Consider the following 54,794-nt stretch of genomic DNA (forward strand, 5'->3'; position numbering starts at 1 on the left):
ACACTCACTTCTGCGCCTTCCTCACACTGGCCGGCGCGCTGACCGGATACAAGAAGCTCGCGAAGGCCCGATCAACCACATGAGACATGGTCTTAAGCTGCCCCTGTACGGAACTCAGTGCAGGTCCTGGTTTATTGGCCAGTTCCGGACTCGATTCGGTGCTGCTCCACGACGTCGTCGTATTCTTCCCGACGGTCTGCGGTCATGTCGTCCTCGGCGTCGATGCTGAGGCTCCATGGGATCGGGCATGGTGGAGCATGTTCAGGGTCAGGGCACAGCAGTCGCTCGATCTGTTCGGCGACCGCGCGTGCTTCCTTCTCCGAGGCAATGACGCCCAGCCGGATCTCCCACAACCGCTTCTCATCCGGCATCTGTTATTTCTCCTTGCAATGGCGCTTGTAGTAGCCCTGCGGCACCTTCGTGTCCGCATTCTTCTTCGCTGCGGCGACCGCGGCTGGCTTCGTCTTACCGGATCCCGTTCCGGTGATGTAGCCCTGTGCTTCTCCTCCATGCTTGACCAGCTGGCACTTCACCGTAGCGGTGTACTTGGCGATCGGGTCGGCTTGGACCACGTTGGGCGCCGTAGCCATCGGCTTCGCCGATGCGGTGGCCGGTCCGACCATTCCGGCACCGACCGCCAGCGGCAGAGCGATGGCGACGATCAGCTTTCGCACGTGCATGTGACTTCCTCCCCATAGTTGCCGAATCCTCCTGTTCCGGCCTACATATGGGTTAGACGCGGACCACACCGATTCGGTTCCACCGATCTTGAAATATTTTCGGGGGCAAATGTTCTGAGCGAAAACCTGGTGGTCCGGAGGCGCGGAACATCGAAGCGAAGTACGGCAGCACCCACTCGGCCTTCCACATGACCTCGCGCGTCTCCGGCTTTCGGACGATCTCCTCGTCCTCGAGCGAAGCGGCCAGCTGCAGTGCCTTGACGAGATCGACCGCCGGTGTGCCCAGGTCCCGCGCCGGCAAGCGAACCTCAGCGCGGGACCGTTCCGGGGACAACGTCGCGCGGATGACGTCGTCGGGATCGGGAGTCACAGTACGCATACAGTCATCATGGCGCTGACGCTCAGGCGATGGTGCAGCCCTCGGGGAGTGGTTTGTCGGCGAAGCGGTCGAGCAGGTACTGGAAGGCGTTGTCGGGGCCGTAGCCGTCGATGATCTGTGGGCCGAAGTGGTTGGGGATGGTCGCGCCCGGCAGGATCGGCGGGAGGGTGTTGGAGCGGAAGGTGACTGTGGCGCCCTGGTCGCACCAGTCGACGGCGAGCTGGCGGGCCTGGCCGTAGGGCACGGTGTCGTCGTTGATGCCGCTGGTGATCAGCACCGGAGTCGGCGGGCGCAGGTTTCCGATGCGCTGGGCGGCCAGGATCTCTCGCGCTGCGGGCACTTCGAGCAGATGCTGCATGATCGGCCGGTGGTCGATGGTCATGTCGGTGGTGCGGACGAACGGGTGCTTGAAGATGACGTCGGCGATGCAGGACACCGCGGCTTCGTCGAGCAGGGCCGCGCCCGTGGGGGAAAGCCGGCTGTCGAGTTCGCCGCGCAGGTCGGGGTAGCGGGCGATGAAACCGTTGACCGCCATGCCGATCACGCCGGCGATGAGGGCACCGTCGATCTCGTCGATCACTGCGGTCAGGTCGGCGGTCGGCCCGCCCGCCCAGGTGCCGCGCACATTCAGTTCCGGCGCGTACTGCGGGGCCAGCTCGGTCGCCGCGGCGGTCGCGCCGCCGCCCTGCGAATATCCCCACAGCGCCAATGGCGTGTCCGGGCCGGTGCCGGACAGAGTGTTCGCGGCGCGGGCGGCGTCGAGAACGGCATGCGCCTGCTCGACGCGGTTGACGTAGGTGTGGACGCCAGGGGTGCCCATACCGATGTAGTCGGTGACGAAGACCCGTGCGCCGAGAGCGTTCCAGACCGCCGCGGAAGCCAGCTCCTGGTTGGCCGACAGGCTCGGGTTGGCGGGATCGATGTACATGCCGAGCGGGAACGCCTTGGAGATCGCGCACTGGTCACCCTGGCCGGTGGTGCCCGGCGCGATGATCACCGTCGGGCGCTCGCCCGCGCCCGACCACGGCCGGTTGGCCTCGATGTACACACCGCTGACCGCGACGGGCTCATCGTCCTGAGTGAGCGAGGTGTAGAGGACGCGCTGCGCGGGAACCGGCCAGCCGGTGACTCCGGGCACGGCCTGCAGGATCGGCATCGACGCGGTGCGGATCACCGAGCCCGGCGTCTCGGCGAAGCTCGCAGGCGGAGTGTAGAACGCTTCGTCGAAGATCTGCGCGGAGGCCGCCGGGGTACCGAGCACGGCGGCGGCCGTGCCGGTGCAGACGGCGATCGTCAGGGCGATCACGCCGCGAACCAGCCTGCCGCGCTGTTTACCCGCGACGATGCGGGCGTGTCGAAGATTCATCCGATTCTCTTTCTGCAATTCGCACCCTGACGGGAGCGCCCACCCGTGGTCACCTCGAACCGACCACCTACCGGACTTTACTGTCCGGTCAGGAACGTAGTGTGCTCGCGATCACTACCCTAGGTCAAGAGTGTCGCCCACCACTCGACAGCGGATCCGGTATGACTGCGGCGATGCGCAGCCGGACCGGACACAGATCTCCCCAGACCATTGAGTCCGGCATTCGAACACGGCACTCGCCCGACCGGGACGCGATCGACGACAACGCAACTTCGGAGGACAACGTCGCCACCGTGAACCGCGCCGGTACATCCTCGACAAGAACGCTGGCACCCGCAGCATTCCGGCGAGAGGGCACCAGCAATGGTCTCATTCTGGGCGACTGGCAGCGCTGTTCGCATTTTTCCGCTCAGATCGGCACGACGACGATGGTGTCGCCACAGAGTGCGCGCAGGTCTTCTGGATCTGAGGTCAGGAGAACAACTGGCCGAGGAGACGCTAGCGCAGTTGCCGCAACCAGGGCATCGAGAGCGTACTTGCGACCGTGAAGTCCCGCCTGGCCAAGAAGCTTGCTGGCGTGGCGGGCGATCGCTTCGGTCGGCGGCTCCACGTTCACTCGGGATACCGCGTAGTCATACCGGGCTTGGCTCGTCTTCGGATCGCGAGCCTCGACCAGGGTCACTGAGCTCGTGACAACGCGCATATCCTCGGCTTCCGCTGCCGCCAGCCACTCGGTCAGAGCCGAAGTACGCCGAATGAGCTGTGCTAGTCCTTCGCAGTCGAGAACGAGCGTACCGCTCACGCGGCGTCGGCCGGGTTCACTGCCGCACCACGGAGCACGGCGCGCTTGACCTCGACGGCGGCACGATCGACCGGGCCGTGCAGGGCTTCCGCGTCCACTATGAGCTCGCGCAGGCGTTCACGCTCGAGTTCACGCTGGATCAAGGCTTCGACGTACGCCGACATCCCACGCTTGCCGGTGCGCGCGCGAAGTGCGGCGATAGTGCCTTCATGCAAAGAGACGGAGACCGGGCGTACGGGCCCTTCGCCGGGGTTCGGAGAATCAGCCATGAAACGATATTAACAAATCCATTGTTATTATGTCGTTCCGTGCGGATTCACTTCCTCGCCGAATTCGAGGCCGAGTCGGCGAAGGCGCGGGCGTAGCGGGTTCCGGTGAGCAGCAACAGCATTCCGACCACCAGGAAGGCGGCTACGCGGACCAGGCCGGAGAGGGTCGCGAGGTCGAAGAGGAAGAGTTTGGCGAGGGCGGCGGCGGCGACCAGCAGGCCGGAGACGAGGAAGACCTTGGCGGGGGCGGTGGTCAGGCGGCGCAGGCCGTAGAAGAGGGCGGCGGTCGCGGCGATCATCCAGATGATGGTGGCGAGGCTGTGGCCGAGCAGGAAACCGTCCTCGGTGCCGAGGGTGACGCCCAGCGAGACAGCGGTGACCAGGACGTAGTAGAGGCCGGCGAGGCTCGCGGCGATCCAGACGCCGGTGACGAGGACGTGGTCGGCGCGCGGCAGGCGCGGGACGGTCCAGGCCAGCAGGGCGGCGGTGGCCGCGCCGATGATCGCGGCCACCGCGATCGCGAGGTCGAGGTCCTGGTCGGCGTGGTGGTAGGCGCCCAGGGTCTCCGGGGAGGCGAGGGCGAACAGGGTGAGGCCGCCGAGCAGGGTGAACGCGGCGCCGAGGCCGGTCGCGACGCGGTTGCGGGTGGTGGTCGCGACACCCAGGAAACCGAGGGCCACCGCGAACAGCGCGGTCGGCAGCAGGTGCAGGTGGCCGCCGGTGCCGGTGATGCAGGTGTGCAGCAGGGCGACGGCGCCGGTCAGGGCGCTGACCAGGGCGGTGTGCGGCGGTACGCGCAGGCGGCTCGGGGCGGGCACGAAGATCGTCGCGGCGAGGGCGAGGAGTACGGCGGCGAGGCCGCCGACGATCGCGGCTGCGACGGCACGGTCGAACAGCAGGGCGGCAGCGAGCGTGGGCAGGGCGGTGAGGGCGATGGTGACGCTGGCGGTGATGTCAGCGGGCCTGCGGTGCGTGGTGAGCACCGCGCCGATCAGCCCGACCACCGCGCAGGCGAGGGCGGCGGCCAGCAGCGCGACCCGGTTCCGCGGGTCCGAACCGTCGATCGTCGCGTAGATCTCGCTGATCACGACCATCACCAGCGTCGCCAGCACCACCGGCATGGTGCGCGCGATATGCAGCACCGGCCAGTCGCGCCGCATCTGCACCGGCACCCCGGCCCCCTGCAACACCACCAGGAACCCGAGCAACATCACCTCGGTCGTCAACGCGGGCGAGAGCACGGCCGCCCCCAGCACAACCCCCACCGCCAACGGCTGCGACTGCCACCGCATCGCCACCCCGACACCCGCCAGCGCGACCGCCAACGCCACCGCGAGCCCGACCCCCGCGGGCACCCAACGGTAATACCCGGTAACCGCAACAACATCCAGATAGGCACCCGCAATACCGGTGGCCACCAGCGCGATTCCACCAACCCGTCCCCCCGGGCGCCCGAACACCCGCCACCCGGCCCCCACAAGACCGGCCGAAAACACTCCCCCGGCAACAACTCTCGCTACCGGCCCGAAGAACCCAGCCTGCGCAGCCAACACCAACAGCATCAACACACCGATCAGCGTCACCCCCACCCCAGCCACCGCCAGCACCCGGGAAATCACCCCTTCCCGCTGCCACCACGGCGTCCGCTCGGTCACCACACCACCCCGCCACCCGGGCTGCCCCCGCCACCCGGCACCACCCGGCGCGGCCATCGGCGCTGGACCCGGCCGTCCACCTCGATACATCGCCCCCTGCGGCCAACCCCGACCTGGCTGCGGCCCGCCGACCCAACCACCAGCAGGAACCCCCTGCGGCCCGCCGGACCAACCTCCAGCAGGAACCCCCTGCGGGCCGACCGGCCGACCCGCTGCCGACACAGCCGCCTGCGGCACGGGCCAACCACCACCCGGCCCGGCAGGCCCACCCGTCCAAGCTCCCGGAACCGCGCCCTGTACCCCGCCCTGCGGACCCCAGCCCTGAGCCGCAATCCGCGGCCCATCATGCTGAACCCCGCCAGGCATCGAATCCGGCCGGCCCACCGGCTGCGCACCTCCGGACACCGCACCCTCCGGACCCACCGGCTCAACACCACCGGGCACCGCACCGGCCGGGCCCGCACTGTGCGCAGGACTCACCCCGTGATCGAGCGCTCCACGCACGGCCGGCGAATCGTCACTCGCCGACGATCCCGTTCCGCGAGCCGTCGGGCCCGACGCGGCGGCGGGCCGCGCGGTGACCTCCGGGATATCGGCAGCGGGCGACGGGCCATCTCCGGTCGCGTCCAGGTCGGCATGAACGATCGCGCCCGTCAGATCGCCGGCCGCTTCGGCACTACCGGCCACATCGGCACCGCCGACAACTTCGACGCTGCCGCCGACGTTCACGCTCGCGACGTCGACAGGCTGACCGCCATCGGGCGCACGGCGGAGACCAACCGGACCACGCTCCCCGCCCGGCTCGGCAGACACTTGCTCCAACTGCTCGCGCAGCAGGTCCAAATCGACGCCCAGCCGGCCCATGTGTGTGCCGAGGGCGGTGAACTCGGTCGAGAGGTGGGCGATGAGGGTGGGGTCGATGGTGGTGCGGCTCATGTCTTCATCGTCGGCGCGGGGTGGGCGCGGGACATGAGTAGAAACCCCTGGGTGCGGGCCGGTTCCTACCTGAAAACGGTCAGGCGCCGAGGAAGCGGCGCCACTGGACCATCAGCGGGTACTTGGCGGTGACCGAGCCGAAGCGGATGCGGCCGTGCACGACCAGGTGCAGGGGGCCGATGGGTGGGCCGGTGCGGACCTTGTTGTTGGCGCTGGAGCCGATGAGGTCGAGGCCGTTGAGGTCGACGGTGGCGGCGGCGGGGACCAGCAGGGTCAGGCCGGTGCAGTAGTCGTCGACCTGGATCTCCACCACCTGGGTCTGCATGACCGCCTCGGTGAAGTCCAGGGTGACCCCGGACATGAGGTTGTTCAGATGCAATACCGGCGGCACCTGCCACGGGCCGCGCCGGTGCACACCGGACAGGCGGCTGCGGATCAGCGCGGGGTTGGACCCGCCGGGCGGCACCGGGACGTGCTTCGGGCGTGGCATGGACGCGGGCTGCGGCGTGCCGGCCACCCGCATTCCGGGCAGGTCGACGAGGACGGCGTTGAGTTCGCCGCGGGTCTTGGCGGCGAGCGCGGTATCCATCCGCTCGGTGAACTCGCCGAGCGAGAGCATGCCGAGGCCGACGGCGCGTTGCAGCAGCTGGCCGACGTGCTCGCGTTCGGCGTCGGAGACACGCAGTTCACGGTCGCCGACGGGACCGGCCGTGGTGACACCGGGTACGGAAAGGGATTCGGGACCGCCCATGTCATCGAGGGTAGCGACGAATCCGTCCCCGGCACATCAGGGCAAACCCCCATTCCGCACCCGCCGGACGACGGACTATTCCAGCCCCTGCTCGATGGCGTAGCGGGTGAGCTCCACCCGGTTCGCGAGCTGGAGTTTGCGCAGTGTGGCCTGCACATGGTTCTCCACCGTCCGATGCGACAGGCTCAAGCGGGAGGCGATCTGCTTGGCCGAGAGCCCCTTGGCCACCATCCGCAGCACCTCGGTTTCCCGCTCGGTCAGCGACGGGCGGTGCGGCTCGTCGGCGACGGGCGGCGCTGTCGCCATCCGCCGGTACTCGCCGAGGACGAGCCCGGCCAGTCCGGGCGTGAACACCGGCTGACCGGCGGCGGTGGCCCGCACCGCGTCGATCAGCTCGGCCGCCGACGCGCTCTTCACCAGGTACCCGCTGGCACCCGCCTTGATCGCGTCGAGCACATCGTCGCGTTCGGCCGACGCCGACAGCACCAGCACCCGGCTCCCCGGCGACACCCGCAGCACCTCGGCGGTCGCCGCCGCGCCGTTGCCGTCGGTGAGCTGCATGTCCATCAGCACCACGTCCGGTTGCACGGCGGCCGCGCGCCGGGTCGCCGTGCCGACTCCGTCGGCGGTGGCGGGCACCGCGAACCCCGCCTCGGTGAGATCGCGGGACACCCCTTCGCGCCACATCGGATGGTCGTCGACCACCATCACCGTGATGACCTCGTCCGCCATCGCCTGCACTCCCTCGCTCAGCGCGCCGGACGGCGCGGGATCCGGAATTCCCATTCGGTGCCGAAATCCTCACCCTCGGTGAGCAGTTCGGCGGTGCCACCCAGCGCTTCGACCCGGCCGACGATGGATCGCGAAACCCCCATCCGCCCTTCGGCTTCGGCGGCGGCGAGGCGGCCCGCCGGGATCCCGACGCCGTCGTCGCGCACGCTCACCACCAGCATGTCACCGGTGTCCTCCAGCAGCACATACGCTTTCGCGCCTGGCCCGGCATGCAACTCGACATTCGACAGTGCGGTGCCGACAGCGGCGGCGATCTCGTGCGCGACCGCCCGCCCGACGAGCACCGGATCACCCGGCGTGGCGACCGAGACCGCCGGCGTGGCCTGCACGGTGAGCAGTGGACGCACATCCACCTCCGCCGCGCCGGAGTCCGGCCGCGCGCCCTGCTCGGAGATCAGCACCCGCAACGCCACCTCCTGCTCACCGGCACGTTGCGCGAGTTCGGCAGCGGGACCGCCGATCTCACCGCCGCGCCGCTTGATGTAGGCGAGCACTTGCAGGACGCCGTCGTGCACTTCGCGCGCCAGCCGTTCGCGTTCCTCGGCGGCGGCGGTCATCCGCAACGCGCGTTCCAGCTGACCTTGCGCGCGCCGCGCGGTATTGGCCGCCAACCCGAGCGCCAGCCCTACCGATACCAGCACCGGCGCGGTCGCATCGCCCCACACGTCCTGGCCCCACTGCTCGCGCACCGTCACCACCACCGCCGACATACCGAGTCCGGCAATCACTCCCGCGACCGGACCGCGCAGGATCGCCATCGAGATCACCGCGTTGGCGATCCACAGGGTGGTCGGCAGGGTCTGATGTCCGTGGTACCAGCCGTAATCGGCGACCAGCCGGGTGGACGCGATCAGCAGCACCGTCACCACCTGATCCCCGACCACCACCCAGCCGCGGATCCGGCCGGTCGCCTCGGGGAAGTACCACTGCGACAGCAGCAGCGCCGAGACCCCCGACCAGATCGCCATCAGCGCGATCAGCACCCAGCTCAGCCGCGGATGCTGGTAGTACGGGACCGAGGCGATCTGCTGGCCGACCGCGTACAGCAGCGTGACCAGCCGAAACGCCTGGGCGGCCCGCCACAGAGGCGCGGTCGCCGCATCGGCACTGCTCAGCTCAGCTGTGTGGGTCCGCATCGCCGGACTCGCGCTCGTCTTCTTCCTTGCGCAGGGTGCGCGCGACATCGAATCGGCCGGGCTCGGGTTTGTCCGGCTCGGCGGCGAACATGCGCCGCTCCTCCCCGCCGACGAGTTCGCCGAAGACCTCCTCCGGACTGTCGGCCAGCAGGTAGCGGATCGCGGTGTTGCCCACCGCGATCAGCGGCACCGCCAGCAGCGCGCCCGCGATTCCGCCGACGACCAGGCCGGCGGTGATCGCCAGGACGACGGCCAGCGGATGGATGCTGACGGCCCGGCCGAGCAGCAACGGTTGCAGCACATGGCCTTCCAGCTGCATCACCGCGATGATGATGCCGAGCACGATCAGCGCGGTGACCAGCCCTTTGGTGACCAGCGCGATGAACACCGCGACGAACCCGGCGAAGAACGCGCCGATGATCGGGATGAACGCGCTGATGAACACCAGCGAAGCCAGCGGTAAGGCCAGCGGGACATGCAGTATCGCCAGCCCGGCCCCTATCCCGATGGCGTCCACCGCGGCCACCACGACCGTGGCACGCACGAAACCGACGAGCGTCCCGAAGCCCAATTCCCCTGCGGTGCGGACTTTTTCGCGATGCGCGGTGGGAATGATCCGGGTGACGAAATGCCAGATCTGGTCGCCGCCGTAAAGGAAGAAGATCAGGATGAACAGGATCAGGAAGGCGCCGGTGAGGATGTGCCCGATCACGGTGGCGGTGGTGAGCGCGCCGCTGGTCAGGCTCTCGCGATTGTCCTGGATGGTGCGCACGATGGTGTCACCGGCCGAGCGGATCTGCTGATCGCTCAGGTGCGGCGGGCCGTTGATCAGCCAGTCCTGCACCTTGTGCACGCTGTTGGTGACCTCGTTGGACAGCCCGGGCACACCGTCGACGAACTGTTCGACGACGAAGGTCATGATCCCCGCCAGCAGCCCGATCGAACCGACCAGCGCGACGAACACCCCCAGCGACCGCGGAATCCCCACCCGCTGCATCCAGTCCACCAGCGGCGCCAGCAACGCGGCCGCCAGCAACGCGATCGCCAGCGGAATCACCACAGTGGCGAACTTCTGCACCAGCATCCCCACCGCGAGCAACGCCGCGAAGATGATCAACAACCGCCAGCTCCACGCAGCGGCTTTCCGGACCAGCGGATGAACAGCCTCGGCATCCGAGCGCCACAGCGCCGCCGCGGACCCGGAATCTACCTTCTGGTCGGTCACTCGAGAGAGCCTATCGGTCCGAACGCTAGATTGGTGGTCGTGTCGGCGCCACTGGAAGCGGTCAAACAGACCATGCGAACGCGCTGGCCGCTGTATCTGACGTCGATACTGCTGGCCAACGCGTTCGGCGCGGTGCTGGTGTGGGCGTTCATCCAGTATGGGCTGCCGGTGCCCGAGGGGGACCCGACCGGGGTGCGGCAGACGGGGCTGCTGGCGCCGGTGCTGGTGTTCGGGGTCGCCGCGGTGCTCAGTATCTTCGCCGCCGCGCTGATGTTGCGGCCGGTGATGCGCTGGCAGATGCGGGGTGGGCCGCCGAGCAGGCGTGAGCAGATGGCGGCGCTGCACGTGCCGCTGCGCCAGTCGATCGTGCACCTGGTGCTGTGGATCATCGGCGGCGGCATCCTGGCCGGGCTGATCATCGCCGAATCGCCCGAACTCGGCGGCGCGGTGATCGTCACGGAGTGCATGGCCGCCACCATCGTGTTCGGCTTCACCTACATGCTGGGTGAACGCATTCTGCGCCCGGTCGCGGCCGAGGCGCTGACCGAGGGCACCTTCGACCACACCCTCACCCCCGGTGTCGGCACCCGGATGGCGATGACCTGGGGCATGGGCACCTTCGCCCCGACCATCGCGATCGTGCTGCTGTGCGTCACCCAGATCTCCTCGGACGTGAAATTCTCGGCCAACTCGCTGGCCATCTCCATCCTGCTGCTGTGCGGGGTGGTGATCATGCAGGCGCTGGCGCTGTCGATGCTGACCGGCTCCTCCATCTCCGACCCGGTGCGCCAGCTCTCCCAGGCCATCAACCGGGTGCAGGGTGGCGCGCTCGACGTGCAGGTGGAGGTCTACGACGGCAGCGAGATCGGGCTGCTGCAGGTGGGCTTCAACCGGATGATGGAGGAGTCGGCCAAGCGGCGCAAGCTGCAGGAACTGTTCGGTCAGCACGTCGGCGAGGAGGTCGCGCAGCGGGCGCTGGACTACGGTACCGAGCTCGGCGGCGAGACCCGGTTCGTCGCGGTGCTGTTCGTCGACATGGTCGGCTCCACCGCGGCCGCGGCCGAACGCCCGCCGACCGAGGTCGTCAGCATGCTCAACGAATTCTTCCGGGTGGTGGTCGACGTGATCGACCGCCACCACGGCTTTGTCAACAAGTTCGTCGGCGACGCGGCGCTGGCCATCTTCGGTGCCCCGCTCGACCGCCCCGACGCGCCCGGTGCCGCCCTCGCCGCCGCCCGCGACCTGCGCGAGGCGCTGCGCGAGGTGACCTCCCTCGATATCGGCATCGGCGTGTCGGCCGGGCTGGCCGTCGCGGGCAATATCGGCGCGGCGAACCGATTCGAATACACCGTGATCGGCGACCCGGTCAACGAGGCGTCGCGACTCACCGAACTGGCCAAAGATCATCCCGGCCGCGTCCTCGCTTCGGGCAGCGCGCTGTACTTCGCCGACGAAAGCGAGCAAGACCATTGGGAGACCGGCGACGAGGTCCAGTTGCGTGGCCGACGAAGAAAGACCCGGCTGGCCTGGCCGAAACCGGCGGCCACCGAGTTCGACGAGGAACCTGGAGAACAAGCCCGTTCGCTAGGCTGAGACGGTGACGGCCGACGGCGACCTAGCGGGCGAACCCGCCCTGCCCACGACCGAGCGCCGCCGCCGGTTCGGGTGGGTGAAGTGGGTGCTCGGGGTGGTGCTGCTCGCGCTGCTGATCGGGGAGGGCGTCTATCTGTGGCCGCGGCTGCACGAATCCTGGCGCACGCTGACCGAGATCCACTGGGGTTGGCTGTTCGCCTGCGTCTTCCTGCAGGCGCTGTCGATGAGCGGTTTCGGGCGGGTGCAGAAGCAGCTGCTGCACGCGGGCGGGGTGGATGTCAGTCAGCGGAAATCGGTGTCGGTGGTCTACGGCTCGACGGCGATGTCGCTGACGCTGCCCGCCGGTCAGGTCTTCTCGACCGCGTTCACCTACCGCCAGACCCGGCGCTGGGGTGCGAGCCCGATCGTCGCGTCCTGGCAGCTGGTGTTCTCCGGGGTGGTCGCCGCGGCCGGGCTGGCCATGCTCGGCATCGCCGGGGCCGCGCTGGTCGGCAACCGGATCGGCTTCAATCTGATCGCCTCGCTGGTGGCGCTGGGCGCGGTGCTGTTCGCGGGCAACTATCTGGCCCGGCATCCCGGCACCCTGGAAGCGCTGCTGCGCAAGCTGCTCGCGCTGGTCAATCGGTGGCGCAAGAAGCCGCCCGACCACGGCATCGCGAAGCTGGCCGAGATCCGCGCGCAGCTCGAGTCGGTGGAGCTGGGCCGCAAGGACGCGGGGTTGGTCGGCGTGTGGGCGGTGGTGTACCGCTTGACCGACGTGGCCTGTCTGGGCGCGGCCTGTTACGCGGTCGGCGCCGATCCGAAACTGTCCGGCCTGCTCATCGCGTTCACCGCGGGCAAGGCCGTCGGCTCGATCCCGTTCGCCCCCGGCGGCATCGTCTACGTGGACGCGACGCTGATCTACGGTCTCACCGCAGGCGCCGGGCTGCCCGCCTCCCAGGCCGTCGCGGCCGCCTTCGTGTATCGCCTGGTCAGTTTCATCCTGGTGGCGATCATCGGCTGGATCGTCTTCGCCTTCCTGTTCCGCACCCGCCACGATGACGACGACGAATACGAACAGGAATTCTATTCCGCCTCTCCGCGTATTCAAGCCAGACCCGGGCGCGGGGAGACTGACGACGCGGCCGGCGGATCGCCCGGATCGAGTTAGCCCGTCCCCGACGAGTTACCCATGTGCGCGCGAGATAGATGCCTCACCTGAGTGCGCGAATGGCAGCGCGCCAGCCCAGTAGGAACAGGGCCAGGACGCAGGCGGCGACGATGACGAAGCTGAGGGCGACGCCCTGGCCGCTGATCGCGCGTAGGGCCATGCCGCCGGCGAGGGTGGCGAACCAGATGATGATGCCGCTGGGCCACAGTGCGGTCGGGTCGAAGCGGGTGTCGCGGGCCAGCGCTATCGCGATCGCCCAGCCGAGGAGCAGGCCGATGCCGAAGGGCCACACCGTTTTCAGGAGCCCGGCGATCACCGCCTCGTCGTGGCTGCGTCTCCCGATCGCGCAGAACACGATCACCAACAGCGCATCAGCTCCGAACGACGCGAGTCTCTTCACCTGAGCAGCGTAACCGTTGTTGATCTAGATCGAGATCGGGTCGATACCCACTGACCAGTGTGCCTGCGCTCAGGGCTCCGGGGTCGCGAGCGATTTGAGCAGCACTGCCGCGAGCCGGGAGGTGGCGTCACCGCTGTCGACGTCGGCGATGTGCACCGCGAAGACCAGATCGCCCATGGTGGCCAGCAGCCAGCCGTCCGTTTCGCCGGTCGCCGCGAACGCCGTGACATCGCGGAAACCGCGCAGCGCGGCGGTTTCCGGCTTGCCGATGCCCTCGTGCAGCATGCCGCGCAGCCGGTCGACCGCGGCCGGGCTCAAGGCCGGGACAGGGGTGTCGGTGGTGCTCGGGTGACCCGCTTCGATCATCGGCGGCACCACCGAGCCGCGCGAGATCGCGGCCGCGGCGATCGCCATCCCGAACGGGCTGGCCTGCACCGCGTCGGCGCCGGCGCCCTGCCGGACCTGCTCGGTACTGCGGCCGGGCGCACTGATCCGCCCGGTGACCTCGTCGAGGCCGGGCACCTTGAAGTCGACGCCGACACCGAGCGCGAGCGCCGCGTCGGCGGCTTCCTGCTCCGAGACGTCCTGCGGCGCCTTGTTCAGGTTCGCGGCGGCCACAGCCCGGAACAGTTCCATGGTGCCGCCGGCCGGGAACAGCCCGGTGAACGCGATCGGGCCCTTCTCCGAGGCGTAGGAGTTCTGCGCGACCGCGACGACCGCGCCGGTGGAGGGCTGCAACGCGACCACGGAGGCCGGCGTGCCGACGCTGACCACCGCGTCCTCGGCGGCCCGCTGGAGCCGCTGGTCCATGGTGGCGGCGATATCGGGTCCGGCCGGGCCCTGGTAGCCGGCGACCTGGTTGACGAAGCGACCGTCGGGCTCGAAGATCTGCACACCCCAGCCCGCTGTCGCCTCGAGGCTGTTCTGCCACACCTTGGTGAGCGCGTCGAGCATCGGCGACCAGGTCCGGCGGTCGGCGGAGATCAGCTTGGGCTGCTTCTCCATCACCACGCCGGGCACCTTGGCCATCCGCGGTTCCAGGATCGCGAAATCGCCTTCGCGCAGGTTCACCGCGACGATCGGCTGCCCCTGTGAGGCGGCCAGTTTCTGCATCAGCGTCTCGCCGGTGATCAGCGGGGCGACCGGTTCGATGGCGTCGGCGAGGGCGTTGGTGGAGCCGACGAGATCGCCGGTGCGGGCAGGGTCGATCTTGATGACATTGATGGTCTGCTGGGTCATCAACGGCTCACCGGACAGGTCGACGACCTTCGGCGGTGGCGTCGCGGTGGTGCGTACCAGCTTGACCGTGCGATTGTCGGCCAGTTGCGGCATGACCACGGCCGGTTCCCAGGAGATCCGCCAGCCGATGGCGAGCTTGCGGACGGTCCCCTGGATTGTGTAGGTCCAGTCCTTGCGCTCCCCGAAGTTCCAGCCGACATCCATGCTGAAGATGGCCGACTGCTTGTCGAGGTCGATGACCTGGGTCTTCTCGTAGTCGACGGTGCCGGTCCGCAAGCCTTCGAACATTTGCTTCATGGTTGCGGAGGCGGCAGCCGGGTAGGAGGTCAGGTCGGCGGCCTTGGTGTAGTCCTGCTCATCGAGCAGGTCGGTGAACCGCTGGACAACCGACTCCGCCTCACTCGGCTTCCCACCCACTCCGCACGAGCACACCGCGAGAGCGAGGGTCGCAACCCCCACTATCGCCATTGCGCCCCGGACGCGAAAGCGGCGGGATCCCCACACATCCATATCGCCCACTCTTCACTCTTGCCACTCCGGTAACAAATCCACCGTACCGGAAGTTGACCCGTCTCCGATGCCCCGGTAACACGGGACGCTACCCGACCTCAGCACCTCGATTGTGCCCGAAATCTCGCCCGTTACCGACTCGATTTCGAACCTCGCCCAGCCAGTGGCAACATCTGGCGCGCTAACCGTACCGGCGCGCGCGCCGAGTTGTGCGGATCCCGCATTTGTCCGGCGATTCAACGCGAGGGTACCCAGCGCCACCGACACTCAACCGGGCGGCCGGGCGGCCGATACGACCATTTCCGGCACGTTCACGCACAGCGGAATCCGGCCGTCGAATATCGGCGTAATCTTGTAATCAACGCAATACCCGCAACAACGAGAGCAGGTGATCGCCATGGGAGACCCCCATCGCGAACGTCGATTCGGCCGTCCCGGCGGCTGGCAGCAAGCCGATCTGCCGGACCCGGCCGACGCCGCCGACTGGTTCGCCGGACGATTGCCCGCCGACTGGTTCACCGGCCCGGTGGAGCTCGATATCGACCGCGACGAGATCGTCGTCGTCGGCGAGCTCCCCGAACCCGAGGGCAAGTCCTCCGCCGCGACGAAGGAAGGCGCGCTGGCCCGCTGGCGCGAATCGACCCGCCCGGCACGGATGCAGATCGCCGACGAGGCCCAGCGCCGGTATGGCCGCAGCGTCGCCTGGGGTGTGCGGCTCGACGGCAAGCGGATCCTGTTCACGCACCTGGCCGTCCCGGTGATGACGCGCCTGCGCCAGCCCGAACGTCAGGTACTCGACACCCTGATCGATGCCGGCGTGGCCCGTTCCCGCGCCGACGCACTGGCCTGGACGGTGAAACTGGCGGGCAAGCACGCGGAGAGCTGGCTGGCCGAACTCCGCGAAGCCATGCGCAAGGTCGACGACCTGCGTGCGGAGGGCCCCACCGGGCTGTGATTCTCGGCCACCTCGATTCTGGACTGACCAGAGGGTGCGACGAAGGAGTGCCCGGCGGGAGGGAAGAATTGAGGCTCAGGGGCCGAGAATCCGCGGCACCAGCCGCCAGAGATACAGTTCCTGCATGGAAAGTGTGCAGGCCACCGGTCCGATCCTGGTGCTCAACGGACCGAACCTGAACATGCTCGGCACCCGGCAGCCGGAGGTGTACGGCGCCGACACCCTCGACGATGTGCTCGCCCTGTGCGAGCGCACCGCGGCCCGTTTCGGTCGCGAGATCGTCGCGTTCCAGTCCAATCACGAAGGCGCGCTGATCGACCGGATCCACGAGGCGCGTGGCGCGGTGTCGGCGATCGTGATCAATCCCGGTGGGCTGACCCATACTTCGGTGGCCTTGCGCGATGCGCTGGTGATCCCCGAGGTGCCGATCGTCGAGGTGCACATCAGCAATGTGCATGCACGCGAGGAGTTCCGGCACCACTCCTACATCTCCCCCATCGCGACCGCCGTCGTCGCGGGCATGGGCATCCAGGGCTACGCGGCGGCCATCGAGTTTCTGGGTAATCGTTAGGCCAGCCGGAAGACCGGGAAACCCGGTGCGATAGCGGCCAATTCGGCGTCGGTGCTGTTCTTGTCCACGCCTTCGAAGAAGCGGCCGACTTCCCAGCCCCACTTCTCCAGGTAGAGCCGCAGCAGCGGGATCTTGTCGGTGTCGGCGATCTCGGTGGCGGTGAAGGGCGCGACCTTACGGCCCAGGCGCAGTTCGCCATCGCCCGCGGCGCGCAGGTTGCGCACCCATTGAGTGTGCCCGCGCGGGGCCACGAGGTAGCGCTCACCGTCGGCGGCGGTCATCACATTGACCAGGGTGGTGCGCCATTCGCCGCTCTTGCGGCCACGCACGGCGAGCAACCGGGATCCGGCGACGCTGATGCCGAGGCGGGGCAGCCAGTTGAGGACCTTGTTCATGATCGGGTCGAAACCGGTGGGGACGAGGTAGCGGGTGGCGTTGTCCATGCTGATCACTCCTGAACTGTGAGCACTGCTCTCTGTTGAGTACAAGCATGCGCCTGCCCCGACCATCTGTCAAGAGCAGTGCTCTCGGTTTCCTATTTGCCCGTTTCGGGCCAAAGTATTGCCGCGATGAAATGTAGTACGTATGCTACATCTCATCGAAGGTCGATGACTGGGAGGAATCATGGCTTCGAGTAACGACGTCGTTCTCGACGTCCAGCAATTGCAGATGCGCTACGGCGACACCGACGTGCTGCACGAGGTGACATTTCAGGCCGGGCGCGGGGAGGTGCTCGTCATGCTCGGGCCCAACGGCGCGGGCAAAACCACCACGATCGAGATCCTCGAGGGGTTCCGCAGGAGGTCGGCCGGTCGGGTCGACGTGCTGGGGGCCGATCCTGAACACGGTGACGAACAGTGGCGCGCACGCATCGGCGTGGTACTGCAATCCTGGCGCGACCACGCCAAATGGCGGGTGCGCGAACTACTCGCGCACCTCGGGTCGTACTACACGCCGTACTCGACCCACCGCACCGCGCGGCCCTGGGACATCGACCAGCTCATCGAACTCGTCGGGCTGACCGAACAGGCCGACGCCAAGATCGCCACCCTCTCCGGCGGCCAGCGCCGCAAGCTGGACGTGGCGATCGGCATCGTCGGCAAGCCCGACCTGCTGTTCATGGACGAGCCGACCGCCGGTTTCGACCCGGCCGCCCGGCGCGACTTCCACGACCTGGTGCACCGGCTGGCCGATCTGGAAGACACCACCGTGCTGCTCACCACCCACGACCTGGACGAGGCCGAGAAGCTCGCCGACCGGATCCTCATCCTGGCCGGCGGGCGCGTGATCGCCGACGGCTCCCCCGACGAACTGTCGCGGTCCATCGCCGGTGAGGCGCAGGTCAGCTGGACTGTCGAGGACCAGCGGTTCGTGCACACGACCACCGAGTCGACCAAGTTCGTACACGAGCTGTTCAAGCAGCACGGCGAGGCGATCGGCGATCTCGAGGTCCGCCGCGCCTCGCTCGAGGACGCCTATATGACCCTGGTCCGGCGCGCGGAATCCGGCGAGGACACCGCGCCCGTCCACTCGCTCGCGGAGGTCACCCGATGAACGCTGTCCGTGCCGGTTTCCGCCGTGGCCTGATCGAACTGCGCCAGGCCTACACCAACGCACCCGATCTGATCGGGCAATTCGTCACTCCCGCGATCACGCTGGGCGTGCTGTTCCTGCTGCGCGACCGCATGTACAACGACGGCGAACTCTCGATCGCCGAGCTGGCCGTGCCGGGACTGCTCGGCAGCATCATCGCGTTCAACGGCATGTACGCCCTGCTCAACGTGCTGGTGCTCGACCGGGAGGACGGCACCCTGCTGCGGGCCAAGGCGGTCCCCAAGGGCATGGTCGGCTACTTCACCGGCAAGATCGTGGCCACCTCGGGAACGGTGGTGGCGCAGGTCGTTATCGTGCTCGTTGTGGGCATGCTGATCATCGGAGGTTCGTCGCTGAGCGGACTCGGCGCGGTGGCGACCTTCGTGTGGGTGGTGGCGCTGGGCATGCTGGCGGTGCTGCCGTTCGGGGCGATCCTGGGTAGCGTGCTCGACACCCGCACCGCCTTCCTGCTGACCATGCCGCTGATGGGTTTGATCGCCATCTCCGGCATCTTCTACCCGATCACCGCGCTGCCCGGCTGGTTGCAGGTCGTCGGCCAGGCCTTCCCGATGTACTGGCTCGGCCTGGGTATGCGCTCGGCGCTGCTGCCCGCCGACGCGGTGGTCATCGAGATCGACCAGTCCTGGCGGCATCTGGAAACCGTTGCGGTACTCGGGGTCTGGGCGGTGGTCGGCCTGCTGATCGCGCCGGTCGTGCTGCGGCGGATGGCCGGTCGGGAATCCGGTGCCGCGATGGCCGAACGAAGGGAAAAGGCGATGCAGCGTGCCTTCTGAGGTCATCTACAACCGCATCGCGATGCTGCGCGCCGAGCGCGGCATCTCGCGGCGCGATCTCGCCGAGGCGCTGGGCGTGCACTACCAGACCATCGGCTACCTCGAGCGGGGCGAATACAGTCCCAGCCTGCATCTCGCGCTGCGGATCGCGGCCTATTTCGAGGTGGCGGTGGAGGTGGTGTTCTCCACCGACCCGTTCCCGCGATTGGGCGCCGAGAGCGCGTGAGCGGCGAACCGTCCGGCATCGACTGGTGCCGGACGGTTTCGCGCGTGGATCACACAGCGCCCCTGAGCAATTCGTAGGTCGATACCGGCTTGCCCGCCGTCTCGCTGGCGGCGACGGCCTTGCGCCAGTAGGACTGGGCCAGGTGCGAGAGTGCGGCGTCGACGCCGACCTCCTCGCTGGCGTCGATGATGTGCTGCGCGCCCGCGTCCATCATCTTCAGACTCGCCACGTCGGCCCAGCCGCCCTGCTGGTTGGCCACGGCGAACTCCTGCATGAAGTACGGGAAGGCTTCGTTGGACCGCACCGCGAACGGGACGAACCGGCCGATGTCGTGGCCTGCGCGGGCGATCATCGCGGTGGCCTGGTCGAAGGCGAGCAGCCACGGATGGAAGATCGTCAGCAGGGCCTGGTAGTAGATCTGCGCGAGGCCGTCGTCGGTGCCGAGGTATTCCTGCGGGCTGAGCGGGCGCAGTAGTTCGGCGTGCGCGTCGAAGACCGTTCGCGGACCGCTGTAGAAGATGTAGGACGCGGGATGCTCGATATTGTCGCCCGCCGACATCACCCCGCCGGAAAGGAACTGCGCACCGCGCTCGCGGACCCAGGCCGCCCCGGCGCGTGCCTGCTCCGGCGAATCCGAGGACAGGTTGACGATCACCTTGTCCGCCAGCGCGTCCGGCGCCTGCCCGAGCACGTCGTACATGGCGGCGTAGTGCGTCAGGCTCAACACCGACACCTGGTTGGCGGCCAGCGCCTCGGCAACGGTCGCGGCGCGGCGGGCGCCCAGCTCGACCATGGCGTCGACCTTGGCGGTGCTGCGATTCCACACCGTCACCTCGACACCGGCCGCGAGGAAGGCGCGCACCATGGCCTGGCCCATCGGGCCGAGACCGAGGACGGATACGGAACGGGGAGGGTTCTGCTCGGACATCTACTGCCCCTTCGATTCTCGATACTGGATGGTTCGGCGCCGGAATCCATGGTGGTCGGCGCCGGTATCGTCGGGAAGACCGAACCTCGGCGTGTGGTTGCTTACCTCGAGGTCCGAAATACCGTCGGGAGAGGTGCGGGCGAGATGAATAGTGACGCAGATCACGGCACATGCGGCATGAGCCTGGCCATCGAGGTGATCGGTGGCAAGTGGAAGATGCATCTGATGTGGGTGCTGGGTGACGGGCCGCGGCGGTTCGGGGAGATCCGGCGGCTGCTCGCGGGGGTGAGCGAGAAGGTGCTCACCGAGAACCTGCGTCAGCTGGAGGCCGCCGGTGTGGTGCATCGCGAGATCTACGCCGAGATCCCACCGCGCGTCGAGTACTCGCTGACCGCGCTCGGCGAGACATTGCGGGTGGCGCTGAGCCCGCTGGAGGTCTGGGGTGAGGCGAACCGCGCCGAACTCACCGCCGCCTCGTGACTACAGGTACTCGACCGCGATGCGCTCGCCGATGCGCTCGAGCAGCGGGACCGCCTCGGCCATCGAACGAGCGGGATCGGACTCCAGATCGCTGAGCGGGTAGCAGCGCCGGAAACCCGCCGCGCGAATCTCGCCGGGCGACAACAGCGTTCGTCCCACCGCCGCGACCGCAGGCACCCCGGCCGCCTTGGCCGCCGCGGCGACCCCGACCGGCGCCTTGCCGTGCATACTCTGATGATCCAGCGACCCCTCACCGGTGACGACCAGCGCCGCACCGTCCACCAGCTCGTTGAACGCCAGCAGCTCGAGCACCACATCGATACCGCTGCGCACCTCGGCACCGAGCACCGCGAGCGCGCCGAAACCGGTACCGCCGGCCGCGCCCGCACCACCGATCTCGGCATAGCCGGTACCCAGTACGGCGGCCCAATTCGTCAGCGCCACTTCCAGTTCCAGCATCTGGTCGGGACTCGCGCCCTTCTGCGGCGCATACACCGCGACGGCACCGGCCGGCCCGAGCAGCGGATTGTCGACATCGCAGGCCAGGGTGAACCGCGCCAGCGCGATCGCCGGGTGCAGCCCCGCCCGATCCACCGTGACCACCTCGGCCAGTAAGGCCGACACATTGGCACCCGTGGACCGCGTGCCCAATTCGCGATCAGCGCCGTCGAGCAGGCGCAGTCCGAGCGCCCGCAGGAACCCGGCGCCGCCATCGGTGGAGGCACTGCCGCCCAGCCCGAGCACGATCGACCGCGCCCCGTGATCGAGCGCGTGCGCGACCACCACACCCAGCCCGAAGGTGTCGGCGCCGAGCGGATCCAGCCGGCCACCGGGCAGTTTCCCCAGCCCCACCGCGGCGGCCAGCTCGACGACCGCGGTCTCGCCGTTCCTGGCGTAGACCGCCGTCGACGGCTCACCGGTGGGCCCGGGCGCGTCCACCGGGACCGCCTGCCAGCCCGCGGCCACGAACGCCTCGACCATGCCGTCGCCGCCGTCGGCGACCGGCACCTGGCGCACATCCGCGAGCGGGCTGCGTCTGCGGATCCCGGTCGCCAGCGCCTCGGCGACCTCGGCGGCGGTGAGAGAACCCTTGAACTTGTCCGGAGCGAGCACCACACGCGGTCCGTTCGTCATCTGGCCATTCTCCGGTCTGCGCCCCGAACCCGCCACAGACAGTCCCCGGCGTCGGGGGCACCCGCCGGGGTAGCGTTCATTCATGGCGACCGAGGTCCGCGACAACACCGCACTCGAGCGGTTCGAACTCACCGCCGACGGGCAACCCGCCGGCTATATCGAGTACCAGGACACCGGGGCCGAGCGTGCCCTCGTGCATACCGAGATCTATCCCCGATTCGAGGGCCGTGGCCTGGCAAACACACTGGTCCAGGCAACCCTCGACGCCAGCAGGGCCGAGGGGTTCAGTGTGCTGCCACTGTGCGCGGTGGTGTCGCATTTCGTCAAAACCCACCCCGAATACATCTCGCTGGTGCCGCAGCGGGCGCGGGAACTGTTCGGTCTGCCTCAGTAGTGCGCGATCGCGCCGTCGACGGCGTGCTGCAGCTCCTCCTTGACGAAGCGGGCGATATCGGCGGGTTTCTGCGGTAGTTCGGCGACCGGGGCGCGGAAGTAGACCCCCGCCGCGCGCACCTCGTCGCCGCTGGGCTCGATTGCCGGGTCGGGTCGTGGCCCGTAGCTCATGCCGAGGGCGACCAGGGCGGGCGGCGCGCCGAGTTTGGCCGCGCGGAAGGCGATGTGGCCGATACCGCTGCCGACGGCCTGCACCGTCGCCGGGTCGACATCGTTGCAGGTGCCCTCGGGAAAGATCGCCAGGTGATCGCCGGCGGCCAGGCGCTGGGCCGACACGTCCATCATGCGCTGACCAGCGGCGTTGACCGCACGGATGCCGTGGTCCTTGCCGCGGAACACCGGGATCCCGCCCATCATGTCGACCTTGCGGCGCTGGTCGGGGTCGAGGAACAGTTCGTCCTTGGCCAGCACCCGCACGTGGCCGATCTTGCGGCGCAGCGGTGAGCGCCACGCGGTGGCGGCGACGGTGTACGGGTCGCTGGTGGAGAGGTGGTTGATCGCGTAGACGACCGGACGTCCGCTGCGGATCAGGGCCTTCAGCTGTGTCTTGGCACCCTCGGCGAAGAACACACGCGGGCGGTAGCGGCGGGCGAGTACCGCATAGGAGGCCAGCGCCTGCCACCGATTCTGCTGATGTCGCAGGTAGTAGTCGTAGACGGCGTCATCGTTCTCGAGCAGGACCTCGGGCAGGTGCATGCCGCGACCCTACCGGGCGTCGTCCCGGCCGCCCCTGACCCGAAAATTTCCCGAACCGAGGCAGTCCGTGGGAAGCGCGACCCACCCGTGCAATGCGATGATGACTCGGTGGCACGCGGAGACGACCCGGACGAACGCCGGACTCGCGACGGGCGCGGTGACGACCGGCGACCCGGGCAGCCCGCGGCGGGTGTGCGTGCGGGCAATCTGCTGGTGTCGGCGATCGACCTGGTCGAGCCGACTTTCCGGCGCACCGTCGTGTACGTGATCGAGCACAACGACGCGGGCAGTCTCGGCGTGGTGATCAACCGCCCGAGCGAGACACCGGTGGCCGATGTGCTGCCCGGCTGGGCCGAGCTGGCGGCGGCGCCCTCGGACCTCTACATCGGCGGTCCGGTGAAACGCGACGCGGCGTTGTGCCTGGGCACGCTGCACGCGGGCGTCGACATCAGCGAGGTGCGCGGGCTGCGCCGGGTGGACGGGCGGGTGGTGCTGGTCGACCTGGACGCCGATCCGGCCGAGATCGGCCCGCTGGTCGAGGGCATCCGGATCTTCGCAGGCTACGCGGGCTGGTCGATGGGCCAGCTCGACGGCGAACTCGACAACGACGACTGGGTGGTGGTCTCGGCCCTACCGACCGACCCGCTGGCCACCGACCAGCACGATCTGTGGGCGAGCGTGCTGCGCCGCCAGCCGCTGCCGCTGGCCCTGCTGGCAACCCACCCGATTGAACTCGAACGCAACTGATCCCGTTACTCCTTCGACAGAGCAGGAGTGACCCCATGAACATCGAGCAGTGACCGGGACCGCGAATGACCGACGGTCGCGACGAACTGATGCGCGCGCTCTACGCCGAGCACGCGCCCGCACTGTGGCGTTTCACCCTCGGCCTGGTGCGCGATCCCGGCCGGGCCGAGGACATCGTGCAGGAGACCCTGCTGCGGGCCTGGCAGCGGCCCGCCGTGCTCGAACAGACCGAGACCTCCCCGCGCGCCTGGTTGTTCACCGTGGCCCGTAACCTCGCCGTCGACGAACATCGCAGCGCCCGCCATCGCCGCGAGTTCGGCACCGACCACCCGCCCGAGCAGGTGAGCCCCGATCAATCGGACCGGGCGCTGGACGGCTGGCTGGTCGCCGACGCGCTGAGCACGCTCAGCGCCGATCATCGCGAGGTGATCGTGCGCGCGTACTACCGCGGCCTCGGCATGCAGCAGATCGCCGACGAACTGGGCATTCCGCCCGGCACCGTGAAGTCGCGGCTGCACTACGGCATGCGCGCGATGCGCCTGGCACTACAGGAGATGGGGGTGACGAACCGATGACCGACCTCGCCGACGAATACGGCACCTGGGATGCCGCGTATGTTCTCGGTTCGCTCGGTGCCGCCGAACGCCACGAATACGAGGCCCACCTGCACGATTGCGCGCACTGTCGGCAGGCCGTCGCCGAGCTGGCCGGGATGCCGGGCATGCTGGCCATGGTCGACCGGGAGACCGCCCTGTCGATGATCTCCGCCGAGCCGCCGGTCCAGGTGCCCGACCTGATTCCGTCGCTGGCCGCGGCCGCCGAACGCAAACGTCAGCGGCGGCGGTGGCTGGGGATCGGCAGCGCGGTGGCCGCCGCGGCGGCCGCGGTGGCGATCGCGGTACCGGTGACGATGACGGTCGCGCGTTCGGACCCGTCCACCGCGCAGGTGGTGGCCGCCCAGCAGCTCCAGGCCGTCGAGCAGACCCCGGTCAGCGCCGGGGTGAAACTGCTGCGCGACGGCGACCGCACCCGCCTGGTGATGACCTGCCGCTACGCCCCCAGCACCTACGGTTCGGGCTACACCTGGACCTATGGCCTGGTCGTCACCGCGGGTGACCAGCGGATCGAACTCGACCAGTGGCCGGCGGGCCCCGGCACCGAAATCACTCTCGAGCGCACCATCGACGCGGCGCCGGAATCGATCAGCAAGGTCGAGATCACCTCGGTGGATTCGGGCCGCACGGTCCTGGTCGCCGAGGTCTAGACGCACGACAGTCCGGCCGCCCTGATCGGGTGGCCGGACTGTGTGTGGTGGGTCAGTCGGCTTGCTTGCGGAAGGTGGACTTCGCCCACAGGTAGCCGCCACCGGCGATCACGGCGCACCAGGCCAGCGAGACCCAGCCGTTGATACCGATCTCGGTACCCATCAGCAGCCCGCGCAGGGTTTCGGTGATGGGGGTGAAGGGCTGATACTCGGCGAACTGGCGCAGGCCGACCGGCATGGTGTCGGTGGCGACCAGGCCGCTGCCCAGGAACGGCATCATGATGATCGGAAACGGTGCGTTACTGGCACTTTCGGGATTGGGCGAGACCAGGCCGATGGCGATGGCCAGCCAGGTGAACGCGAAGGTCACCAGCGTGAGCAGCCCGAAGGCGGCGACCCATTCGAGGGGATTCGCGTTCGGCCGGAAGCCGATCAGCAAGGCGACGCCGGTCATCACGGCCATTCCGCCCAGTGCCTGGATGAGCGCGCCGAGCAGGTGCCCGGTGAGCATCGAGGACTGCGAGATCGCCATCACCCGAAAGCGATTCACGATGCCCTTGCTCGCATCGGTGGCGATCGAGACGGCCACCGACACAGTCATGTACGCGGGCTGCAGCAACAACATGCCCGGCGCGAGGTAGTCGATGTACTCGCCGCCGGACGACTTCTCCAGCGCGCCACCGAAGACGTAGTTGAACACCAGCAGCAGCACGGTCGGCATGAGCAGGATGCTGAACACCATGCTCGGGTAGCGCTTGGCGTGGATGATGTTGCGCCGCAACATGGTCATGGTGTCGGCGAAGGCGTAGTTCTTCGTCATGGTGTGGGTGCTCATGCCAGGGACTCCTGCTCGATGGTGGCGCGGCCGGTGAGGGTGAGGAAGACATCGTCGAGATTGGGGGTGTGCACGGAAATGCCGCCCGCTTCGATGTTTTCGGCATCGAGCAGGTCGAGTACCGCGCGCAGTGAGCGGACGCCGCCGTCGCTGGGGACGGCGAGGGTGAGGCCGTCGCTGCCGTCGAGTACACGCGCCGACGAGCCGATGGCGTAGCGCGCGGCGGCCAGCGCACGCTGATCGGCGAAGTCGATGCGGATGTGCCCGCCCGGTACCAGCCGCTTGAGTTCGGCGGCGGTGCCTTCGGCGACGATGCGGCCGTGGTCGAGCACCGCGATCCGGTCGGCCAGCTGGTCGGCTTCCTCGAGGTACTGGGTGGTGAGGAAGACGGTGACGCCGAGATCGTCGACCAGGGTCCGGATGATGTCCCAGATGGCGCGGCGGCTGCGCGGGTCCAGGCCGGTGGTCGGCTCGTCGAGGAAGATCACCCGGGGGTCGCCGACCAGGGTCATGGCCAGGTCGAGCCGGCGGGTCATGCCGCCGGAGTAGGTGCTGACCGGTTTGTCGGCCGCCTCGACCAGGTCGAAACGTTCCAGCAGCTCGGCGGCCAGCCTGCGGGTCTCGCGGCGGGGCAGATGGTTCAGATCGCCCATCATCTGGAGGTTCTCGCGGCCGGTCAGCAGCTCGTCGACGGCGGCGAACTGGCCGGTGACGCCGATCAGCTCGCGCACACCGTCCTTGTCGGCCACCACATCGCGGCCGCCCACCGCGATCTCACCGCCGTCGCTGCTGATCAGCGTGGTGAGGATCTGCACGGTGGTGGTCTTGCCCGCGCCGTTGGGGCCGAGCAGGGAGAAGATCGTGCCCTCGGCGACGGTGAGGTCGATGCCGTCGAGGACCGTGTGCTCGCCGTAGGCCTTGCGCAGGCCGCGTGCGGAGATGGCCGAGTTGACCATGGTCGTCCCTTTCCAGAGAATTGCATTAATTGGTGCGAATATCTGCATGAGTTATCCACACAGCCCCCGGGGGGCTGCGGTGCTGGTGTGAGTATGTGGTTGTCGTCGCCGGAGCTAGATGTCGAGCTCCTCGATCTGCGGGTTCTCGACGATGTCGGCGACCTTGCGGTAGAGCTTGTCGGGAATACGGCCCTTCAGCGCCGTGACATCGTCGAAGATCTCGTATTCGTAGTCGCCCCAATCCCAGGGCCGGTCACCGATGCCGAAGAAGCGGCGCCAATACTTCCAGTCCTTCATGTCACCGGCCGCCTGGCCGGTCGGGTAGTCGGTCCACAGCGCGGTGTGGGTGTGCAGCAGGATCTTGCCCTTGCGGCTGCGGTAGACGTGCAGGTCGAGGGCGCGATGGTCGTCCATGTCCTGCCAGTCGCCCAGGAGCGCGCCCTGGAAGCGCACCTGCCTGGCACCGTCGCGGCCTACCTGCAGGACGATCTCCTCGAAGCCCGCCTCGCGACCTTCCTCCAGGTGGATGAGCCGGCGCAAGGCCGTGACCACCGTGCTGGAGAGATTGCCGCCGACGAGTTCCTGCGCCCGCTGGAACAGGGGCAGATCGTCGTCGGCTACATAGATCGTCTTGTTGGGCATGAACTCACTATACGTAGATGTATACGTACACACAAGGGTGAAGTTTCGGCCACCCTGTGAACCCCCGAAGCGGGCGCTCCGTAATCCAGGAGAAGGCGGCCCACCGGCCGCCCGAGAGTCGCCGCGTGAGGAGTGCCGATGCCGGACCGAGTGGTGGACTACCTGGTACGCACGCTGGCCGACCGGGGAATCACCCAGATCTTCGGCGTCGACGGCGCCAATATCGAAGACCTCTACGACGCGATCTTCGAAGCAGGCGGGCGCCCGGCCGGCATCGTCGCCAAACACGAGTTCTCGGCGGCCACCATGGCCGACGGCTACGCCCGCAGCACCGGCGGCCTCGGCGTCGTCGCCGCGACCTCCGGCGGTGGGGCGATGAACCTGATCGCCGGGCTGGCTGAGGCGTATGCCTCGCGGGTGCCGGTGCTGGCACTGGTCGGACAGGCGCCGACGGGCCTGGAAGGACTTGGGGCATTTCAGGATTCGAGTGGGCTGGCCGATTCCCTGGATGCGCTGGCATTGTTCGCGGCGGTGAGCCGGTACTGCGTGAAGGTCACCGATCCGGCCGAGCTACCCGGTCAGCTCGGTGCCGCGCTGGCGGCGGCCGAAGCCGGTGGGCCTGCGGTGCTGTTGCTCCCGAAAGATGTTCAGCAGCAACCGATGCCAGTTCACGGGGAGGTCAACGGCCACAGCGCCACCCGCCCGCCGACGACCGGCAAAGTCGATGCCACGCACCTGACCGCCCCGTCGCACGACAGCACCATCGGCTCACTCACGGCCGACCGAACTGGTGCCGGTCACCAGGCCGTCGCTGCTCATGACCGCAACGTCCGTCCAGCCGCAATCGACGGGCCCATCATCGCGGTGCGAGTAATCGCCGAACAGCTCAGTGCCGCGCGATATATCGGCAAGGTGGTGATCATCGCCGGTGACCAGGTCGCCCGCGACAATGCCCGTGCCGAGCTGGCTGCGCTCGTCACCGCGCTGGATGCCGCGATCGGTCTGGCTCCCGACGCCAAAGACGTCTACGCCGACACCGCTCCCGGCTATTGCGGGGTTGCGGGCAGCATGGGTCATCCCGAACTGCTCGACGCCCTGAGTTCGGCGAGTGTCTGTCTGCTGATCGGCACCCGGCTCCCCGTGCCCACCCGCGCCGGGCTCGACGCGGCCCTCGCCGAGCTACCGCTGCTCAGCATCGGCGTGCTACCGCCCTATCTGCCCGCCACCCACCTGACCAGCACCGATATCGCCGTGACCAGCACCGAACTGCTGACCCACCTCGACCACGCGACCACCTCGACCGCCGGATCAGCGGCACTCACCCCCTTACCGGTCCCCACCGCCGACGGTCCCGGCTTGCGCTACCGCACGGTCGTCGAGTCGATCCAGGCGGCGCTGCCCGCCGGCGCCGACGTCTTCGCCGACGCGGGCAATACCGGGGCCGCGGTGGTGCACCACCTGCGCGTGCCAGCGGGCGGGCGGTTCGTGGTCGCGCTGGGGATGGGCGGGATGGGGTACGCGTTCGGCGCGGGGATCGGTTCGGCCTTCGCGCGCAGGGCCGGACCACACCGCACCGTCGTGATCGCCGGCGACGGCGCGTTCTTCATGCACGGCCTGGAGATCCACACCGCCATCGAGCACGCGCTGCCGATCACCTTCGTGGTGTTCAACAACAACGCACACGCCATGTGCGTCACCCGCGAGCAGCTCTACTACCGAGATCGCTACAGCTTCAACCGTTTTCAGCCCGCCCACCTGGGCGCGGGCTTGTCCGCCATGTTCCCCGCACTGGAATCCCGCACCGTCGACGACCCCGCCGACCTCACCGAAGCGCTACGGCACAGCTTCGCCGCCACCGGCCCCAGCTTCCTCGAAATCCTTTGCGACCCGGACGAAATCCCGCCGTTCCAGCCGTTCCTGTCGACCATCGAAGCCTCCAGGAGTACCCCGTGACCACCAGCGCCCTGCCCGCACTCAGCGACATCCCCGAGGAGGTGGTGCCCGGCGTGCTGCGGATCGAGAACTCCGACCGGGAGGCGACCACGCCGATCATCATGGACATGCTGCGCTCGGTGTATCCACACGACCAGATCTACGGCGACTACTGCCCGGTGCAGGCCTATATCGCCGCCCCGCCGCGCGAGGTCTTCGAGTATCTGGCCGACACCCGCTCGCTCGAGGAATGGACCTACAGCCTGCGCGGCTTCACCGAGACCGCCGAACCGGGACTGTGGCTGTGTCACGACCGGCTCGGCGACACCACCAAGTGCTACACCCGCACCGTCGCCCACGCCGACGCCATGACCGTCGACTATCACTGCGCCTGGGACCAGTCCGAACACCTGTGGATGATCTACCTGATGCGGGTGGTCGACGCGCAGGTGGTGTTCGACAAGCCCGGTTCGGTGGTGCTGTGGGTGAACTGCAGACACCCCTTCTACGACGAGAACGGCTATCCGGAGACCGCGCCACCCCAGCGTCCGGTGTGGGTCGGCGACTTCTGGGAAATGTTCTCCGCCGGGCACCAGCTGGAGATGGACAACCTCAAAGCCATCTGCGAATACCGCGCCGCCCACGGGCTGCCGATCAAGCCGGAGTGGATGCAGTGAATATGCCGCAGGTGAGTCTGGTCGACGTCGCGAGCTATCTGCCCGGCGACCCGGTCCCGACCGACTACTTCACCCAGTACTCGCGCTCGGCGCGGATGGCCGCGAACGTGATGTTCCGGTCGCCGACCGGACGCCACCACATCGGCCGCGACGACACCGCCGTCGACCTGGCCGAACACGCCTTCGCCGCGCTGCGCGAGCGCCACGGCGACGGGCTGGCCGCCGAACTCGACATCGTCATCACCCACACCCAGCTGCCCGACAACCCGGTCATGGGCGCGGGCCCCGAGCTGGCCCGGCGCATCGGCGCGCACCCCACCCACGTGCTCGACGTGCACAATGGCGGCTGCGCGGCCTTCATCCACATGATGTCGCTGGCCCGGATGATGATGGCCACCAGCGACGCGAAGACCGCGCTGATCGTGGCCACCCAGAATTGCGCTGGACCGGTGTTCACCCAGCCCGACATCCGCAAGCTGGCCCAGGCGCCGGTGCCGGGCGACGGTTGCGGAATCGGCCTGCTGCGCAAGGACGATTCGGCGCCGATCCTGGATATCGAATGCCGCACCTATCCCGAATTCGCCGGTGACATGGACTTCTCCACCAACGGTCCGCGCAAGTACTGGGAGCCGGGCGAGGGTCAGGGGTGTGTGAGTTTCACCGAATCGAAGATCACCAAGGTGTTCGCGCGCGGCAACCGGCTGGTGCCCGAGGTGGCGCTGGCGGTGTGCGAGCACATCGGGGTGAAGGGCCGCGATATCGACACCTTCGTCACCAATCAGCCGAACCGGTTGTTCCTGCGCAACTGGCACGACGCGCTGGAACTGCCCGCCGAACGCCATCCCGACACCTTCGATCAGTGTGGAAACCTGTTCGCCGCGGGCATTCCCGTGACCCTCGATGTGGAGAACCGGGCTGGCCGGTTGCGCAACGGGTCGGTGGTGCTGATGTCGGCGTTCGCGCACGCGGGCGATTTCGCCGGCGCGGCGGCGGTGCGCTGGGGTGCGGCGCGATGACGATCCTCGCCGAACCCACCATCCCGTCTCGGCGGTTCAGCACCGGCCGCACGGGCGTCGTCGGATTCGATCTCGGTCTCAGCGAGAACCCTTTCCCGCCACTGCCTTCCGTGCTCGCGGCGGTACAGGACACACTCACCCAGGCCAACCGGTATCCGGAGTTCCTGCCCGAACAGCTGCCGCGGATTATCGCCGAGCATCTCGGAGTGGAGCCGGCGGAGGTGGTGGTCGGCGCGGGTGCGACCGGGGTGGCGATGCAGGTGATGCGGACCCTCGGTAGTGGCGAACTGGTCAGTGGCACACCGACATTCGACGGGTATCCGGTGATGGCGGAGATGGCCGGGATGACGCTGGTCCCGGTGCCGCTGGACGCGGCGGGCGAGCAGGACCTGGTCGCCATGCGCCGGGCGGTGAACCGGCGCACGAAACTGGTCGTGCTGTGCCGCCCGCACAACCCGACCGGTACGGTATTGCCCACCGCCGCGGTCCGTTCGTTCCTGGCCGCCCTCGGGCGCCGGGTGCCGATCCTGCTCGACGAGGCCTACGTCGAATTCCTCGCTCCCGCCGACCGCCTCGACATACATGATCTACTCCGCAAACACCCGAATCTGCTGATCCTGCGCACCTTTTCGAAGGCGTATGGGCTGGCCGGACTGCGGATCGGCTACTGCCTCGGGCGTGGGACGCTGATCGAACGGGTCCGCGCCCAGCAGCTCCCCTTCGGCGTACCGGCCACCGCCGTCGCGGCGGTACGCGCGGCCTACGCCGCCGACGCGGAACTCCGCGCGCGAGTCGACCGGATCAACCGGGAGCGCGAGCTCCTACGGCAGTCCCTGCACACCATCGGCATCGACACACCACGCAGTCACGCCAACTTCCTCTACCTGCCCGGCCCCGGGGTCGCCACGGCGCTGCGCCGGGCCGATATCCGGGCGAAGGCCTATCCCGACGGCAGTGCCCGGGTGACCGTCGGCGATCCCGCCGCGGGTCGCGCTGTACTCGCCGCGCTCACCGGACTGCGCTGAACCCCCTGGTCCTCGCCCGATCAACGCGATATCGCCAAATCGTCATCCAGGGCGTCACCAGCGACGACTACGTCTACGGCATGGCGGGCGGATACGCAAGCAGCTACCTGCATCGGCCGATTCCGCCGTGCACCGATCACCGGCGCCGGCTACCTCGGCACCCGCTGACCGGTCGGCAGCGGCTGTTCAGCAGCTGCTGCCGCCACCGCAGCTGCTGGAACTGCTCGACCCGGAATCGCAGCTGCCCGACGAACCGCTGTCGCTGCTGCTACTACTACTGCTGCTACTGCTGCTCGACCAGCTGGTCCCCGCGGCCCAGCCGCTGTCGGAATTACTCCCGCCACCCGCTGGCGACCGACGACGGGGACGGGCCTTCGGTGTCGGCTTCTTCCGGTCGGACAGCAGGATCACCACCACCGGCGTGACGATGAAAACAATGCCGAACACGATCACGACCACACTGCCGATTTCCACGACCCCTCCTTCGTTCGTCGATCATTCAGCCACGAAAGTAATTGCGTCCCCTTGCAATCCGCTTTCGACCGACCCGCAGCACGCCCCACGGAATCAGCGTTCAGCCGCCCCCGCCGCAACCGCCGCCACCACCACCGCAGCCGCCGCCCCCGCCGCCGTCACCACCACCACCGTCGAACCACAGGGCACCCGCGCCTGCGCCGCCGGCCCCAGCCGCCCCACCGGACCCCGCGCCCCACCGTCGGCGCGCGGGCGAAGGCAGCGCGCTCGACTCCCGCCGCAACCGAACGAGCCCGACGATGAAAAGCACCGCCGCGCCGATGAAGATGACGACCGCGGCCACGGGCGAGACAATGCCGACAACAATCCCGACCAGCACGGCGAGAACCGCCGCAGCGATAATTTTCATGAACTTCCCCCGTTCAGATGCCTACTACTGTTGTACCCGCCCCCACCGACAACAATCACCCACTGTTATCGCCGGGGCACGGCCACCACCCACGGGGAAGAGCGTGGCCGCGGTAGCGCAGGTCAGCTGGCGGGGGCGCAGGTATCGCGCAGGGAGCAGCCACCGCAGGAGGAGCCGCAGCCGCCGACGGGGGCGGGCGGGAGCAGCGGTTCCACGGCGCGGGCGGCGGCGTTCGCGCCGGCACCGAGGGTGAAGACGGCGATGATCGCGACCACGACGGCCACGCCGAGGGCGGGCAGACCACCCGCGACCAGGACGACCAGGCCGCCGGCGAAGAGCAGGGCGCCGGCGCCGACCGAGGTGGGGGCGGCGATGCGGTTGGCCAGGCGGAAGTTGTCGTCGCTGTGCAGGGCCGCCTCGGTGGTGACGCCGAGGAAGCGGTTACGGGGCAGTTTGCCGAGCAGTCCGAGCACACCGGTCACGATGGCGACCGCGGCCAGCGCGAACAGCAGGAGAGCGACGACGACCATTCCTGCAGGCTAGCGCACCCGCGCCGGGCCCTGATCGAGCGCTCCCCGCCGGGGTGACCGCCCACACACCGCGCGGGCCGTGGAAAACGGGTCGCGGCGACGTTCTACCCTGTTAGACGATGTTTACCGGGGATCGGCGAGAACAAGAAGGCAGGACCGTGCAGGACACTCGAACTACCGAGAGTGACGTACCTCAGCACCGGTACAACGCCGAGCTGGCGGGACGGATCGAGCGGCGCTGGCAGCAGAACTGGACCGAGCGCGGCACCTTCCACGCGCCCAACCCGGTCGGCCCGCTCGCCGGCGAGACGCCCCCGGACAAGCTGTTCATCCAGGACATGTTCCCGTTCCCTTCGGGCGCGGGCCTGCACGTCGGCCACCCGCTGGGCTACATCGCCACCGATGTGTTCGGCCGCTACCACCGCATGCACGGCCGCAACGTGCTGCACGCGCTGGGCTACGACGCCTTCGGCCTGCCTGCCGAGCAGTACGCGGTGCAGACCGGCGCGCACCCGCGGGTGACCACCGAGGCCAATATCGCCACCATGCAGCGTCAGCTGGACCGGCTGGGCCTGGGCCACGACCCGCGCCGCTCCTTCGCCACCACCGACCCGGAGTACTACCGGTGGACGCAGTGGATCTTCCTGCGCATCTACAACGCCTGGTACGACCAGGAGGCCGGTAAGGCCCGTCCGATCGCCGAACTGGAAGAGCAGTTCGCCAACGGGTCGCGCCCGGTGCCCGACGGCGACTGGAACACGCTGAGCGCGACCGAACGCGGCGCACTGCTGGACTCGTATCGTCTGGTGTACCAGTCGGATTCGATCGTCAACTGGTGCCCCGGCCTGGGCACGGTGCTGTCCAACGAAGAGGTCACCGCCGACGGCCGCAGCGAACGCGGCAACTTCCCGGTGTTCCGCAAGCGCATGTGGCAGTGGATGATGCGGATCACCTCCTACTCCGACCGCCTGGTCGACGACCTGGACACGCTGGACTGGCCGGACAACGTGAAGTCCATGCAGCGCAACTGGATCGGGCGCTCGCGTGGTGCACAGGTGCGTTTCGACGCGCCCGGCGGCGAGACCATCGAGGTGTTCACCACCCGCCCCGACACCCTGTTCGGCGCGACGTATGTGGTGCTGGCGCCCGAACACGAGCTGGTCGACAAGCTGACCGCCGCCGCCTGGCCCGACGGCACCGAGTCGGCCTGGACCAACGGCGGCGCCGCAACTCCGACGGAAGCCGTTGCGGCGTACCGCAAGTCGATCGCGGCCAAGTCGGATCTGGAACGCCAGGAGAACAAGGAGAAGACCGGCGTCTTCCTGGGTTCCTACGCCACCAACCCGGCCGACGGCAAGCAGGTCCCGATCTTCATCGCCGACTATGTGCTCAGCGGCTACGGCACCGGTGCGATCATGGCCGTGCCGGGCCACGACCATCGCGACCACGAGTTCGCCACCACGCTCGGCCTGCCGATCATCGAGGTGATCGCGGGCGGCGACGTCACCGATGCCGCGCACGCCGGTGACGGCGAGCTGGTGAATTCCGGTTTCCTGAACGGACTTTCGATCGACGAGGCCAAGGCGACCATGATCGGTCACCTGGAGGCCGAGGGCCACGGCACCGGGACCGTCCAGTACAAGCTGCGCGACTGGCTGTTCGCGCGTCAGCGCTACTGGGGCGAGCCGTTCCCGATCGTCTACGACGCCGACGGTGTCGCGCACGCGCTGCCGGAATCCATGCTGCCCGTGGAACTTCCGGAGATGGAAGACTTCGCGCCGGTCACCTTCGATCCCGACGACGCGAACTCCGAGCCGTCCCCGCCGCTGGCCAAGGCCACCGACTGGGTCACCGTGGAACTGGACCTGGGCGACGGGCCCAAACAGTACCGCCGCGACACCAATGTCATGCCCAACTGGGCCGGTAGCTCCTGGTACCAGCTGCGCTACGCCGACCCGACCAATGCCGAGACGTTCTGCGCCGAGGAGAACGAGCAGTACTGGCTGGGCCCCCGCACGGCCGAGCACGGCCCGAACGATCCGGGCGGTGTCGACCTGTACGTCGGCGGCGTCGAGCATGCGGTGCTGCACCTGCTGTACGCACGGTTCTGGCAGAAGGTGCTGTTCGACCTGGGTGACGTGTCCGGCAGCGAGCCCTACCGCCGCCTCTACAACCAGGGCTACGTGCAGGGTTACGCCTACACCGACGCCCGTGGCACCTACGTGCCCGCCGCCGAGGTCGTCGAGCGCGACGCGAAGTTCTTCTGGACCGGGCCCGACGGCGTCGAGATCGAGGTCGCGCAGGAGTACGGCAAGATCGGCAAGTCGCTGAAGAACGCCATCTCGCCCGACGAGATGTGCGACCTGTACGGCGCCGACACCTTCCGCTTCTACGAGATGTCGATGGGTCCGCTGGACACCTCACGCCCGTGGGCGACCAAGGACGTCGTCGGCGCGCACCGCTTCCTGCAGCGCGTGTGGCGCCTGGCGATCGACGAGGAGACCGGCGCGGTGAAGGCCACCGACACCGCGCCATCGGAGGAGACCCTGCGTCTGGTGCACCGCACCATCGCCGGCGTCGACGAGGACCTGGCCGCGCTGCGCGACAACACCGCGGGCGCCAAGCTGATCGAGCTGACCAACCATCTGACCAAGAACTATCCCGCCGGCGCCCCCCGCGCCGCCGTGGAACCCCTGGTGCTGATGCTGGCCCCGCTCGCCCCGCACATCGCCGAGGAACTGTGGGAACGCCTGGGCCACACCACCTCTCTGGCCCACGGCCCCTTCCCGATCGCCGATCCGGCCCTGCTGGTCGCCGACTCGGTGGAGTACCCGATCCAGGTGAAGGGCAAGGTGCGCAGCCGGATTCAGGTCGCGGCCGACGCCGACGCCGCCGCGATCGAGGCCGCCGCGCTGGCCGACGAGAAGATCGTCGCGCTGCTCGAGGGCGCGACTCCCCGCAAGGTGATCGTTGTCCCGGGCAAGATGGTCAATATCGTTCCCTGAGCATCAGGTTCGGACGTCGAGCACGTCGTTCAGGGTGACCAGTGCGAGGTTGCGTTCCCGGATGATGTCGACCAGCTGTCCGTAGCAGTGGGTCACCGGAGCGAAGTTGGCATGGCCGATGACGATCGCCTGCGCCGCGAAATATTCGCGGGCGCAGGCGATCAGGTATTCCTCGGTGATCAGCCCGGAGTCCGAGAGCGAGCCGTACCACATGGTCGGGACGGTGTAGCCGAGGTCGGCGGCGATCTGGTCGACGGTGGCGTTGTGGTAGCCGAAGGGTGGGCGGTAGAACGGGGTGCCGTCGACGCCGAAGTTGTTGCGCAGGAAGTCCTTGGTGCGGCCGAGCTGGTCGGCGATGCCGCTCGCGCCGAGCTCGGTGAGCGCGGCGTGGTCCCAGGTGTGATTGCCGAGCTGGATCTGGCCCGAGTCGACCAGCGGGCGCAGGGCGTCGCGGTGGATCGTCCAGGATTCGTAGTAGCCGGTGACGAAGAAGGTGAAGCGGGCGCCGGTGTCCCTGGCCCACTGCACATACGCGCCGACCACCTCGGGGCTGGCACCGTCGTCGACGGTGAGGGCCATGGTGGTGCCGGGGCCGGGCAGGGCGGTGATGGTGCCGGGGCCGATCACCGATTTCGGGCCACCCGGCGGGGGCGGTAGCGGCTGGGCCTGCGGTGGGACGACCGGCGGCACATAGACGTCCCCGCCCGACCCCGCAGTCACCGCCTCACCCTCGGCGGTCGCGCAACCGGTCAGGGCCACGGCGGTGCCCGCGGCCAGCAGTGCCAGCATTCGACGTCGTTCCACCCGCACCCCTATCGCACCGGGCGCTCCGGAGAGCACCGACTGTTCAGACCGACCGTGGGAATACGCTCCCTCGATCCGCTGAACTGCGGGAACCGTGGGAACCGCTAGAACACGGTGGGGACCATACCGAAGTCCGGTGCGCAGGGGTGGGACATGGCGTAATCGTGCAATCGGTGCCGCCGCAGTCAGTATTTACGTTTCTGGGACGCCGATTGCACGATTACGCCGGGCGGAGCACGATTTCGGTCGGGTGCCCGTCGCGCGGGGTATCGACAGCGTTGCGGACCGCGCCCGCCACCGTCTCGGCGGTGAGGAAATCCTCGGGGCGGTACTCGCGGCCCTCGCCGGCGACGATCGCGCGCTGCATATCGGTGTCGATGCGGCCGGGGAAGATCGAGGTCACCCGCAGGGTGGGTTCCTCCTGGCGCAGGGCGTCGGCGAAGGCTCGCAGGCCGAATTTGCTCGCCGCGTAGGAACCCCAGCCCGGGTGCGCGCGCAGGCCCGCACCCGAATTGATCAGCACCACATGACCGTTTGCGGCACGCAAGGCGGGCAGCAGCACCCTGGTCAGTTCGGCGACGGCGATCAGGTTGGCCTCGAGGGTGCCGCGCCACTGCTCGACCGAGGACTCCGCCACAGTGCCGAGATCGGCGATCCCGGCATTGTGGACCAGCACGTCGAGCCGCTCGATCGGCGCGGCAGCCGCAGCCACCGCGGCGTAGTCGGTGAGCGCTACCGGCCAGCCGGTGGCGAACGGCAGCTCGGTCAGGATGGGCCCGAGTGCCTCGGCGGAACGGGCGCCGAGCAGCAGCTCGTGCGTCGGGGCGAATTCGCGAGCGATCGCCGCACCGAGCCCACGGCTGGCGCCGGTGATGAGGGCGAGCGGGGCCGGCGTGCTGGTCACCGTCATAGGGCAACGCTAGCGGGCACCCCGGAGGGCCGCGGGTGCGGACCGGCGGATCGGGGATCCCTCCGGGAGTCCGGCAAATATGACGCACGCGCGGGAAGATACCGACATCAGCGCCGTTTCTCCGCAGATCAGCAGCGTTCGCTAGTACCGTCGAACTATGACCGATCCCCGGTACAACTACGATCCAGCGAACCCGCAGTATCCGCAGAACCAGGGGCAGCCGCCGAAACCCGCCGTGAATATCGGCAAGTTGTGGGCGGGTGGGATCGGCACGGCTGTGGTGGCCGCGCTGCTGGTCGTCGTCGCGATCATGCTGGTGCGCGGAGTGCTCGGTATCGCCATTCTCTCGCCCGAGGGCGCAGGCGCGTACGGCACCGTCTCCACCACCTCCTACGCTGTCGCCGCCGCGGGTGCCGCGCTGCTGGCCACGGCCCTGCTCATGGTGTTGCTGCTGGCCATGCCGAGCCCGCTGACCTTCTTCACCTGGATCTGCCTGCTGCTCACCGCCGTCGCGGTGATCCTGCCGTTCACCCTGGTCGCCGACCTGGACGCCAAGATCGCGACCGCGGTGATCAACCTGCTCATCGGCCTGTGCGTCACCACCATGCTCAGTTCGGTCGGCGCCGCCGCCCAGAACGACACCCGTCAAGCGGGGTACTAGGCGTCACAGCCGTGCCGAGATGCCGCACCGCCTGGTCGCCAGCAGAATAGACAGATGACCGACCCAGGGTTCACCCCCACGCAGCTCGCGGCACGCGCCGCCTATCTCCTGCGCGGCAACGACCTGGGCACGATGACCAGCGCCGCGCCCCGCCTCTACCCACACATGTGGAGCTGGGACGCGGCGTTCGTCGCGGTCGGGCTGGCCCCGCTGAGTGTGGAGCGCGCCGTCGTCGAACTGGACACGCTGCTCTCGGCACAGTGGAAGAACGGGATGATCCCGCACATCGTCTTCGCCAACGGAGTCGACGGCTACTTCCCGGGGCCCGCGCGCTGGGAGTGCCGCAGGCTGGCCGCCAACGCGCCCGACGGACCCGACACCTCGGGCATCACCCAGCCGCCGGTGCACGCCATCGCGGTGCAGCGCATCCTCGACCATTCCCGCAGGCACGGCCGCTCGACCAGGGCCGTCGCCGAGGAGTTCCTGAATCGCCGCTGGCCGGATCTGGTGCGCTGGCACCGCTGGCTCGCCCATGCCCGCGACCCCAAGGAGACCGGCCGGGTCACGCTGTATCACGGCTGGGAATCCGGCATGGACAACTCGCCGCGCTGGGATCGCGCCTACGCGAATGTGGTTCCCGGCGCGGATCTTCCGCCGTATCGCCGCGCCGACACCGCGATCGTCGCCGATCCGTCCCAGCGCCCCAGCGACCGCGAATACGACCGCTACCTGTGGTTGGTCGAGCAGATGCGGCGGGCGAACTACGACGACTTCCAGCTCACCTCGGTGATGAGTTTCGCCGTCGAGGACGTGTTCGTCTCGGCCATCTTCGCGCTGGCCTGCGAGGTGCTCGCCGATATCGGCGAGGAGTACAAGCAGCCGCACGCCGATGTGCGTGAGCTGCACCAGTGGGCCCAGCGGTTCCGCACCGGCGTGGTCGCCACCACCGACGAACGCACCGGCGCCGCACGCGATTACGACGTGCGCCTGCAACGCTGGATCGGCACCGAGACGCTGGCCATGTTCGCACCGCTGCTCTCGGGCGGGCTGTCGCGCCCGGCTGAGCGAGCCTTGCTCACCACCTTCGAAGGCCCGCGTTTCTGCGGTCATCCCGACCTGCGCTACGCGCTGCCGCCCTCGACCTCACCGGTCGCCAAGGATTTCCGCCCGCGCGAGTACTGGCGCGGCCCGGTCTGGCCGGTGATGAGCTGGCTGTTCTCCTGGGCCTTCGCCCGGCGCGGCTGGGCCGAACGCTCCTACATGCTGCGCGCCGAAGGTCTGCGCCAAGCCAGCGACGGCAGCTTCGCCGAATACTACGAACCGTTCACCGGCGCGCCCCTGGGCAGCATGCAGCAATCCTGGACCGCCGCTTCGGTTCTCGACTGGCTGGGCTGATCCCGGAGTTCACCGCCCCGACACGAACTGGTTGGCGGCCCGGTTGATCCGCACCGGGTATCGCTCAGTGCTCGTCGGCGTGGTCGGCCGTTCGACCAGGTGCCGAATTCGCGAGCCGACGCCGCGGCGACAGCCTCCAGGACACCCGGATAACGACTCAGTACCCGTCGTCGGTGGTCGGCAGTTCGACCGCGATGCCGAGTTCGCGGGCCAGGGTGGCGGCGAGGGATTCCAGGTCGCCGCCCTGGATGGTGGCGCCGCGCAGGGCGGTGACGCCGGTGATTCCGGTGAGGTCGCAGTCCTCGAAGCGCAAATGTTGCTGGGGGCGGGCGTCGGCGAAGCGGGCGCCGGTGAGATTGCAGCGTTCGAAGCGGACATTGCGGAATTCGGTGCGCTGGAAGTCGGCCTGGCGCAGGTCGCAGTCACGGAAAACGACTGTACGCAGGCGTGATTCGGCGAAGGAGGCCAGGTCGGCGCGGGTCGAGTCGATCAGCACATCACGCAAGACGCCTGCGGTCCAGGACAATCCGGTGATCCGGCCGTGCTCGATGACGGTCTCGAACATCGAGGAATCATCGGCCTGCACATTGGCCAGGTCGCAGACCCGCAGTACGGATTCGGCGATGGTCGACTGACGCAGCGTGCTCGGGAAGCGGACGCTGTCGAACAGGCACTGCTCGGCGGTGAACCCGTAGACCTTCGCCTCGGCGAAGTCGGCCCCGCGGTATTCGACGCCGGTCACTGTGGCGTCGTCGGCCGGATCGTCGGCCGGTGCCACGGCGGGGCGCGGGGACCGCGGTTCGGTCACCGCCGGTTCGAACCGCACCGCACGCTTGCCGGCCATCTCCACCACTCCTGTCTGCCGATGTCGACACCGAGATTACGGGCACCCACCGACCACTACGGCGAGCAGACCTGGTCGTAGGGAAAGGACCGCACGATGATCGAGCCCGGGAGCGGGCGCAGCGCCCGGACGGCCAGCCGGTCGAGCGTCATCGCGCGGACCTGCGCAAACTATCGCGGACACCCCGGCGAGACGCTGGTCAGCGCCGTGGCGATCACCTACGGTCGTCCACCATGGACACCAAGCGCTGGAAAGCCGCGGTTCGACGGGGTTGCGTGATGTCGGTTGTCACGCTGGGCGCGATGATGCCGGTGGCGGCCCACGCCGAGCCGAGCGGGCCCGATGTGTCGTCCTGGCAGCACGTCGACGGGCGGATGATCGACTGGCACGCGGTGCGCGCGGCCGGGCATCAGTTCGCGATGGTGAAGGCCACCGAGGGCCTGCACTACGTCAATCCGTACTTCGTGCCCGACAGCATCCTCATGCGCACCGCGGGCGTCGCGCGCGGCACCTACCATTACGCGCGCCCCGAACTGCCGCCCGAACCGCAGGCCGCGCTGTATGCGGCGACGGTCCTCGGCCAGAACGGCCCACTCGATCTGCCCCCGGTCCTGGATCTGGAAACCTCCGGCGGCCTGTCGCCCGCCGCCCTCGTCGACTGGACCCACCGCTACCTCAACGCCCTGCAAGCCCTGACCGGCCGCACCCCGATCATCTACACCTATCCCCACTTCTGGGAAACCGCGATGGGCGACTCCAGCGCCTTCCACCGCTACCCGCTGTGGATCGCCGACTATCGCGGCAACCCGGAACCCGAGGTGCCCGGCGACTGGCCGGCCTGGACCTTCTGGCAGACCACCGATCGCGGCAGTGTCCCCGGCATCGGCGGCGCCACCGACGTCAATGTCTACAGCGGCGCCCAGGGCGATTTCGCTCGCTTCGCCAATATGTCGGGCCTGTTCGGCAGCAGCTGACGACGACGAAAGCCGTTACCCGCCCAGTCGGGTAACGGCTTCGTCAGCGGGTCGGGTGCCGGCTAGATGCCGATGCGTCCGCCGTTCTTCTTCCACACGACAGCGACGGCGGGGCGGGGCTGGCTGGTGCCGCCGTCGGGCCAGTGGGACTTCGGGTTGTCGGGGGTGGCGTCGTCGTCCTCGCCGGGGTGCTGGACCGACACGATGACGCGCTGCTCGGTGATGATCGGACCGCACGTCTCGGCGTCCTTCGGGACGGTGAGGAACTGCTTGGTCTCACCACGGTTGGGACCGTCGAGGATCACCGAGAACAGGCCGTCGTTGGTTTTGAGGGCATTGCCGTCGGTGGAGATCCACAGGTTGCCGTACGGGTCGAAGGCCAAGTTGTCCGGGCAGGAGATCGGGCTGACCTTGGTCTTGTCGAAGCCGGCGAAGTAGGTGTCGGCGGCGGCGGGGTCACCACAGACCAGCAGCAGCGACCAGGTGAAATCGGTGCCGGTGTGGTTGTCGGTGAGCTCGAGGACCTGGCCGTTCTTGTTCAGCTTGCGCGGGTTGGCCTCGTCGACGCCCGGCTTGCCTTCCTTGGCGCGGTTGTCGTTGTTGGTCAGCGCCACGTACACCTTGCCGGTGAACGGGTTGGCCTCGAAGTCCTCGGGGCGGTCCATCTTGGTGGCGCCCACCTTGTCGGCGGCCAGGCGGGTGAACACCGCGACCTCGGCGGCGCTCAGGCCGTCGACCAGCGACTCGGCCTGGCCGTCCTCGCCGGTCTTCAGCAGCGGAATCCACTGGCCCTTACCGGTGAAACCCTGGTCCGACGGCACCTTTCCGCTGCCGTCGATCCGGTCGGCGTGATCGCCGGTGAGCTTGGCGACGTAGAGGGTGCCCGCGTCCAGGATGGTCAGGTTGTGCCGCATCGCCGATGCGCCGGTGCCGGACTGCATCTTGCGCGTGGACACGAATTTGTACATGTAGTCGAACTTTTCGTCGTCACCGGTGTAGGAGACGACATCCCCGGCCGGGGTGACATAGATCGACGCACCCTCGTGCTTGAGCCTGCCCATGGCCGAGTGCTTGATCGGCGTCGAGCCGGCGTCCCACGGGTTGACCTCGACGACATAGCCGAATCGGTTGGCCTCGTTGGGTTCCTGCGCCAGGTCGAAGCGCTTGTCGGTGCGCTCCCAGTGGTTGGCGGTGGCGTCCCCGCTGAACCCGTAGCGCTCGAGGCGGCCCTGCGGGTCGGCGGGCTTGTCGCCGTTGGCGAAGTAGCCGTTGAAGTTCTCCTCGCCGGAAAGCACAGTGCCCCACGGGGTTACGCCGCCCGCGCAGTTGGCGAAGGTACCGAGCACCTTGGCGCCGGAGGAGTCGGCGCCGGTCCGGGTGAACTCGCTGCCCGCTGCGGGACCGGTGAGGGTGAACTCGGTGTCGGCGGTGATGCGGCGGTTGTACTTGCCGAAGACCGGGGTCAGCTTGCCGGTGCCCGCCTCGCCCTTCACCTCGACCACGGTCAGGCCGTGCGCGGCCTTGGTGATGGCGATCTGCTCATCGGTCGGCGCCGCTTTGTCGTAGCCGCGGAACATCATCGGGCCGGTGGTGTACTCGTGATTGACCACCAGCAGATAGCTGTTGGCCTGGCCTTCGATGGGCAGCAGGGCCGCGAAGTCGTTGTTATAGCCGAACTGCTTCAGCTGCGTGGCGGCGGTCTGCTTGTCGAAGTCGAAGGCGGGGGCGTCGGCGAAGAGCGGGTCGCCCCAGCGCAGCACGACCTGCTGTTCGTAGCCCTCCGGGATCACCAGCGCGTCTTCCTTGTTGGGCGCGACAGCGGTGAAATCGGTTCCAGTGCCAGGTGTTCCGGCAGACCCGGTGGTGCCTGCGTCGGCGGCGTCGTCACCACAGGCGGCCAGCGCGCTCGCCGCGCCGATGGCCAGGACCGCGGCGGCACCGCCCTTGATCAGACCGCGGCGGTTGAGACCGCTGACGATGTCGCCGAAGTAGGCGCCGTCGGAGGTGTTCGGCGGCTCGTGGAAACAGGCGTTGCCGCACTTGTATTCACAGGTCAGGGCGGCGCGTGCCGACTGACCGTCGTGCTTGACGAACAGGGCGAGCGGTTTCGGACTCACGGTGACTCCCGGGTAGTGCGGACTCCGGCACGGTATGCAGCGCAGGCGAGCCGTCGGGAACGCGAAGATGAACACACGACCAAAACTCGGCGAGTGCTGTTCTCGCCGAGTTCCTGGATCCGGGGGTGTCATCAGGCGTTGACCGGCAGGGCGATCACCACTTCCTGTTCGTTGCCGGGCAGGTAGTGGACACCCACGATCCGGCCGACCTGCACCAGCCCGACCGCTGTCGGCGGCAGATACTTCTCGGCGCTGGTCTCGAAGGTGGTGCCGTCGGGGCGGGTCACCACCAGGCCGAGCACGACCTCGGTGTAGCCGCCACGGATGCGCCCGGGCACGTCGAGGCGGCGGACCACCGCCTGGGCGGCCAGGCCACGTTCGGCGATGTCGAGCTTGCCGCGGGTAGTGATGCCCTTGCGGATGAGCGATTCGTTCATGGCGCGCTGGGCGACGCCGGTGTCACCGGAACGGTCCACCTCGACCTTGTCGGTGCGGCCCGGCAGATACCGGACCGGCAGCACCACACCCGGCTGCAACAGCGCCAGCTCGGTGAGCGGCACAATCATCTTCGCGTGCGAGTCGAAGACCTTCCCGTCCCCGCCCTCGACCCGGAATTCGATCCTGACCTGCGGCTGATCGTTGACCGACACGCCGGTCTGGCGGAACGCGGTGATGGTGCCGATACCGACCTCCGCGTTGCGGAACTCGGAGCTGTTGCGGCCGGTGAAGGCCGCCAGGATGCCGTCGCCGGTGAAGGCGAAGGCCATCGGGACCAGCGTGGCGGCGATGATCGGCAGCGCCATCTGCGGGCCGACCCAGCCGAGCATCGAGCCGGTGACCTCGTCGGGGCGGTTGGTGAGGCCGTAGTAGAGGTAGTAGCCGACGGCGAATACCCCGAAGGCGACCGCGGCCGCACGGATCTTGGATTTCATGGTTCCTCCTCTGGTGAGTGCGACCGGGTCGCGGTGGGGTCAGGCGCCGACGATGGTGGAGCAGGCGAAGGTGATGTCGAACTTCGCTGTCGACGGGCCTGCCAGCGGGTTGGTCAGATCGGGCGCGCCGACACCCTCACCGGTGATCCGGTAGGTGTCGCCGTCCTTGCTGAGCGTGGCCGATCCGCCCGGCTGGCCGTTGCCGTAGCCGACGGCGTAGGGCATGCCGTTGGCGCCACCCTGGCTGCCTGCGATGGCGACCGCCTGCACGGTTTCGCCCGCGAGCGTGGCGCTGACCGAGAGGCTGCCGTAGGTGGCGTTGGCGGTGTCGGTGAGCGCCAGCGCCAGGGTGCCGCCCTGCTTGGCGCAGGTGGTGTCGAAGTTCGCGTCGAAGGCCTTGCCGTCGACGGCGGCGGTGGACTTGCCCGCGGCAGGGGCCGAACCGGTGCTGCTCGGGGTCGCGGTGCTGCCGGAGTCGCCGCAGCCGGTGACGAACAGGGCGGTGGCGGCGGAAGCGGCGAGGCCGGCGATCAGCTTGGTGTTCATGGTGGGTTTCCGTTCTCTCGGTGTGCGGGTCGGTGACCCGTTGCGAGAAAGGTAGAAATCCCGCGCCGCCTACCGATCCCAACTTTGCCGCCGCTTTCCGCCGGAAAAGCCATTAACCTGGTCGAATGCGAAGGTCCCGCGCCATGGTGCTCGACGAGGTGTGGCGTGGGCTCGACGGTGTCGGCGCGCTGAGCGGGCCGCCCGGTGGGCCGTTGCGGCGGACGGTGAAGCTGATCCTGGACCCTTTGGTCATCCGGCCGGTGCAGCATCCGCTGTGCGCGCCCACTGTGCTCGACGCCGACGGTGTCGCCCTGCTGACCGCCCTCGTGCACGCCCAGTCCGACACCCTGCGCGCCTGCGCGTCCTGGTTCGCGGTGCTCAAACAAACGCGGCGGGCGCTGCGGATCACCGAGGGCAATGCCCAGGATCTGTACTTCCAGCGATGCTTCGAACTGGCGACCGTGCACGGCGCGCCCGACGGTGAGCGGGGACGTGAGATCGCGACGGCGACACTGCGGGAGATCCACGAGAGCACCGGCGGGCGGACCACGGCCGCGCTGAAAAGCTATGTCACCGAACCGGACCGGGCCGTCGAACTGGCCGAACTGCTGATGCTCGCCTGGTCGCGGCGGCCGGTGGCGGCCTATGACCCGCGCGACCGGGCCGAGGAGCTGATCGAGCTGCTCGACGCCTGCACGCTGGCCCGCGAGGGTGATCCCGCCGACGCCGGTCCGCTGTTCGACGACGTTGTCGAAGACGGCGCCGGGACACATCGCGGGATCGCACTGTGGCAGGGCGCCGACGCCAACGAACTGGGGCTCACCCGCCACGCCGCCCCCCAGCAACCGCAGCTCGGCGCGTCGGCGGCGACGGCGAAGCTGGGATTGCCGTTCGACCGGACTGTCTACGAGCGGGTGTTCACGGTCCTCCAGGGCAGTACAGACCGAACCGAGCTCCCGGACATCCCGGAACTGGTGTCACGGGAGATCTCGCGAAGCTGCTCACCGTGGGGATTACTGGACGAGTCGTTGCGAGTGGCGGCCGCGGCGGGTTCTGAACTGGCGCTGGGCCTTTCGCCGCTCGGCGAGGGTGATTCCGTCACGCCCCGTGTGACCGCTGACTTGGGTGGTCACACGGCGGATGCCGAAGTCGTGCAGGTGGGGGACGCGCCAGCCGCCGATACGAGCCCATCAACCACGCGGATGGGCGACGCCCCAGCCGCTGGTCTGGGCCTGTCGGCACGGCACCGATCAGCCAACCCGGCGGACACCGATGACGCACGGGTGGGTGACACCTCGGACGCCGAAGCGGGTACATCGACGCGATGTGGGTCAGCCGATACGGCGGGTGCCCAGGCCACGCGGATAGGGGACGTGTCGGCTTCCGGCGTGGACCAGTCGGTGCGGGGCAGGTCAGCTGACACAGCGGACGCCGAAGCCACACCGCTATCGGATGCGTCGGCCGGTGCGGGCCCCGCTGCGCGGCGCAGGTCGGTCGTGGTTTCGTCGGCGCCGGTGGGATCGGCGGACGATGGAACGCCGGGTGGTTGGCGGGTCTCACGTGCGCATGCGGTGGTGAATGCGCGGTGGCGGCGGGAGGGCTATGTGTTGCAGGCGCGGCGGTTCGCTGTGCATGGGGTGGAGGGTGGTGGGCCGCTCGGGGTGGTCGCTGCTGAGTTGCGGCGGCCGTGGCGGCCTTATCTGCGCAGGTTGTGGGTGCGGTTGCATGGGCGGGATGTGCGGGAGATGCCGGTGTGTGAGGCGGGTGAGTTGTGGGATCTGCTGGACGGGGTGGCGCGGTCGGTGATGCTTGATCATCGGGCGCGGGTGAAGCAGGTGCTCACGGCTGAGGCGGCGGCGGTGCCGGATGCGAGGGCCAGCTGATGACGGTCATCGAGCTCCGTGCCGAAGGTGGGCTGTTCACGGTGACGCCCGGTGGAAGTCCACTGGTCACCGACCCGGTAGCCGGTCTCGATGCTCTTGTCCTGGAAGTCGCAGGTGGACATCTGAGTTGGTCTCTGCTGTCCGGAACGCTGGTGCCCGCCGCGGTACTCGATGATGTCGACGCGGCACAGGATTGGCTCTGGGCGGTATACGGCGAAGAGGTCGCGCTGGCCGTCGCCGATGGTTATCCCCACGCACTCACAGCCCGACCCGCGCAGCCCGATCTCGTCGCGGCTCTGCGCCGGCTCGCCTATGCGCACTGGGTAACTCGATGGTGGCCGGCATCGACCATCGATGCCATTCCCGCCCTCGACGCCCGGCTACTGGACGACGAAATCGTTGAACTGACCGACATCTGCGACATGGTGCTCGACGGTGCCGACGCCTCTGGACTCGACGGTTGGATCACGAGTGCCCCGGTTCACGGCGGATGGATCACCGCCCCGGATTCGGGTGCTTCTGATACATCCGGATCAGCGATCACCGGGCCAGAAACTCCACTACCGCCCAGCAATTCTGGCCATCCCAGTGCCGATCCGGACGAGAGGGACTTCCCGGCTGCCGACATCGACGAAGTCGAATCCCAGTCATCGCCGCGCTCCGAGCAGGGCAACACCGGTCAAGCGAGCAGCGGAGGCGAACTGCCCGCATCCGGTGGGCGTAGCACTGCCGAACGTGCCGAGGATTACGCGCTGGCGGCGGGCGGCGGTCATGCGCGGGATGGGCTGGTGCTGGCACGCGGGGAAGGCGGCTGGGATTGGCGCCGGTGCCCGCCGGGGATTCTCGACGCGAGCGAAAATGCTGTCTCCTGGCAGGTTTCGCGGGCAGCCGGGGTGTCGACAGTGCGGGTCGAGGTGATCGCGGCACCTGATTGCCGAGCCCCGGTCCCCGCGCACCTTCGCCCCCACGCCTACGTGCGCACCGATGCTTTCGCCGCCGAGCAGAGTACCCGCTCGACATCAACTGGACACGAGAGTGCCGCCACAGCAGGCGTTTCCAGTCCGGATGCGCTGCCACCCGAGCGCGTGATTCCGCTCCAACTACATCGTGATCTCTGGACTGGTACCACCGAAGTACCGCTCGGCGCCGAATCCTCGGTGGCAGTGCGCGTCTTCGTTCCCGGCGTCGGCCCGGCCAACCCACCTGGTGACGAAGCTCCACTGCGCGAACAGATTCGACAGTTCGCCCGGACCCGTCTGTCCGACGACGACGGTCGCGCCCGGCTGGCCGCCGAGACAGCAGCCGCAGACGCCGAGGGCGACTTCTGATGAGCCAAAGCGCCAACCCTGAACTGACTACTGGCAGGAGTGAGTGAGATGGCGGCTACCGGGCGGACTTCCGAGCAGGACGACGCGCAGCTCACGGCGGGGTATGCCGCGTATCAGCGGGGGGATGTGGTGGCGGCGCTGGGGATCTTCGAGAAGGCGGCGGAGGGGGCGGCGCCTCGGCTGCGGAGTGCGGCGTTGATCAATGCGGCGAGTATGGCCGATGAGCTGGGGGATCATCGGCGGTCGGTGACCTTGTTCCGGACGGCGCTGGCCGTGCTGCCCGAGGACGCGGCGCATCAGCGGCCCGCCGCGCTGGTGAATCTGTCGCAGGCGCTCCAGCATCTGGGTGAGCTGGATGCGGCGCAGGACGTGCTGGAGGAAGCGCGCGAGCTGCTCGCCGACGATGCCGAGCAGGGGTTGCTGCGGGTGGCGTGTCTGCTGTCGCTGACTGCGGTGGCCCTGCACCGTCAGCAGTGGGCGCAGGCGGCGACGCTGGCGCGTGAATCACTTGGTGTGACAGAGCGTTTCGCGCCGGAGCTGGCCGGGCATTCGCTGATGAACCTGGCGGCGAGTTCGTTCGAGACGGGTCGGCGGGAGCTGGCGATCGACTTCGCGCGGCAGGGGGTGGCGGCGTTCGTCGCGGCGGGCGAGACCGCGTCGGTAGCCGAATCTCAGCAGAATCTCGCCATCATGCTGGCGCGCAGCGGACGCCTGGACGAAGCGGAGGAACCGCTGCGGGCCAGTCAGGAATTCTTCGAGGCGGCCGAGCTCGGGCACTGGACCGGGATCGGCGCGAAGACGGCGGGGTTCCTCGCCGAAGGTCGCGGGGACATCGCCGCTGCCCGCAGCTGTTACGAACGCGCGCTGGCACATTTCGACGCGACCGGCGCGGTGCTGGATGCCGCCGATGTGCGACTGCGGCTCGCCACTGTCGCCTGCGCCGAGGGCGATCTGACGCAGAGCGAGGAACTGCTCGCTGCCGCGTTCGCGGTCTACTCCGCGCACGGCCTCGGCATGCATTGCGCCCAGCTCGACTACTGGCACGCCGAGCTTCTGCACAATGCGAGTGGGCAAGTCGCACATGCTGATCCCGTATTGCTCGCCCGCGCGGTCGATCTCGCCGTACCCGCCGCACTCGCCATCGACTCGGTACGCCACACCCTCCCCAACGGCAACCAGCGCGAGAACTGGCACCGCACCATCGCCGAACCCGCTGTGCACCTGGCCTTCCGGTGCGCGGCCCGGACCGGCAACGGCCAACTCGTCAGCGACTTGATCGACAGTCAGTGCGCGGGAACAACTCTCGACCCGATCGCCTTTGCCGACACCACCCCAGCCACCCTCAGCTTCCAGCTCCTCGACGAGCCCACCGAACCGTCCGCGACAACCACCACCCTGCACCTCGGTAGCGCCCTCGCCGACGTCGCCTCCGCCGCAGGCATTCCCGTCGCACCGCCACCCCTGCTCGTCGACGACGGCCGAATCATCCTGTCGGACTACATCACCTATGCCGAGCACCGCTACGGCCGCCCGGTCCGCGACAAGCGGGTGATCACGCTATGAACCCCGCCGAACCCGAGCCGACCGGAACCGGCCCGGCCCACACGCCGCCGCGAGCGAGAAACGTCGACTCACCACGCACGCCGATCAGCGCCCCGTCCGCCAGGCCCACCGATTCGCCACCGGCGACCGACCGCACCGATGCGGCGGTGGCGGCACAACCGACCGCGCTGATCCGGATGGCCGACGCGGGCGATGTCTACGTGTCCTGGCGGTGGGTCGACGACTACGCGGCGCGCGGCGTGGCGACGCTCCCCCGCGACGAGGTGCGCGAGGTACTGCACCAGCTGACGGCGGCGGTTCCCGACCCCGGGCATCCAAACGAGCTGCGACGCAGCATGACCACGGGCGCACTGGTCGACCCGGTGGCCGAACATGAACTGGCACAGGAACTGTCGCGCACCCTGCTGCCCTACGGCCTGGCCGTGCAACTATACGAACTGTGGCAGCGCGGCATCCGCCCGCATCTACGGATCCAGCCCTCGCCTCGGCTGGCACAGGTGCCGTGGGAGATCATCGCGCCCGATCCGGAGATCCGGTTGCTCGATATCGCTGATGTGAGCCTGCTGGCGCCGGTGTCGGTGGTGCACGCAGAGGGGCGGATCACGCACCGCTGGAACGAGACTCGCGAGCTGCCGGTAGTTGCGGTGCTCGATCCTCGGGTGCCCGGCTTCCGCGCGGATTCGGAACTGGGTTCGGTGCTCGGCAGACCGAGCTCGGAAATGGTTGTGGCGCAACATTTCAGCGGGTATGACGGGCGCTTGGTGCCGGCCGTCGACGATCCGGTCGAGCTGTTCCGGCGGACGGATACCGATCGGACCTGGCTGTCGGAGGTCCTGCGGGCGGGTGCGAGCAGGCTCGTCTACGTCGGCCATGTCACCGCGCCCGCGCCGGAGTCCGGGGAGAGCGAGCACGCGGAACTGCATCTGAGCTGCACCGCCGAGACGCGCGGTTTCGCCATGCCGAATCGCACGCACCGGCCGTTGTCGGCGAAGGATCTGCTGCTCGGCACGCACACCATCGACCCGGCACCGGTGGCCGGTCGCGAACTGTGGCCGATGCCGAGCCGGGTCGCGCTCATCGCCTGCGAAAGTGGCGGTGACCTGCGGTTCACCGAGGCACTCGGGCTCACCACCGCCGCGCTGGCCGCCGGCGCCGAACTGGTCACGGCCACCCGCTGGCCACTCCCCACCGACCACGCGTTCCACACCATGACCCCGACCACCGGCCACCCACTCCAGGCCGCGATCTGCGCCGTCGACACCGCCCACGACTCCCCCACCCCCATCCCCGCCCTACTCGCCTGGCAACGCAGCCGCCTGTCAGCCTGGCAGTCCGACCCCACCCCGGAGAACTCCCCACTGCTCTGGGCCGCCTTCGCGACAGTCAGCGATTGACCAACCCGGCGGGCCGACACCAACTGACCGGATCAGACAGCCGAAACATCCAGGCCACCCCAGGCGAACCCCCGCCGCGAGCCGCCGTCACAACCATCAGCGATCGACCAACCCGGCCGGCGAAACACATCGCCGACCCGCGCGAACGGCCGGAACAAGCGGACCGCGCCGGGAGAACCCACCAGCCTTCGCCGCCGTCAGCAAGTGCTCGCCGGGCGGAGTCACACCAACTGACCGGATCGGCCAAGGTAGTCAGGCCGCACCGGAAGAACTCGCTTATGCCTGAGTGGCGTTGAGGACTGTCGACGATGATCGAACCGACTGCGCGGATGCGGCGAGGTCGGCCGATAACGCGGTGGCCCCCCGGACGGTGCGCCGGGGGGTTCGGTCAGTGTTCGTCGTAGTGGCCGTTGTGGGCCGCGTGACGGTGCCCGTCGTGGATGTAGTCGACATGGTCGCCGTGTGGCACCGCGACATGCCCGCAGCCGGGGCCGTGGACGTGCTCGTGGGCCGTGTGCTTGATGTGTGCTGTGGGTTCGCACTCGTCGAAGTGGCCCGCGTGTTCGCGGTGTAGGTGCCCGTCGTGCACGTAGTCGACGTGATCCTGGTGGGGAACGGCGACATGTCCGCAGGTGGGGCCGTGGATATGGGTATGTTCGAGATGTTCGGCGTGCGCCGTGGTCATCGTGCTCTCCTGTACTCGTCAGTGGAGCTGGAACGATGCCGACATTAGCAGTTGCGCATGGTTTGCCGCGACCCCTCGAACTGGTCAGAGGACCTGGTCGAGGAAGCGGCGCAGGCGCGGGGTCTGGGCGTCGTCGAAGAGGGCATCGGGGGTGCCGGTCTCCACCACGACGCCCTGATCCATGAACACCACGCTGTCGGAGACGCTGCGGGCGAAGCCCATCTCGTGGGTCACCACGATCATCGACATGCCGCCCGCGGCGAGGTCGGCCATCAGCGCGAGCACACCCTTGACCAGCTCCGGATCCAGCGCGGAGGTGGCCTCGTCGAAGAACATCAGCTCCGGCTTCATGGCCAGGGCGCGGGCGATGGCGACACGCTGCTGCTGACCGCCCGACAGCGACGCCGGACGCGCGTCGGCCTTGTCGGCCAGCCCGACGATCTCGAGCTGCTCGAGCGCGAGCGCGCGGGCCTGCTCGGCGGACAGGCCGCGCAGCTTGCGCGGGCCGAGCGCGATATTGTCGGCCACGGTCTTGTGCGGGAACAGGTTGAAGTGCTGGAACACCATGCCGATCCGCTGACGCAGCCGGTCGGGATTGTCGCGCAGGACGGACTTGCCGTCGAGCAGGACGTCACCGGAATCGGGTTCGTGCAGGCGGTTGAGCACTCGCAGCAAGGTCGATTTGCCGGAGCCGGACGGGCCGATCACGGTGGTCGCGTGCCCGGCCTCGACGTGGATGTCCACCCCGCGCAGGATGTGATTGTTGCCCAGGGTGAGGTTCAGCCCGGTGCCGGTCAGGGATGCACTCATCGTCAGCGCCCTTCCGTGATGACGGCCGTCTCGACCGGGTCGATAGGGGCGGCGGGCGCCGGTTTGCCGGTGCGCATCCGCCGGTCGATGTAGTTGACCAGGTGGGTGAGCGGGATGGTCAGCACCAGATACATCAGGCCGGCGGCGACCAGCGGGGACAGGTTGCCGGTCTGGGCGTTGAGGTCGCGGCCGACGGCGAACAGCTCGCGCTGGGAGGCGAGCAGGCCGAGGAAGTAGATCAGCGAGGAATCCTTGATCAGCGCGATGAACTGGTTCATCAGCGCGGGCAGCACCCGGCGCACGCCCTGCGGGATGACCACCAGCGTCATCGCCTGGCGATACCCGAAACCGATGGCGCGCGCGGCCTCGAGCTGACCCGGCTCCACCGACTGGATACCGGAGCGGAAGATCTCGCCGATATAGGCCGCGGCCAGCAGCGCCAGGGCGACCGCGCCGAGCCAGTACGGGTTGCCGCCGGTGATGTTGCGGACCACCGGGCCGATGCCGAGGCCGATCAGCAGGATGATCACCACCGCGGGCAGGCCGCGGAAGATATCGGTGTAGACGCGGGCGGGCCAGCGCAGCCAGCGGGTCCGGGAGATGCCCATGACCGCGAGGATCATGCCGAGTACCGTGCCGAGCACACCCGAAACCACCGCCAGGATCAGCGTATTCGGCAGCCCGGTCTTGATCAGGTCGGGAAAAGCCTTGCGGTACAACGACCAGTCGAAGAACGTGTCGCCGAGTTGCTCCAGGGTGGACTTCTGCGCCACCTGCTCGGTCTCGGCTGGTCCGCGCTCGGCGGCCAGCGCCGCGAAGTCCGGAAGCTGGGGTACCGGTGCGGCTTTGGAGCCGGGCTTCCAGCCGGGCGGCAGTTCGCGCGGGACCCAATCGGTGTAGAGGCGCGCGTAGGTGCCGTCGGCGATGACCGCGTCCAGGCCCGAGTTCAGCGCGTCGATGAGCGGCTGATTGTTCTTGGCCACCGCGTAGCCGACGAAGTTGTCCAGGCTGAAGGTGTTCTGCGAGATGGTGGTTCCGTCGCCCGGCGCGATCGCGCCCTCGGCCTGCGCGGACGGCGCGACCCACGCGTCGACCTGGCCGGACTTCAGATTCGCGTAGGCGGTGTTGTAGTCGGGGAACTTCACCGGGTCCAGATGCAGCTGGTTGACCACGAATTCGTCCTGCACGGTGCCCTGCACCACCGCGATCCGGCTGCTCGCGGTCAGGTCGCCGAAGCTCTTGATCGCACTGCCCTGCGGCACGACCAGCGAGAAGTAGCCGAAGTCGTAGCCGTTGGTGAAGCCGACCAGTTCGCGGCGGGCATCGGTGGTGGTGATGTTGGACGAGCCGACATCGAACCGTTTGCCCGAGACCTGGGCCAGCAGACCCGCGAACTCGGTACCCGAGAACTCCACCTGCAGACCGAGCTTCGCGCCGATCGCGCGCAGCAGTTCGTTGTCGAACCCGGTGAAGGTGCCCGCCCCGTCGACGCAGATGCTCGGCGGCGCGTCCGAGAGCGTGCCCACACTCAGCTTGCCCGGTGTGAGCAGGCCGAGCGCGCCGGAATCGATCGACTCGAGCGGCGCGGTGGTCGCGGTGGTGTAGCGGTCGGCGCCCGCGGTCTCCCCCGAGGCCAGATTGGTCGGCGCGGCGGCGGCCGCGCTCGCGCCCGGCGGGGAACACAGGTCGCGGCCGGCGGTGTCACCACCGGAACCGCACCCGG

56 protein-coding genes (1 of these 56 running past the window's edge) are annotated in these 54,794 nt (G+C 68.6%); 25 read left to right on the forward strand and 31 right to left on the reverse strand.

The genetic code is table 11. The features are described 5' to 3' along the window. Nucleotides 1–131: 131 nt before the first annotated feature. From ACFXK0_RS25900 to ACFXK0_RS25930, 7 genes are all read right to left on the reverse strand, one after another. Nucleotides 132–371, reverse strand: coding sequence for a hypothetical protein (locus ACFXK0_RS25900; RefSeq protein WP_379413451.1), 240 nt, complete (start codon nt 369–371; stop codon nt 132–134). A gap of 3 nt (nt 372–374) precedes the next feature. After that, complete coding sequence (locus tag ACFXK0_RS25905) at nt 375–680, reverse strand: hypothetical protein (RefSeq protein ID WP_379413452.1); 306 nt, start codon at nt 678–680, stop codon at nt 375–377. Between the two features lie 52 nt (nt 681–732). Further along, nucleotides 733–1,059 carry a hypothetical protein gene (locus ACFXK0_RS25910; RefSeq protein WP_379413453.1) on the reverse strand — a complete coding sequence of 109 codons (327 nt, stop codon included), beginning with the start codon at nt 1,057–1,059 and terminating at the stop codon, nt 733–735. 22 nt (nt 1,060–1,081) lie between these two features. Then, entirely contained in the window at nt 1,082–2,425 is a 1,344-nt protein-coding gene (locus tag ACFXK0_RS25915; protein ID WP_379413454.1) for a lipase family protein, read from the reverse strand. 409 nt (nt 2,426–2,834) lie between these two features. Then, the gene (locus tag ACFXK0_RS25920) at nt 2,835–3,227 is read right to left on the reverse strand and encodes a type II toxin-antitoxin system VapC family toxin (protein WP_379413455.1); all 393 of its coding nucleotides are present in this window, start codon (nt 3,225–3,227) and stop codon (nt 2,835–2,837) included. Beyond that, nucleotides 3,224–3,496: a hypothetical protein gene (locus tag ACFXK0_RS25925; RefSeq protein WP_379413456.1), complete on the reverse strand. Its 273-nt coding sequence runs from the start codon at nt 3,494–3,496 to the stop codon at nt 3,224–3,226. Before ACFXK0_RS25925 ends, ACFXK0_RS25920 begins: the two co-directional genes overlap by 4 nt. A 47-nt stretch (nt 3,497–3,543) precedes the next feature. Next, nucleotides 3,544–5,154: a DUF2339 domain-containing protein gene (locus tag ACFXK0_RS25930; protein WP_379413457.1), complete on the reverse strand. Its 1,611-nt coding sequence runs from the start codon at nt 5,152–5,154 to the stop codon at nt 3,544–3,546. A gap of 633 nt (nt 5,155–5,787) precedes the next feature. On the opposite strand from ACFXK0_RS25930, the gene ACFXK0_RS25935 reads away from it, so the two are divergent. Then, a complete protein-coding gene (locus ACFXK0_RS25935) occupies nt 5,788–6,219 on the forward strand; it encodes a hypothetical protein (RefSeq protein ID WP_379413458.1) in 432 nt (143 codons plus the stop codon). Here ACFXK0_RS25935 and ACFXK0_RS25940 read toward each other — a convergent pair. The 4 genes from ACFXK0_RS25940 to ACFXK0_RS25955 form a co-directional block, all read right to left on the reverse strand. Continuing rightward, nucleotides 6,167–6,838 (reverse strand): DUF1707 domain-containing protein, encoded by a 672-nt coding sequence (locus ACFXK0_RS25940; RefSeq protein WP_379413459.1) that lies wholly within the window; start codon nt 6,836–6,838, stop codon nt 6,167–6,169. The genes ACFXK0_RS25935 and ACFXK0_RS25940 overlap by 53 nt on opposite strands. Nucleotides 6,839–6,913: 75 nt before the next feature. Next, nucleotides 6,914–7,570: a response regulator gene (locus ACFXK0_RS25945; RefSeq protein ID WP_379413511.1), complete on the reverse strand. Its 657-nt coding sequence runs from the start codon at nt 7,568–7,570 to the stop codon at nt 6,914–6,916. A 17-nt stretch (nt 7,571–7,587) separates the two neighbouring features. Beyond that, nucleotides 7,588–8,766: a MacS family sensor histidine kinase gene (macS, locus tag ACFXK0_RS25950; protein WP_379413460.1), complete on the reverse strand. Its 1,179-nt coding sequence runs from the start codon at nt 8,764–8,766 to the stop codon at nt 7,588–7,590. Further along, entirely contained in the window at nt 8,747–9,991 is a 1,245-nt protein-coding gene (locus tag ACFXK0_RS25955) for an AI-2E family transporter (RefSeq protein WP_379413461.1), read from the reverse strand. Before ACFXK0_RS25955 ends, macS begins: the two co-directional genes overlap by 20 nt. Nucleotides 9,992–10,063: 72 nt before the next feature. Here ACFXK0_RS25955 and ACFXK0_RS25960 point away from each other — a divergent pair, with 72 nt between their 5' ends. Both ACFXK0_RS25960 and ACFXK0_RS25965 read left to right on the forward strand, forming a co-directional pair. Then, nucleotides 10,064–11,584 (forward strand): adenylate/guanylate cyclase domain-containing protein, encoded by a 1,521-nt coding sequence (locus tag ACFXK0_RS25960; RefSeq protein ID WP_379413513.1) that lies wholly within the window; start codon nt 10,064–10,066, stop codon nt 11,582–11,584. A 4-nt stretch (nt 11,585–11,588) separates the two neighbouring features. Next, nucleotides 11,589–12,734, forward strand: coding sequence for a YbhN family protein (locus ACFXK0_RS25965; protein ID WP_379413462.1), 1,146 nt, complete (start codon nt 11,589–11,591; stop codon nt 12,732–12,734). 43 nt (nt 12,735–12,777) lie between these two features. Here ACFXK0_RS25965 and ACFXK0_RS25970 read toward each other — a convergent pair whose 3' ends face one another. Both ACFXK0_RS25970 and ACFXK0_RS25975 read right to left on the reverse strand, forming a co-directional pair. After that, nucleotides 12,778–13,134, reverse strand: a complete 357-nt coding sequence (locus ACFXK0_RS25970) for a DUF3054 domain-containing protein (protein WP_379413463.1) — start codon at nt 13,132–13,134, stop codon at nt 12,778–12,780. A gap of 69 nt (nt 13,135–13,203) precedes the next feature. Next, entirely contained in the window at nt 13,204–14,790 is a 1,587-nt protein-coding gene (locus tag ACFXK0_RS25975; protein WP_379413464.1) for an NTF2-like N-terminal transpeptidase domain-containing protein, read from the reverse strand. 490 nt (nt 14,791–15,280) lie between these two features. On the opposite strand from ACFXK0_RS25975, the gene ACFXK0_RS25980 reads away from it, so the two are divergent. Beyond that, the gene (locus ACFXK0_RS25980) at nt 15,281–15,838 is read left to right on the forward strand and encodes a hypothetical protein (RefSeq protein ID WP_379413465.1); all 558 of its coding nucleotides are present in this window, start codon (nt 15,281–15,283) and stop codon (nt 15,836–15,838) included. Between the two features lie 124 nt (nt 15,839–15,962). Continuing rightward, the gene (gene aroQ / locus ACFXK0_RS25985) at nt 15,963–16,409 is read left to right on the forward strand and encodes a type II 3-dehydroquinate dehydratase (RefSeq protein ID WP_379413466.1); all 447 of its coding nucleotides are present in this window, start codon (nt 15,963–15,965) and stop codon (nt 16,407–16,409) included. Here aroQ and ACFXK0_RS25990 read toward each other — a convergent pair. Then, the gene (locus ACFXK0_RS25990; protein WP_379413514.1) at nt 16,406–16,852 is read right to left on the reverse strand and encodes a nitroreductase family deazaflavin-dependent oxidoreductase; all 447 of its coding nucleotides are present in this window, start codon (nt 16,850–16,852) and stop codon (nt 16,406–16,408) included. The genes aroQ and ACFXK0_RS25990 overlap by 4 nt on opposite strands. A 181-nt stretch (nt 16,853–17,033) precedes the next feature. On the opposite strand from ACFXK0_RS25990, the gene ACFXK0_RS25995 reads away from it, so the two are divergent. The 3 genes from ACFXK0_RS25995 to ACFXK0_RS26005 are packed head-to-tail and all read left to right on the forward strand — an operon-like array spanning nt 17,034 to nt 19,022. Continuing rightward, the gene (locus ACFXK0_RS25995; protein ID WP_379413467.1) at nt 17,034–17,963 is read left to right on the forward strand and encodes an ABC transporter ATP-binding protein; all 930 of its coding nucleotides are present in this window, start codon (nt 17,034–17,036) and stop codon (nt 17,961–17,963) included. Continuing rightward, entirely contained in the window at nt 17,960–18,796 is an 837-nt protein-coding gene (locus tag ACFXK0_RS26000) for an ABC transporter permease (protein ID WP_379413468.1), read from the forward strand. The genes ACFXK0_RS25995 and ACFXK0_RS26000 overlap by 4 nt, the downstream gene beginning before the upstream one ends. Continuing rightward, complete coding sequence (locus ACFXK0_RS26005; RefSeq protein WP_379413469.1) at nt 18,786–19,022, forward strand: helix-turn-helix transcriptional regulator; 237 nt, start codon at nt 18,786–18,788, stop codon at nt 19,020–19,022. Before ACFXK0_RS26000 ends, ACFXK0_RS26005 begins: the two co-directional genes overlap by 11 nt. Before the next feature lie 49 nt (nt 19,023–19,071). Here the strand turns inward: ACFXK0_RS26005 and ACFXK0_RS26010 are convergent, their stop codons facing one another. Continuing rightward, nucleotides 19,072–19,950: an NAD(P)-dependent oxidoreductase gene (locus ACFXK0_RS26010; protein ID WP_379413470.1), complete on the reverse strand. Its 879-nt coding sequence runs from the start codon at nt 19,948–19,950 to the stop codon at nt 19,072–19,074. 144 nt (nt 19,951–20,094) lie between these two features. On the opposite strand from ACFXK0_RS26010, the gene ACFXK0_RS26015 reads away from it, so the two are divergent. Then, a complete protein-coding gene (locus ACFXK0_RS26015) occupies nt 20,095–20,430 on the forward strand; it encodes a winged helix-turn-helix transcriptional regulator (protein ID WP_379413471.1) in 336 nt (111 codons plus the stop codon). On the opposite strand, the gene ACFXK0_RS26020 is transcribed toward ACFXK0_RS26015, so the two are convergent. Beyond that, nucleotides 20,431–21,564 carry a glycerate kinase gene (locus ACFXK0_RS26020; protein WP_379413472.1) on the reverse strand — a complete coding sequence of 378 codons (1,134 nt, stop codon included), beginning with the start codon at nt 21,562–21,564 and terminating at the stop codon, nt 20,431–20,433. Between the two features lie 82 nt (nt 21,565–21,646). Between ACFXK0_RS26020 and ACFXK0_RS26025 the strand changes: the two genes are divergently transcribed. After that, nucleotides 21,647–21,958 carry a GNAT family N-acetyltransferase gene (locus ACFXK0_RS26025; RefSeq protein WP_379413473.1) on the forward strand — a complete coding sequence of 104 codons (312 nt, stop codon included), beginning with the start codon at nt 21,647–21,649 and terminating at the stop codon, nt 21,956–21,958. Here ACFXK0_RS26025 and ACFXK0_RS26030 read toward each other — a convergent pair. Next, nucleotides 21,952–22,713, reverse strand: a complete 762-nt coding sequence (locus ACFXK0_RS26030) for a lysophospholipid acyltransferase family protein (protein WP_379413474.1) — start codon at nt 22,711–22,713, stop codon at nt 21,952–21,954. The genes ACFXK0_RS26025 and ACFXK0_RS26030 overlap by 7 nt on opposite strands. Nucleotides 22,714–22,821: 108 nt before the next feature. Between ACFXK0_RS26030 and ACFXK0_RS26035 the strand changes: the two genes are divergently transcribed. From ACFXK0_RS26035 to ACFXK0_RS26045, 3 genes are all read left to right on the forward strand, one after another. Further along, on the forward strand, nt 22,822–23,460 hold the full coding sequence (locus tag ACFXK0_RS26035) for a YqgE/AlgH family protein (RefSeq protein ID WP_379413475.1): 639 nt from the start codon (nt 22,822–22,824) through the stop codon (nt 23,458–23,460). 65 nt (nt 23,461–23,525) lie between these two features. Next, nucleotides 23,526–24,035 (forward strand): sigma-70 family RNA polymerase sigma factor, encoded by a 510-nt coding sequence (locus ACFXK0_RS26040; RefSeq protein ID WP_379413476.1) that lies wholly within the window; start codon nt 23,526–23,528, stop codon nt 24,033–24,035. After that, entirely contained in the window at nt 24,032–24,724 is a 693-nt protein-coding gene (locus tag ACFXK0_RS26045; protein ID WP_379413477.1) for an anti-sigma factor family protein, read from the forward strand. The genes ACFXK0_RS26040 and ACFXK0_RS26045 overlap by 4 nt, the downstream gene beginning before the upstream one ends. Nucleotides 24,725–24,776: 52 nt before the next feature. Here the strand turns inward: ACFXK0_RS26045 and ACFXK0_RS26050 are convergent, their stop codons facing one another. The 3 genes from ACFXK0_RS26050 to ACFXK0_RS26060 form a co-directional block, all read right to left on the reverse strand. After that, nucleotides 24,777–25,559 (reverse strand): ABC transporter permease, encoded by a 783-nt coding sequence (locus tag ACFXK0_RS26050; RefSeq protein ID WP_379413478.1) that lies wholly within the window; start codon nt 25,557–25,559, stop codon nt 24,777–24,779. Next, on the reverse strand, nt 25,556–26,515 hold the full coding sequence (locus ACFXK0_RS26055) for an ATP-binding cassette domain-containing protein (RefSeq protein ID WP_379413479.1): 960 nt from the start codon (nt 26,513–26,515) through the stop codon (nt 25,556–25,558). Before ACFXK0_RS26055 ends, ACFXK0_RS26050 begins: the two co-directional genes overlap by 4 nt. Before the next feature lie 114 nt (nt 26,516–26,629). Then, a complete protein-coding gene (locus tag ACFXK0_RS26060) occupies nt 26,630–27,157 on the reverse strand; it encodes an EXLDI protein (RefSeq protein ID WP_379413480.1) in 528 nt (175 codons plus the stop codon). Between the two features lie 138 nt (nt 27,158–27,295). Between ACFXK0_RS26060 and ACFXK0_RS26065 the strand changes: the two genes are divergently transcribed. From ACFXK0_RS26065 to ACFXK0_RS26080, 4 genes are read left to right on the forward strand one after another with little or no spacing between them, the layout of a single operon-like run. Beyond that, nucleotides 27,296–29,110 carry a thiamine pyrophosphate-binding protein gene (locus ACFXK0_RS26065; protein ID WP_379413481.1) on the forward strand — a complete coding sequence of 605 codons (1,815 nt, stop codon included), beginning with the start codon at nt 27,296–27,298 and terminating at the stop codon, nt 29,108–29,110. Further along, nucleotides 29,107–29,766: an SRPBCC family protein gene (locus ACFXK0_RS26070; protein WP_379413482.1), complete on the forward strand. Its 660-nt coding sequence runs from the start codon at nt 29,107–29,109 to the stop codon at nt 29,764–29,766. Before ACFXK0_RS26065 ends, ACFXK0_RS26070 begins: the two co-directional genes overlap by 4 nt. 2 nt (nt 29,767–29,768) lie before the next feature. After that, the gene (locus ACFXK0_RS26075) at nt 29,769–30,782 is read left to right on the forward strand and encodes a 3-oxoacyl-ACP synthase III family protein (RefSeq protein ID WP_379413515.1); all 1,014 of its coding nucleotides are present in this window, start codon (nt 29,769–29,771) and stop codon (nt 30,780–30,782) included. Beyond that, the gene (locus ACFXK0_RS26080; RefSeq protein ID WP_379413483.1) at nt 30,779–31,807 is read left to right on the forward strand and encodes a pyridoxal phosphate-dependent aminotransferase; all 1,029 of its coding nucleotides are present in this window, start codon (nt 30,779–30,781) and stop codon (nt 31,805–31,807) included. Before ACFXK0_RS26075 ends, ACFXK0_RS26080 begins: the two co-directional genes overlap by 4 nt. Before the next feature lie 574 nt (nt 31,808–32,381). On the opposite strand, the gene ACFXK0_RS26085 is transcribed toward ACFXK0_RS26080, so the two are convergent. Both ACFXK0_RS26085 and ACFXK0_RS26090 read right to left on the reverse strand, forming a co-directional pair. Beyond that, nucleotides 32,382–32,690, reverse strand: coding sequence for a hypothetical protein (locus ACFXK0_RS26085; RefSeq protein ID WP_379413484.1), 309 nt, complete (start codon nt 32,688–32,690; stop codon nt 32,382–32,384). Between the two features lie 122 nt (nt 32,691–32,812). Continuing rightward, complete coding sequence (locus tag ACFXK0_RS26090; RefSeq protein ID WP_379413485.1) at nt 32,813–33,220, reverse strand: SdpI family protein; 408 nt, start codon at nt 33,218–33,220, stop codon at nt 32,813–32,815. Nucleotides 33,221–33,378: 158 nt separating this feature from the next. Between ACFXK0_RS26090 and leuS the strand changes: the two genes are divergently transcribed. Next, nucleotides 33,379–36,225 carry a leucine--tRNA ligase gene (gene leuS / locus ACFXK0_RS26095; protein ID WP_379413486.1) on the forward strand — a complete coding sequence of 949 codons (2,847 nt, stop codon included), beginning with the start codon at nt 33,379–33,381 and terminating at the stop codon, nt 36,223–36,225. A 3-nt stretch (nt 36,226–36,228) separates the two neighbouring features. On the opposite strand, the gene ACFXK0_RS26100 is transcribed toward leuS, so the two are convergent. Both ACFXK0_RS26100 and ACFXK0_RS26105 read right to left on the reverse strand, forming a co-directional pair. Further along, nucleotides 36,229–37,014 carry a polysaccharide deacetylase family protein gene (locus ACFXK0_RS26100; RefSeq protein WP_379413517.1) on the reverse strand — a complete coding sequence of 262 codons (786 nt, stop codon included), beginning with the start codon at nt 37,012–37,014 and terminating at the stop codon, nt 36,229–36,231. A 235-nt stretch (nt 37,015–37,249) separates the two neighbouring features. Beyond that, nucleotides 37,250–37,939 carry an SDR family oxidoreductase gene (locus ACFXK0_RS26105; RefSeq protein WP_379413487.1) on the reverse strand — a complete coding sequence of 230 codons (690 nt, stop codon included), beginning with the start codon at nt 37,937–37,939 and terminating at the stop codon, nt 37,250–37,252. Nucleotides 37,940–38,096: 157 nt separating this feature from the next. Between ACFXK0_RS26105 and ACFXK0_RS26110 the strand changes: the two genes are divergently transcribed. Next, entirely contained in the window at nt 38,097–38,600 is a 504-nt protein-coding gene (locus tag ACFXK0_RS26110; protein ID WP_379413488.1) for a DUF6069 family protein, read from the forward strand. Between the two features lie 54 nt (nt 38,601–38,654). Further along, nucleotides 38,655–39,995, forward strand: coding sequence for an amylo-alpha-1,6-glucosidase (locus ACFXK0_RS26115; protein ID WP_379413489.1), 1,341 nt, complete (start codon nt 38,655–38,657; stop codon nt 39,993–39,995). Nucleotides 39,996–40,152: 157 nt separating this feature from the next. On the opposite strand, the gene ACFXK0_RS26120 is transcribed toward ACFXK0_RS26115, so the two are convergent. Beyond that, complete coding sequence (locus ACFXK0_RS26120; protein WP_379413490.1) at nt 40,153–40,839, reverse strand: pentapeptide repeat-containing protein; 687 nt, start codon at nt 40,837–40,839, stop codon at nt 40,153–40,155. Nucleotides 40,840–41,117: 278 nt separating this feature from the next. Between ACFXK0_RS26120 and ACFXK0_RS26125 the strand changes: the two genes are divergently transcribed. Continuing rightward, nucleotides 41,118–41,813: a glycoside hydrolase family 25 protein gene (locus tag ACFXK0_RS26125; protein WP_379413491.1), complete on the forward strand. Its 696-nt coding sequence runs from the start codon at nt 41,118–41,120 to the stop codon at nt 41,811–41,813. A gap of 62 nt (nt 41,814–41,875) precedes the next feature. Here ACFXK0_RS26125 and ACFXK0_RS26130 read toward each other — a convergent pair whose 3' ends face one another. The 3 genes from ACFXK0_RS26130 to ACFXK0_RS26140 all read right to left on the reverse strand — a co-directional run bounded on the left by ACFXK0_RS26130 (nt 41,876) and on the right by ACFXK0_RS26140 (nt 45,408). Further along, nucleotides 41,876–43,930: a PhoX family protein gene (locus ACFXK0_RS26130; protein WP_379413492.1), complete on the reverse strand. Its 2,055-nt coding sequence runs from the start codon at nt 43,928–43,930 to the stop codon at nt 41,876–41,878. A 131-nt stretch (nt 43,931–44,061) separates the two neighbouring features. Then, on the reverse strand, nt 44,062–44,862 hold the full coding sequence (locus tag ACFXK0_RS26135; RefSeq protein WP_379413493.1) for a hypothetical protein: 801 nt from the start codon (nt 44,860–44,862) through the stop codon (nt 44,062–44,064). 39 nt (nt 44,863–44,901) lie between these two features. Continuing rightward, entirely contained in the window at nt 44,902–45,408 is a 507-nt protein-coding gene (locus tag ACFXK0_RS26140) for a lipoprotein LpqH (RefSeq protein WP_379413495.1), read from the reverse strand. Nucleotides 45,409–45,533: 125 nt separating this feature from the next. Between ACFXK0_RS26140 and ACFXK0_RS26145 the strand changes: the two genes are divergently transcribed. From ACFXK0_RS26145 to ACFXK0_RS26160, 4 genes are all read left to right on the forward strand, one after another. Beyond that, nucleotides 45,534–47,291 (forward strand): hypothetical protein, encoded by a 1,758-nt coding sequence (locus tag ACFXK0_RS26145; protein WP_379413496.1) that lies wholly within the window; start codon nt 45,534–45,536, stop codon nt 47,289–47,291. After that, entirely contained in the window at nt 47,291–48,619 is a 1,329-nt protein-coding gene (locus tag ACFXK0_RS26150; protein WP_379413498.1) for a hypothetical protein, read from the forward strand. Before ACFXK0_RS26145 ends, ACFXK0_RS26150 begins: the two co-directional genes overlap by 1 nt. 48 nt (nt 48,620–48,667) lie before the next feature. Beyond that, nucleotides 48,668–50,182, forward strand: a complete 1,515-nt coding sequence (locus ACFXK0_RS26155) for a tetratricopeptide repeat protein (protein WP_379413499.1) — start codon at nt 48,668–48,670, stop codon at nt 50,180–50,182. 176 nt (nt 50,183–50,358) lie between these two features. After that, complete coding sequence (locus tag ACFXK0_RS26160; protein WP_379413518.1) at nt 50,359–51,576, forward strand: CHAT domain-containing protein; 1,218 nt, start codon at nt 50,359–50,361, stop codon at nt 51,574–51,576. Between the two features lie 388 nt (nt 51,577–51,964). Here the strand turns inward: ACFXK0_RS26160 and ACFXK0_RS26165 are convergent, their stop codons facing one another. The 3 genes from ACFXK0_RS26165 to ACFXK0_RS26175 all read right to left on the reverse strand — a co-directional run. After that, nucleotides 51,965–52,261, reverse strand: a complete 297-nt coding sequence (locus ACFXK0_RS26165; RefSeq protein ID WP_379413500.1) for a hypothetical protein — start codon at nt 52,259–52,261, stop codon at nt 51,965–51,967. 84 nt (nt 52,262–52,345) lie between these two features. Further along, on the reverse strand, nt 52,346–53,071 hold the full coding sequence (locus ACFXK0_RS26170) for an amino acid ABC transporter ATP-binding protein (RefSeq protein ID WP_379413501.1): 726 nt from the start codon (nt 53,069–53,071) through the stop codon (nt 52,346–52,348). A 2-nt stretch (nt 53,072–53,073) separates the two neighbouring features. Beyond that, nucleotides 53,074–54,794: the 3' portion of an ABC transporter substrate-binding protein/permease gene (locus ACFXK0_RS26175; protein ID WP_379413502.1), read on the reverse strand. 73 nt of this gene lie beyond the right edge of the window; the window shows 1,721 of its 1,794 coding nt (coding positions 74–1,794); its start codon lies beyond the right edge, outside the window — the gene reads right to left on this strand; the stop codon is at nt 53,074–53,076.

It is taken from the genome of Nocardia sp. NPDC059177, assembly GCF_042755165.1.
In the GTDB taxonomy this organism is placed as follows: Bacteria; Actinomycetota; Actinomycetes; order Mycobacteriales; family Mycobacteriaceae; genus Nocardia.

Excerpts from the sequence above, each read along its gene's own strand:
- ACFXK0_RS25900 (WP_379413451.1), bottom strand. The coding sequence starts at position 371 with ATGCCGGATGAGAAGCGGTTGTGGGAGATCCGGCTGGGCGTCATTGCC.
- ACFXK0_RS25905 (WP_379413452.1), bottom strand. The coding sequence starts at position 680 with ATGCACGTGCGAAAGCTGATCGTCGCCATCGCTCTGCCGCTGGCGGTC.
- ACFXK0_RS25910 (WP_379413453.1), bottom strand. The coding sequence starts at position 1,059 with ATGCGTACTGTGACTCCCGATCCCGACGACGTCATCCGCGCGACGTTG.
- ACFXK0_RS25915 (WP_379413454.1), bottom strand. The coding sequence starts at position 2,425 with ATGAATCTTCGACACGCCCGCATCGTCGCGGGTAAACAGCGCGGCAGG.
- ACFXK0_RS25925 (WP_379413456.1), bottom strand. The coding sequence starts at position 3,496 with ATGGCTGATTCTCCGAACCCCGGCGAAGGGCCCGTACGCCCGGTCTCC.
- ACFXK0_RS25935 (WP_379413458.1), top strand. The coding sequence starts at position 5,788 with ATGAACGATCGCGCCCGTCAGATCGCCGGCCGCTTCGGCACTACCGGC.
- ACFXK0_RS25940 (WP_379413459.1), bottom strand. The coding sequence starts at position 6,838 with ATGGGCGGTCCCGAATCCCTTTCCGTACCCGGTGTCACCACGGCCGGT.
- ACFXK0_RS25945 (WP_379413511.1), bottom strand. The coding sequence starts at position 7,570 with ATGGCGGACGAGGTCATCACGGTGATGGTGGTCGACGACCATCCGATG.
- macS (WP_379413460.1), bottom strand. The coding sequence starts at position 8,766 with ATGCGGACCCACACAGCTGAGCTGAGCAGTGCCGATGCGGCGACCGCG.
- ACFXK0_RS25960 (WP_379413513.1), top strand. The coding sequence starts at position 10,064 with ATGCGAACGCGCTGGCCGCTGTATCTGACGTCGATACTGCTGGCCAAC.
- ACFXK0_RS25980 (WP_379413465.1), top strand. The coding sequence starts at position 15,281 with ATGGGAGACCCCCATCGCGAACGTCGATTCGGCCGTCCCGGCGGCTGG.
- aroQ (WP_379413466.1), top strand. The coding sequence starts at position 15,963 with ATGGAAAGTGTGCAGGCCACCGGTCCGATCCTGGTGCTCAACGGACCG.
- ACFXK0_RS25990 (WP_379413514.1), bottom strand. The coding sequence starts at position 16,852 with ATGGACAACGCCACCCGCTACCTCGTCCCCACCGGTTTCGACCCGATC.
- ACFXK0_RS25995 (WP_379413467.1), top strand. The coding sequence starts at position 17,034 with ATGGCTTCGAGTAACGACGTCGTTCTCGACGTCCAGCAATTGCAGATG.
- ACFXK0_RS26000 (WP_379413468.1), top strand. The coding sequence starts at position 17,960 with ATGAACGCTGTCCGTGCCGGTTTCCGCCGTGGCCTGATCGAACTGCGC.
- ACFXK0_RS26010 (WP_379413470.1), bottom strand. The coding sequence starts at position 19,950 with ATGTCCGAGCAGAACCCTCCCCGTTCCGTATCCGTCCTCGGTCTCGGC.
- ACFXK0_RS26015 (WP_379413471.1), top strand. The coding sequence starts at position 20,095 with ATGAATAGTGACGCAGATCACGGCACATGCGGCATGAGCCTGGCCATC.
- ACFXK0_RS26020 (WP_379413472.1), bottom strand. The coding sequence starts at position 21,564 with ATGACGAACGGACCGCGTGTGGTGCTCGCTCCGGACAAGTTCAAGGGT.
- ACFXK0_RS26025 (WP_379413473.1), top strand. The coding sequence starts at position 21,647 with ATGGCGACCGAGGTCCGCGACAACACCGCACTCGAGCGGTTCGAACTC.
- ACFXK0_RS26030 (WP_379413474.1), bottom strand. The coding sequence starts at position 22,713 with ATGCACCTGCCCGAGGTCCTGCTCGAGAACGATGACGCCGTCTACGAC.
- ACFXK0_RS26040 (WP_379413476.1), top strand. The coding sequence starts at position 23,526 with ATGACCGACGGTCGCGACGAACTGATGCGCGCGCTCTACGCCGAGCAC.
- ACFXK0_RS26045 (WP_379413477.1), top strand. The coding sequence starts at position 24,032 with ATGACCGACCTCGCCGACGAATACGGCACCTGGGATGCCGCGTATGTT.
- ACFXK0_RS26050 (WP_379413478.1), bottom strand. The coding sequence starts at position 25,559 with ATGAGCACCCACACCATGACGAAGAACTACGCCTTCGCCGACACCATG.
- ACFXK0_RS26055 (WP_379413479.1), bottom strand. The coding sequence starts at position 26,515 with ATGGTCAACTCGGCCATCTCCGCACGCGGCCTGCGCAAGGCCTACGGC.
- ACFXK0_RS26060 (WP_379413480.1), bottom strand. The coding sequence starts at position 27,157 with ATGCCCAACAAGACGATCTATGTAGCCGACGACGATCTGCCCCTGTTC.
- ACFXK0_RS26065 (WP_379413481.1), top strand. The coding sequence starts at position 27,296 with ATGCCGGACCGAGTGGTGGACTACCTGGTACGCACGCTGGCCGACCGG.
- ACFXK0_RS26075 (WP_379413515.1), top strand. The coding sequence starts at position 29,769 with ATGCCGCAGGTGAGTCTGGTCGACGTCGCGAGCTATCTGCCCGGCGAC.
- ACFXK0_RS26080 (WP_379413483.1), top strand. The coding sequence starts at position 30,779 with ATGACGATCCTCGCCGAACCCACCATCCCGTCTCGGCGGTTCAGCACC.
- ACFXK0_RS26085 (WP_379413484.1), bottom strand. The coding sequence starts at position 32,690 with ATGAAAATTATCGCTGCGGCGGTTCTCGCCGTGCTGGTCGGGATTGTT.
- ACFXK0_RS26090 (WP_379413485.1), bottom strand. The coding sequence starts at position 33,220 with ATGGTCGTCGTCGCTCTCCTGCTGTTCGCGCTGGCCGCGGTCGCCATC.
- ACFXK0_RS26100 (WP_379413517.1), bottom strand. The coding sequence starts at position 37,014 with ATGCTGGCACTGCTGGCCGCGGGCACCGCCGTGGCCCTGACCGGTTGC.
- ACFXK0_RS26105 (WP_379413487.1), bottom strand. The coding sequence starts at position 37,939 with ATGACGGTGACCAGCACGCCGGCCCCGCTCGCCCTCATCACCGGCGCC.
- ACFXK0_RS26110 (WP_379413488.1), top strand. The coding sequence starts at position 38,097 with ATGACCGATCCCCGGTACAACTACGATCCAGCGAACCCGCAGTATCCG.
- ACFXK0_RS26115 (WP_379413489.1), top strand. The coding sequence starts at position 38,655 with ATGACCGACCCAGGGTTCACCCCCACGCAGCTCGCGGCACGCGCCGCC.
- ACFXK0_RS26120 (WP_379413490.1), bottom strand. The coding sequence starts at position 40,839 with ATGGCCGGCAAGCGTGCGGTGCGGTTCGAACCGGCGGTGACCGAACCG.
- ACFXK0_RS26125 (WP_379413491.1), top strand. The coding sequence starts at position 41,118 with ATGTCGGTTGTCACGCTGGGCGCGATGATGCCGGTGGCGGCCCACGCC.
- ACFXK0_RS26135 (WP_379413493.1), bottom strand. The coding sequence starts at position 44,862 with ATGAAATCCAAGATCCGTGCGGCCGCGGTCGCCTTCGGGGTATTCGCC.
- ACFXK0_RS26140 (WP_379413495.1), bottom strand. The coding sequence starts at position 45,408 with ATGAACACCAAGCTGATCGCCGGCCTCGCCGCTTCCGCCGCCACCGCC.
- ACFXK0_RS26145 (WP_379413496.1), top strand. The coding sequence starts at position 45,534 with ATGCGAAGGTCCCGCGCCATGGTGCTCGACGAGGTGTGGCGTGGGCTC.
- ACFXK0_RS26150 (WP_379413498.1), top strand. The coding sequence starts at position 47,291 with ATGACGGTCATCGAGCTCCGTGCCGAAGGTGGGCTGTTCACGGTGACG.
- ACFXK0_RS26155 (WP_379413499.1), top strand. The coding sequence starts at position 48,668 with ATGGCGGCTACCGGGCGGACTTCCGAGCAGGACGACGCGCAGCTCACG.
- ACFXK0_RS26160 (WP_379413518.1), top strand. The coding sequence starts at position 50,359 with ATGGCCGACGCGGGCGATGTCTACGTGTCCTGGCGGTGGGTCGACGAC.
- ACFXK0_RS26165 (WP_379413500.1), bottom strand. The coding sequence starts at position 52,261 with ATGACCACGGCGCACGCCGAACATCTCGAACATACCCATATCCACGGC.
- ACFXK0_RS26170 (WP_379413501.1), bottom strand. The coding sequence starts at position 53,071 with ATGAGTGCATCCCTGACCGGCACCGGGCTGAACCTCACCCTGGGCAAC.